Genomic DNA, 49744 nt, shown 5'->3' on the forward strand with positions numbered 1-49744 from the left:
ACAAGGAGGGGGTCACTGGTTCGAGCCCAGTATCACCCACCACTTTCGCAAGAAAGTCACAATTCGGGTCGTTAGCTCAGTTGGTAGAGCAGTTGACTTTTAATCAATTGGTCGCAGGTTCGAATCCTGCACGACCCACCAATTCCGGACGCTTAGCTCAGCCGGGAGAGCACCTCCCTTACAAGGAGGGGGTCACTGGTTCGATCCCAGTAGCGTCCACCATTCTTGTCCGTTTCGATACGGGTCGTTAGCTCAGTTGGTAGAGCAGTTGACTTTTAATCAATTGGTCGCAGGTTCGAATCCTGCACGACCCACCATCTCTTCTTCTACTTATCTCCTCACCGCTGAATATTTTTTCATATTGTTAACACAGATTTGGGTTGCTTCAGCTTCGACGGTATAATGCCCGAAGTTTGTCATTGAATGGAGCACCGGCATACCGCCATGACCGAAGCCGTTGATATTGTCGAATTTGATTATCCTTTTCCCGCCAAACCGGCCCCGCTCAGTGCGGAGCAGCAGCGAGCGCTGAAGGATGAAATCAGGTCCCTGCTAAAAGCCCGTAACGCCGTGCTGGTAGCACATTACTATACCGATCCCGAGATCCAGGCGCTGGCCGAGGAAACCGGTGGTTGTGTGGCCGACTCACTGGAAATGGCCCGTTTTGGCAAAGAGCATGAGGCCCAGACCCTGATTGTGGCCGGTGTGCGCTTTATGGGGGAGACCTCCAAGATCCTGAGTCCGGAAAAAACCGTGCTGATGCCGACGCTGGAGGCTGAGTGCTCGCTGGATTTGGGCTGCCCTGCTGATGAATTTACCGCTTTCTGTGATGCTCATCCGGATCATACCGTGGTGGTATATGCCAATACGTCAGCCGCGGTAAAAGCCCGTGCCGACTGGGTGGTAACATCCAGCATAGCGCTGGAAATTGTTGAACATCTCGACAGTGAAGGGCACAAGATTATCTGGGCACCGGATCGTCACCTGGGCAGTTATATCGAAAAGCAGACCGGCTGCGAAATGCTGCGCTGGCAGGGGGCCTGTATTGTGCACGATGAGTTTCGTGCCAAGGCGCTGAAAGAGCTGAAGGCGCAGAACCCGGACGCAGCGGTACTGGTGCATCCCGAGTCACCACAGTCTGTTGTGGAGCTGGCCGATGCCGTGGGCTCCACCAGCCAGCTGATCCAGGCCGCCAGGGATTTGCCCCACAAGCGGCTGATCGTGGCCACCGACAAGGGCATTTTCTACAAGATGCAGCAGGCCTGCCCCGACAAGGAGATGGTAGAAGCGCCCACCGGCGGTAACGGTGCAACCTGTCGCAGCTGTGCTCATTGTCCCTGGATGGCAATGAACGGCCTGGTGGCCATTCGCGATGCGCTGAAGAAGGGCGGTACTACCCACGAAATTCAGGTAGATGAAGCCACCCGCATCAGGGCCATGATCCCGCTGGAACGTATGCTGAATTTCGCCCGTGAACTGAAGATGAAAGTTAAAGGAAATGCCTGATTGAGCAGGTTATAAAAAAAGCCGAAGGCCATGCCTTCGGCTTTTTTGATCTTGCTACCGTTTGATTAGGGTGCCAGCTCTACCCGGTGAACATCCAGCTCGGTTTCATTCCAGTCTTTATCGATTTCTCCCCACAGGGTAACGGGAGTATCAGGTGTTGCCTTCACCTCTCCCCAGTCTTCATTATCGATTTCGACTATCATGCTGCCGGAGTCATCCTGAAAACGGTATTTCTCATCACCCAGAGACTCGGTGATAACACCACTCAGACGCACCTGACTGTCATCTTTCATTTCCAGGGCCTGGGAAACGCTGACCTGCTCGGTGCTGTCGGGGCCGGTAAAACCACCGGTTGCGGCCATGGTGGTGCCAGCCAGCAAAGAGAAAGTGCCTGCAAACAGGGTTACGACAAGAGATTTTTTCATCATCATGCTCCGTTGTGGTTGGTACAGGCGTAATGATAGGAAGCAAACCTTAACGTAACCTGAAAATAAGAAATAACAGGCGATAATAAACATCGCCTGTTATCGTGACCGGCAGGAAAATTATCTGGAGATATGAGCGATCAGATCCAGTACCTTGTGAGAATAACCGGCTTCGTTGTCATACCAGGCCACCAGCTTGACGAAGTGTTCATTCAGGGCAATGCCGGCGCTGGCATCAAACACGGCGGCGTTGGGCTCGCCGACAAAGTCTGTGGAAACCACGGCATCGTCGGTGTAACCGAGAATACCCTTAAGCTCATTTTCTGAAGCGGCCTTTACCGCAGCACAGATTTCTGCATAAGTCGCTGCTTTTTCAAGCCTTACGGTCAGATCTACTACCGACACATCCGGCGTGGGCACACGAAACGCCATACCGGTCAGCTTGCCCTTAAGTGCCGGAATGACTTTTGCCACGGCTTTGGCGGCACCGGTGGAAGAAGGGATGATGTTCTGACCGGCACCGCGGCCGCCGCGCCAGTCCTTGGAAGAAGGACCATCAACGGTATTCTGGGTCGCCGTGGTGGCATGCACAGTGGTCATCAGCCCTTCGGCAATACCGAAGTTATCGTGAATGACCTTGGCCAGGGGAGCCAGGCAATTGGTGGTGCATGATGCATTGGAGATAATATCCTGGCCAGCATATTCATGGTGGTTAACGCCCATCACAAACATAGGCGTGTCATCTTTGGACGGGCCTGTCATCACCACTTTTCTGGCACCGGCTGCTATGTGCTTGCGGGCTTTTTCATCGGTCAGAAACACGCCTGTGCCTTCAGCGACCACATCAACATTCAGCTCACCCCAGTTAAGGTTGGCCGGATCGCGCTCGGCTGTGACCCGCACCGGTTTGCCATTTACAATAAGGTGATTACCCTGCACGCTGACCTTGCCCTGAAAGCGGCCATGGGTCGAGTCGTATTTGAGCATATAGGCCATGTAATCAATATCCAGCAGATCATTGATGGCGACTACTTCCATGTCGTCCCGCTCGCAGGCGAGGCGAAACATAATGCGTCCGATACGGCCGAACCCGTTAATACCTATCTTGATTGTCATATGCTCACCTGAATGTTGTTAAGAAAACGAAGATAACGTTATCAGTTTGCCTGATATTGCCCTTTGCGTAGTTGCTCAGCCAGCATCATTGCCTGTTGAACCATGGTTTCACGCTCCTGCGCAGTAAAACGAGCGTAGGGCTCCATTTGTTTCCAGTTTACCATGTCGTCATCATAAAGTTCGCTCAGTACCTGACTCCATAACCAGGCTTGCTGGTATTGACGCTGGCGGATGTAAAGCCCGATCAGGCTGGCCAGCAGATCTGCATCGGGCTTGCTGTTTGCGGGGGTCAGCATTAACGCGCGTTGCATTGCCCGTTCTGCACCCGCCGGGTCCTGATGCAGCAAGAAACCGGCCAGGGCTTTCTGCAGGGGGGGCTGCTGCATGTCAGGTCTGTCAGCGCCGGCAATAAAATCACGTCTGGCGGCCCGGTCGCCGTGGCGCTCCCAGCGCCAGAGCTGCAAATAAGGGTAATCAGAGCCGGCTGTACTGGCTTCAAGCCGTGTCAGCTCGGCATCGATGTCAATAATGGTTTCTACCTTGGTATTTTTGCGCTCGTGGCGTTTTGTATACTGCATGTCGAGCAGGGGTTCAAGGCAACGCTGATAGCTGTCCAGCGCGTTCATGACCATATAGCGGCTGGCATCGCCGGGGCGCTCAGCGTTTTCATAACGGGCTTCAACCAGTTGATCGCGCTCCTTGCCACACCAGCTGTCGCTGTGAAGATCGGAACAAAACTGAGGAAAGCGGCTGCACAGACTCTTGTTGCGATCCCGCTCACATCCTGTCAACAAGATGATTCCTGCAAACAGAAAAAACAGGGTTTTGGTTCTCATTTCAGCCCTTTGATGCTTGGCTTCAGTCTGGTAATCATACCCCCTATCCACTAAAATGCCTCCGCCTGAACGCTTGTAAGCAGCAAGTTTTTTCATTTTGCTGCTAATACCAATAACGGTTACGTGAATTAAAAGGATCCGGTCGATGACCCATGAGAGTTACCTGTCCGCCTGGCAGCAGAGCCAGGAACTGGCAGAGTCCATGCAGCCCCTGATTGGCAAACTGTATCGCAACCAGGGCGTGGAAACCTGCGTCTATGCACGCCCCCTGCTGAACGCGTCTACCATTGACATTCTCAAGGCTCACCGTGTGGTGCGTCGTCACGAAGGCCAGCCGCTGCCGGTCAGCCAGAGCTACCCGGTACTGAAAGCACTGAGTGAAATGGATCTGGCTCCAGCCAGCATTGACCTTGGCAAGCTGGCAGTGGGTTACTGGAAAAACCATCAGGATGAGTCCGGCCTGACCGACTACCTGAACGCCGAACTGGCACCGGCGCTGAATGCCTCAACCGATGCCAAGCCCACCGACGTGGTGCTGTATGGTTTTGGCCGCATCGGTCGTCTGCTGGCGCGTCTGCTGATTGAACGCGCCGGCAGCAACAACGGTATGCGTCTGCGCGGCATCGTGGTTCGCGGCAGCGGCGACGATCTGGAAAAGCGCGCCAGCCTGCTGCGTCGCGACTCGGTTCACGGTCCTTTTAACGGCTCCATTGAAGTGGATGCCGAGAACAACGCCATTATTGCCAACGGCACCTACATTCAGGTGATCTACGCCAACAGCCCGGAAGAGATCGACTATACCCGGTACGGTATTCACGATGCCCTGGTGGTCGACAACACCGGTAAATGGCGTGATGAGGCTGGCCTGGGTCTGCACCTCAAGGCCAAAGGTGCTGCCAAGGTGCTGCTGACTGCGCCGGGCAAGGGCGACATCAAGAACATCGTATTCGGTGTGAACGATGACATGATCCAGCCTGAAGACCGCATCATGTCTGCTGCCTCCTGTACCACCAACGCCATCACACCGGTACTGAAAGCGATCAGCGATGCCTATGGTGTGAAGAACGGCCACGTTGAAACCGTACACTCCTACACCAACGATCAGAACCTGATTGATAACTACCACAAGGGTGATCGTCGTGGTCGCAGTGCTGCTCTGAACATGGTTCTGACCAGCACAGGTGCTGCTTCTGCTGTGGCCAAGGCGCTGCCTGAGCTGAAGGGCAAACTCACCGGTAATGCCATTCGCGTTCCTACGCCGAACGTATCCATGGCAGTGCTGAACCTGAATCTGGAAAAAGCCACCACAGTGGAAGAGCTGAATGAGCATCTGCTGCAGGTGTCACTGGACTCACCGCTGCACAACCAGATCGACTACAGCACCAGCAGCGAGCTGGTATCCACCGACATGGTGGGCTCCCGCTTTGCCGGTATCGTTGACTCCCTGGCTACCATAGTAGAAGGTGACCGTGCCGTCTTGTATGTGTGGTACGACAACGAGTTTGGCTACAGCTGCCAGGTAGTGCGCGTGATGCAGAAAATGGCCGGCATTGAACTGATGGATCTGCCCGCGCGCGGCTGATCGCATTTTTGCAAACCGGTTATCAAAAGGGGGGGCGCAGGCCGCCCCTTTTTTTGTGGCTGGTGGTAAATTAACGGCATCAAAACAGGAGGAATTGTCATGTCATCATTTCAGCAAGCCATTGCCGCCATGCCCAAAGAAGTGTACGAGCGACTGAAGACTGCCGTTGAGCTGGGCAAGTGGCCAGACGGCTCTGTGCTTACTCAGGAGCAGAAAGAAAATAGTATGCAGGCAGTGCTGGCATGGCAGGCCATGCACAACGACAACCCCGAGCACATGACCATCGGCAAGGGCGGTGAGCTGGTGATGAAATCCAAGGCCGAGCTGCGCCGCCAGTTTCGCGATGAAGAAGAGATTATTCGCAGTAAATTGAATTAAAGCTTGTTGCCCGGGATAAACCCGGGCCTACATTTGCCCAACCCCCAACCCCCAACCCCCAACCCCCAACCCCCAACCCCCAACCCCCAACCCCCAACCCCCAACCCCCAACCCCCAACCCCCAACCCCCAACCCCCAATCCCCAATCCCCAATCCCGGCTTTGTATAAATTTTTCTTGTACAACCTTGATTAACTTGTACAACTAAAGCTACAGTAAACGTATAGTTGTACAAGAGGGTTAGCAATGTACAAGTTTGATCCCCAGGTTATCAAGCTCGGTATCAGTGGTTGTCTGGTCGGCCAGAAGGTTCGTTTTGACGGTGGCCACAAGCGTTCGGATTTTTGTACTGAGCAGCTGGCACAGTTTGTGGAATTTGTCCCCGTGTGCCCGGAAATGGCCATTGGCCTGGGCATACCGCGTCCCAGCATTCGGCTGATTGGCGCAGAAGGGGAGGTGATTGCCCAGACTGCCAAGGGGCAGGATGTTACTCAGGCGCTGCGGGATTATGGCCGTGACATGGCGGCTAAATTCGAGGGGCTGAGCGGCTATGTGTTGTGTGCCAAATCACCCAGCTGCGGCATGGAGCGGGTGCGTGTCTATCATGAAAGTGGCAAAGGCAATGCCAAGGAAGGTGTGGGTGTCTATGCTGCCGAAATCATGCAGGCGCTGCCATTGCTGCCCTGTGAAGAAGATGGCCGGCTGAATGATCCTATTCTGCGGGAGAATTTTGTTACCCGGGTTTATACCCTGCATGACTGGCAGTGCCTGCTGCACCGAGGGCTGACGCCTGCGCGGCTGATTGCCTTTCACAGCCGCTACAAGTATCTGCTGATGGCCCATCACAGAGATAGCTATCAGGAGCTGGGCAGGCTAATTTCGGACTTGTCGGAAAACCCGCAACAAAAAGCCGAGCAATACATTCAGGGCCTGATGAGTGCGCTGCAAAAACGGGTCAGTCGCAAGGGCCACACCAATGTGCTGCAACATCTGCAGGGCTATTTTAAACGCCAGCTGACCTCACGCCAGCGCCAGGAGCTGGCTCATACCATTCATCAATACCGAGAGGGTATTCTGCCGCTGCTGGCACCCATTACGCTGCTGCGTCATTACCTGGAAGAGCATCCCAACGACTATCTGCGTCAGCAGGTATACCTGGACCCACATCCGGAGGCATTGCGACTGCGCTATGGCATCTGAGCCCAAATATCCGATTCGAGAAGTGTCCCGCTTAACCGGTATCAACCCGGTAACCCTGCGCGCCTGGCAGCGGCGTTATGGCCTGCTGAAGCCGGCCCGCACCGAGAAAGGGCACCGGCTTTATTCTGATGCCGACATAGCGCTTATTCGGCAAATTCTGCATTGGGTGGAGCAGGGGGTCAGCATTGGTCAGGTAAAAGGATTGCTGAACAGCCCGCAGCCGGTGGAGGAAGGCAGCAACTGGGAGCAGGCCCGGCAGAGCCTGCTGGCAGCGGCCTGCGAGCTCAATACCGGGCGGCTTGAAGCCGAGCTGAACGAGCTGGCCAGTCTTTACCCGGCCGAGTTGCTGCTGCGCCATGTGATTGAACCCTGGCTAAGCAGTCTGGCCCAGCTGGCACGGCCGGACGGGCAGCTGATAGAACAAAGCGCCATGGCCTTGTTGAGCAGGGTTTTGATGCAGCTGCTGACCATTAAAACCGGGCCGCGCATTGCGGTGGCCCGAGTAGGGCAAGGTAATGAGCAGGCCAGTGTGCTGACCTGCTTTGAACTGCAAGGTCTGGAGTGTCGCAGCCTGGAGCTTGGCTTGCTTGAACCGCTACAGCTGCCGCTGGCGACACAGCGGCTGCAAAGTGACGCCCTGGTGGTATTGCTGGGAGGCGGCCTGACCCAGAGCTGGTTTGCCGAACGGGCGGAATGCTGGCCTGAACGCTGCTTTTTTATCGGTGAGCTGGGCCGTATGTATGTTGAACAAGGTTGGCTTTCCCGGCCTTATGAAAACACCGTCAGCGAGATTGCGAGGAAGCACAATGCAACATTTGGTCTGGTTTAGAAACGACCTGAGAGTAGCCGATAATCCAGCTTTGCATGCCGCCATCAGTGAAGGCGGGTTGGTTAAAGCCGTGTATATCGATTGTCCCGGGCAGTGGCAGGAGCATGGAAATAGTCCGATACAGCGAGATTTTATCGAAAAAAACCTGCAGTCACTGAGCAGGCAGCTGGCCGGACTGGGTATCCTGCTTGAGGTGCTGGAGTGTGATCGTTTTGATGATGTACCGCGCTTGCTGGCCGAATGGACCGCCCGGCAGCAGATTGATGCGCTTTACGCCAACCGTGATATCGGTATTAACGAGCGTCGCCGGGATAAAGCGGTACAGCAGGCATTACCCATTCCATGCCGTGTGTACAATGGTGACTGTGTGATGAATCACGGCAGCATTACCACTCAAAACGGCGATATGTACAAGGTTTTTACTCCTTACTCCAAAGCCTGGTTAAGTGCACTTAAGACCAAAGGTTACCGTTTGTTACCCGTTCCTGATGCTGCCGGTAAACCCTGCGAGCCTGAATCCGTGACCCTGCACGGTGAAAAACAAGACAGCCGTGACTGGCCCGCCGGAGAGCAGGCAGCCCATCAGGCGCTTGCACGTTTCTGTGCTGAATCCCTGCTTGATTATGCAGAGCAGCGGGATTTTCCCGCCATGGAAGGTACCAGCCGGCTGTCTCCCTATCTGGCTCTCGGCGTACTATCCCCCAATCAATGTCTGGCTGCCATCGAATCCGAGCTTGGCTTTTTGCCGTTTGGTAAGGGAGAGCAAGGCTTTTCCTGGCTGAACGAAATTATCTGGCGGGAGTTTTACCGCCATCTTTTGGTGGCTTTTCCCGGTTTATCCATGAACCGGGCCTTCAAGCCGGAAACCGAGGCGCTGCAGTGGAGTCGTGACCAGAAGGCCTTTACTGCCTGGTGTGAAGGTCAGACCGGCTATCCCATTGTGGATGCGGCCATGCGTTGCTTGCGTGAGACCGGCTGGATGCACAACCGGCTGCGCATGATAGTGGCCAGTTTTCTTACCAAGGATCTGCATATTCACTGGCAGCAGGGTGAGGCCTGGTTTATGGCCAACCTGATCGACGGCGAGCTGGCCGCCAATAACGGTGGCTGGCAGTGGGCTGCGGGCACAGGGGCCGATGCTGCGCCCTATTTTCGCGTATTTAATCCGGTGACCCAAAGCGAGCGCTTTGATCCCAATGGCGACTTTATTCGCCGGTGGGTGCCCGAGCTTGCTGATGTACCCGCCAAACATATTCATGCCCCGCACGACTGGCTGCGCCAACGCCGTCGCGAGCAGGATTATATGCCGCCTATGGTTGATCACGGTAAGGCAAGGCTGCATGCCATTGCCATGTTTGATGCGCTGAAAGCTGAGGAGGAGTCATGAGCCCGGCGCTGGATGCCTTTTGCCGACTGTATCAACGTTTGTCTCCCGCTGAATTACAAGGGCTGCGTCAGGTCTATTCCGACGATGTACTGTTTGCCGATCCGGCTCATGATATTCGCGGTATAGAGGCGCTTGTCACTTACTTTGAAGGCCTGTTTGAGCGGGTGCAGCAGTGCCGTTTTGACATTATCCAGGTAATGGAGCAGGACGGTGAAGCCTATGTGCGCTGGGAGATGCATTTTGTTCATCCCCGGCTTAACCGTGGCCGGCCCGTGAGTGTGCCCGGTGTGAGCCATCTTTGTTTTGCCGACAGTGTCTATTACCACAGAGACTTTTTTGATCTTGGCACCATGCTCTACGAGCGTTTGCCTGTGCTGGGTAATTGCATACGGGCATTAAAACGGAGGCTGAATTCATGAAACGCGTATTGATCACCGGAGCCAGCTCCGGCATAGGTTTACAGCTGGCACAGGATTATTTGCATGATGGCTGGACAGTAGTGGCCTGCGGCCGCGATGCAGACAAGCTGGCCAATGTCCTGCCGGGCGAGCGGGTGGAATTCGGCGTATTTGACATTAATGAGCGTGATCAGGCTGTGGCTGCGTTAAGCAAGCTGGCACCGGTTGATCTGGCCATTCTCAATGCCGGCACCTGTGAATATGTCGATGATGCCCATGCCTTTGATGCAGCTTTGTTTGAGCGGGTAGTACAGGCCAACCTGGTTGGTACCGGCAATTGTGTGGCTGCGGTGCTGCCACGTATCAAGACCGGTGGCCGGCTGGCACTGGTCAGCTCTTCGGTCACCTTTGTGCCCCTTACCCGGGCCGAGGCCTATGGTGCGTCCAAGGCCGGAGTGGACTATCTTGCCCGTAGCCTTGCCGTCGATCTGGACCCGGATAAGGTGTCGGTGAGTCTGGTACGGCCGGGCTTTGTGGACACACCTCTTACCCAAAAAAACGATTTCCCCATGCCCGGCCGTGTCAGCCCTGAGCAGGCCAGCCGTTCCATTCGTGCTGGTCTTGCCAAAGGCAAGAGAGAGATAACCTTTCCCTGTGGCTTTATTGCCACTCTCAGATTTTTATCCTGGCTGCCACAAGGGCTCTGGCTCAATCTGACTCGCCGCATGAAAAGGAGCGCTCATGAGTAATATTGCCGTGATTGGCAGCGGCATTGCCGGCCTGACCTCGGCCTGGCTGCTGAGTAAACAGCATAAAGTTACCCTGTTTGAGGCCAACGATTACCTTGGTGGCCATACCGCCACCGTGGACGTGCCTCTTAACGGGCGTACCTATGCGGTGGATACCGGCTTTATTGTGTTCAACGACCGCACTTATCCACGCTTTCAGCGCTTGCTGGAGAGCATTGGCATTCGGGCTCGTCCCACCGAGATGAGCTTTAGTGTGCAGCAGGCAACCACCGGACTGGAATATAACGGTCATACGCTGAGCACGCTGTTTGCTCAGCGTAAAAACCTGATTAATGGCCGCTTTTACGGCTTTTTGCTGGAAATTGTACGCTTTAATCTGTTGTGCAAGCGGGCGCTGCAAGAAGGCAGCCTGAGTGATCAAGACACCCTTGGGCGCTTTCTGGAGCGATATGGCTTTTCCGAGTTTTTTGCCGGTCATTATGTGTTGCCCATGGTGGCTGCCATCTGGTCGTCATCCCTGGCCGACAGCCGGGACTTTCCGCTGGCGTTTTTTCTGCGCTTTTTCAATCATCACGGCTTGCTTAATCTGGTGGACAGGCCCCAGTGGTATGTGGTGGAAGGGGGCTCACGCAGCTATATTCCGGCGCTGATTAAAGGGGTTCAGCAAGTGTGTCTGAATACGCCGGTACAGTGGGTACGCCGGCTGGATAATGGCGTGGAGATAAGCTCGGCGGCAGGTACAGAGTTATTTGATGAAGTGATTTTTGCCTGTCATTCGGATCAGGCGCTCAGGCTGCTGAGTGATGCCACCGACACCGAAAAACAAGTGCTGGGCGGACTGGAATATCGCGACAATGAAGTAGTGCTGCACACCGACACCCGATTGCTGCCTACCGAGCGCCGGGCCTGGGCCAGCTGGAATTATTTTCTTGATGGCGGCGAGCAGGCCCTACCGGCGGTGACCTATAACATGAATATTCTGCAGGGCATTAACGCCGAGCAGACGTTTTGCGTCACCCTGAACCGGACCCAAGCCATCGCTCCCGAGCACATCTTACGCCGTTTTACTTACGCTCATCCGGTCTATAACCGGGCTGCCATGGTGGCCCAGAGCCGGCGTGACCAGATATGTGGCCGGAGCCATACCCACTTCTGCGGTGCCTACTGGTACAACGGCTTTCATGAAGATGGCGTGCGCAGTGCCCTGGATGTGTGCGCGCGCTTTGGAGTCGGCCTATGACGCTTAACAGTGCCATTTATACCGGCGTGGTGCGCCACCGCCGTTATCAGCCCAAAACACATGCCTTCAGCTACGGCCTTTATATGCTGGCGCTGGATCTGGACGAGCTGGCCGAGCTGGAACAGGGCAGTCGCTGGTTTGCCCGGGAGCGGTTTGCTCCGTTAAGTTTTCGCCGCCGGGATTATCTGGGGGATGAACAAACCCCACTCAAGCAGGCGGTGCTGGCGAAAGTGACAGAGCTGGGAGGTAATGCCCATGGTCTTGAGCGCGTGGTGATGCTGGGTCAGGTGCGCTGTTTTGGTCTCTATTTCAGCCCGGTAAACCTGTTTTTCTGTTACCGGGATAATCAGGCTCGCTATGTGCTGGCTGAGGTACATAACACTCCCTGGAACGAGCGCCACTGTTATCTGGTCGATCTGGAGCATCCCAAGGCCACTGATAAGGCGTTTCATGTGTCGCCTTTTATGGGCATGAACATGCAGTATCACTGGCGTATCTCGCCACCGGCCAAACGGGCATTGGTGCATATTGAAAACCGTAATCCGGAGTTGTTGTTTGATGCCACTCTGGCTCTGCGCCGCCATACCTTTGATGAACTGGCCCTGAAAACGGTCCTGCGCCAGTGGCCGGTGATGACGTTAACCGTAGTGCGTGGCATTTACTGGCAGGCACTGAAGCTGTTTTTAAAACGAACTCCTTACCATTCACATCCTTAAGGACGCCAAGATGGAAACAACCCTGACACTGGCTGCTCCCCGCCGCCTGGACCGCTGGGCCCGCAGTCTGGCTTTTTCCTTGCTTACCGGTCTGAAAGACGCCGGCCTGACCGTGCTTGATGGTGATGATCGCTTCTTTTTTGGTGAGGCCAGTGCATCACTGCAGGCAGAAATCAGAATTCGGGATCCGCGTTTTTATCGCAGGCTGATGACAGGAGGCAGTATTGGTGCTGCTGAGTCCTGGGTGGAGGCCGGCTGGCACAGTCCGGATTTGACCAGCCTTATTCGTTTATTTGCCCGTAATACCGACATTATGGATAAGCTGGAACGCCGGCTTGGCTGGATAACCTGGCCCTGGCACCGGCTTACTCACAGACGTAACCGTAACTCAAAGGCAGGCAGCCGGGCCAATATTGCCGCCCATTACGACCTTGGTAATGACATGTATGAGCGGTTTTTAGACCCCTACATGCAGTATTCCTCGGCGGTATTTCCCCGGGAAAACAGCAGTCTGGAGCTGGCTCAGGAGCATAAACTCAGACTGATTTGCTCGCGCCTTGAGCTTAAGCCGGAAGATCATCTGCTGGAAATTGGTACCGGCTGGGGCGGCCTTGCCTGTTACGCTGCCCGTCACTACGGCTGTCGGGTGACCACCACTACCTTGTCTCAGGCACAGTATGAACATGCCGAGGCGCGCATTCAGCGTGAAGGGTTGCAGAATAAAGTCACTTTGTTACTGAAGGACTACCGCGAGCTGACCGGTCAGTATGACAAGCTGGTATCGGTAGAAATGATCGAAGCGGTAGGCCATGAATATTTGCCCGAATACTTTCGCATGCTGAACCGCTTGCTGAAGCCTGACGGCCGGCTGCTTATTCAGGCCATTACCATTGCCGATCAGCGTTACCAGCAATATCGTAAAAGTGTGGACTTTATTCAGCGCTATATCTTTCCCGGTGGCTGCCTGCCTTCGGTCAGTGAAATGTCCCGCCACCTTCGGGAGCAGACCGATATGACGCTGGTGCGGCTGCATGATTACGGCTGGCACTATGCTGAAACGCTGCGTATTTGGGCTGAGCGGTTTCGTCAGGCCGGCCCGGAGCTGACAAGGCTGGGTTATAACGCTGACTTTCAGCGCTTGTGGGCCTTTTATTTTGCCTATTGTGAAGGCGGTTTTCTGGAAGGCACCATAGGTCTGGCTCACTTTGAAGCCGCCAAACCGGGAGCACGAGCATGTCGAAATGGCAATGGACTCAGCTATTAGCTTTTGAGGGTTTCTGGCTGCTGGCGGTGGCGGGGCAGAACCCCTGGGCCTGGCTGACTGCCATGCTGGTGCTGGTACATTTTGCATTTACTCCGAGCCGTGCTGCCGACATTCGAGTGCTGTTGCTGGCTGTGCTGGGAATGGCCGTGGATGGCCTGCTGACTCTTGCAGGTGTGTTTGAATTCAGTCACTGGCCGCTTTGGCTCGGGCTGTTATGGGTGGGCTTTGTGCTGACACTGGGACACAGCCTGGTATGGCTGCGCCGTTTTTCCTGGCCGTTGCTGGCGCTGACCGGTGCCGGAGCAGGAGCGACGTCCTATATTGCCGGCTGGCAGCTGCAGGCGGTGGCGCTGCCCCTTGGTTTCTGGCCATCAGTGCTGATCTTGGCGCTGATCTGGTCAGGTTTGCTGCCCCTGCTGGTAAAGCTGGATCAGCGATTACGCGAGAGGTAAATCATGAAAAAGCTTTGTTTTTTACTGCTGTTACTGGCGGCCCCTGTGTTTGCCAGCCCGGTTTCCGATCTTACTCTGGTAGGACAGGGAAAAATGAGCTGGCTGTTCTGGGACCTGTATCAGGCCCGGTTTTATAGCGAAAACGGCCGTTATCAGCCCGATGGTTATCCGCAGGCGCTGTCACTTCGCTATCAGCGCAATATCGACAAGCAGGATCTGCTGACCGCTACCGTGGAAGAATGGCAGCGACTGGGCGTGAGCTGGAAACAGGAGTGGCCCCGTCAGCTGGAGCAACTCTGGCCCTCGGTACGCACCAATGACGAGCTGGTATTGCGGGTGGATGAAGATGGCGTAAGCCGGTTTTACTTCAACTGGCGTCTGCTGGGCAGCATAGATGATCCGGCGTTTGCTCCGGCGTTTCTGGCTATCTGGCTGTCTGCCGACAGCCGCGATCCGCAACTTACCCGACAGCTGAAAGGAGGCTGAGATGAAAATATTGCTGATATTACTGGCACTGCTGCCCTTGTTGAGCTCCTGCAGCAGCAAAATTGAAGATTATGCCGGCACCACACCGGCGCTGGAGCTGGATCGGTTTTTTACCGGTGAGCTGGTGGCCTACGGCATGGTGCAGGACAGAGCCGGTCAAGTTCTGCGTCGCTTCAAGGTGGATATGGTGGCCAGCTGGGAAGGCAACAAAGGTGTGCTGGAAGAGGACTTTTTCTATGATGACGGCGAGCAGCAGCGCCGGGTATGGAAGCTGGAAAAGCACCCCGACGGCCGCTATACCGGCACCGCCGGTGATGTGGTAACACCGGCGGAAGGACGAACTGAAGGTTATGCCCTGAACTGGCGTTATACCCTGGCGGTGCCCGTAGACGGTAAGGTGTGGAATATCAACTTCAACGACTGGATGTATCTGCTGGATGAAAACCGCCTGATTAACCGGGCTGAAATGACCAAATGGGGCTTCAGGGTCGGCGAAGTAACTCTATGGATTGAACGCAAAGCCGCTATATGAGGAGAAAAAACATCAACTCCTCACTCCTCACGTTTTTACTCAAAACCCCGGCGTGGAGATTTCATCCAGGGACAGGGAAAAGCTGGGTACGAATACGTCGAGAAAGTAGCGGATTTCGTCATTCATGCGGGCATCCAGCATGGCGGTGAGGCGCTCCCGTGCCTTGGCAAACTCCCGGTTTCCCGCCGACAGCTCTTCCTCGCATTTGAGATAGGCGCAGAGAATATCGGCTGACTTCACCAGCGGGCTGTAGTCGTCTTCCACGTGGCCACCTATCAAGGGCTCATAGGCCGTGCGCAGCTCGGCTGGCAGCATGGTCAGCAGGCTTTGCTCGGCATTTTGCTCTATGGCCTTGTAGGCACTGGCAATGTCCTGGTTGAAATACTTTACCGGGGTGGGTAAATCCCCGGTCAGCACTTCGCTGGCGTCATGATAGAGGGCGCGCATAACGGCGGTGCCGGGATCGAGCTTGCCATCAAACAGAGTATTTTTAATTATCACCAGAGCATGAGCGACCATGGCCACCTGCAGACTGTGCTCAGCCACGTTCTCGGGAACCGTGTTGCGCATCAGCGGCCAGCGCTGGATCAGCTTCATTCGTGCCATTTGGGCGAAAAAGTGACTGCGTTTCATGGCGTTGCCTCATGAGGTTTGTCTTACTAGCCGTTATAATGACACTTCAACAGCAAATGGAGAAGACGATGGACAAGCAAACTCAGACCGAACTTGAAGCTGCTGCTTTTCGTGCCCTGATAACGCATCTGGACAAGCGTAAGGATGTGCAGAATATCGATCTGATGAACCTGGCCGGTTTTTGTCGCAACTGCCTGAGTAAATGGTATCTGGCCGCCGCTGAAGCGCAGGGAGTAGAGATGAACTACGATCAGGCCCGTGAGCAGATATACGGCATGCCCTACAGTGAGTGGAAGGATAAATACCAGCAGGAAGCGACCCCAGAGCAAAAGGCCGCCTTTGAGAAAAGCCACAAATAATATAGCTGTAAGCGGCCAGCTTTAAGCTGTCAGCCAGGCATTTACAAACACAGCTGTGAGCCATCAAGCACCGTCACTTATAGCTGACAGCTTACGGCTTACAGCTCCCCAAGGGGGATTACAGCTCCCCCGAAGGGGGTTATTTAAACACCACAGTACGGTTACCGTAGACGAATACTCTTTCTTCCAGCACCAGGTTGAGTGCCCGGCTCAATACTGATTTCTCCACATCCCGGCCGGCTCTTGCCATGTCTTCGGCAGAATATGCGTGACTGACGTGAGTCACGTCCTGCTCGATAATCGGGCCTTCGTCCAGATCGTCGGTGACGAAATGGGCGGTGGCGCCAATCATCTTTACACCCCGCTCATAGGCCTGACGATAAGGGCTAGCACCGATAAAGGCGGGAAGAAAAGAGTGGTGAATATTAATGATGCGCTTGTTGTAACGAGCCACGAACTCCGGGCTAAGGATGCGCATATACTTGGCCAGCACCACATAGTCGGGATCGTAGCTGTCTATCACCTCGGTCAGCAGACGCTCGTGCTCAGCGCGGTTAAGACCCTCGTGAGACACAGTGTGGTAAGGAATATCAAACTTTTCGGTCAGTGACTGCAGGGTGTCATAGTTGCCGGCCACTGCCACTATGTCGATATTCATGGCACCACTGAAGTGTTTCATCAGAATATCACCCAGACAATGGGCTTCCCTGGTTACCAGTATCACGACCCGTTTGCTGCCTGCAGGTACCAGACGATTTTGGCCGCCTTCCGGCAGGGCTTCGTTCAGATCTGCCAGCAGAGTAACATCATTAAAGCGGCCTTCCAGCTCGGTACGCATAAAGAAGTGGCCGTTATCGTGATCCACAAACTCAGCATTACGTACAATGTTAAGCTGATGCTTATAACAAATATTAGTAATTTTAGAGATAAGTCCCCGGGCGTCCGGGCAGTGACTCAGCAGAATTTTACGTTCCATCAGTGTCTTCTTGTTGTTGATTAAGCCTTAATAACGGCGGCTGCAGCAGTGCTTGTACTTTTTTCCGCTGCCACAGGGGCAGGGCAGGTTAGGGCCGGCTTTGGGCGGGTTATGCACGCCGGAGTGATATACCCAATTCTGGTTCAGTCGCACAAAAAGAGAGCGCTCATGCAGCAGTACTACACGTCCGTTTTCACGGTAACGTACTTTAAACTCCACCTCGCCCTCGTGGTCTTTATTTGTGCCTCTGGCAAAAACAATTGTGAGGCCGAGCCAGTCGGTATTCAGCCCTGAGTCGGCAAGGGCAGTGGCATCCAGTTTACCCAGTGTATCCGGGTGCCAGGTACTGACCAGATAGTCACCTTGTCCCAGCCGGTAGGCGCTGTAGCGTGAGCGCATCAGCGCCAGAGGCGTTGGAGCTGCCAGCCTGCCTGCCAGAAAAGGCTGGCAGCAGTCGGCAAAAGTAAGTTTGCTGTCACAGTAACATTGCATCAGGACTGCTCCAGGTGAAGATAAACAGCAAGTATGCCAGATTATGCCTGCCAGTGAGAAAACAAAAACGGCCCCTCAGGGCCGTTTTTTCACGGGTAGTAACAGGCTGTGTTATTCAACGATTTCAACCTGGATGCTGGCCTGGCCTTTGGCATCTACACGACGGTCGCGCTGACGCTCGGCATCAGTTACGCCCTGAGCCAGCTCTTCACCGTACCAGGCGGTCTGAATGTTTTGTGCAGCTACGCCCTGGTTTACCAGATATTCCTTGGCGGCCAGCGCACGGCGCTCAGACAGCTTGCGGTTGTATTCGGCGCTGCCCAGACGGTCAGCATAGCCGGCCAGTTCAATCTGATAGTCCGGATTCTGGGCAGCAAAGGCCGCAACTTCGTCCAGAGTGGCACGGGAGTCAGCAGACAGAGCTGAACTGTCAAAAGCAAAGTAAACAGAGCCGTCTGCAGTCACAGTACGGGTTTCGTAAGTCACTTCAGGCTGAGGCTGCGGAGCTACCGGAGCAGGTGCCGGGGCGGCTTTGCGACGGTTAGGGTGCAGAACAAACTCAACCATGAAGTTGTTCACGTCACTTTCGTAACCGTTGTCAGCGAGGTCACCAACATTTTCGATACGACGATAGCGAGCCTGTACATCAACCAGATCAGTCACCTGGTAAGTTACACCCAGACCAGCCATGGGAGAAATGCCATCGTGGTTGATAGCGCGAACGGAGCGCCAGCCCCAGGCACCAGCTTCACCAAATACGGAAAGCTTGGGACTCAGCGGATAACGGCCAATAGCAGAAATGTTGGCGTTGTGGGTACGGGTCGCACCACCGTTGAACAGGGTATAGCCTGCTTCAGCACCAAAGTACTGGTTAAAGTTATAACCTGCAAAAGCATTGATGGAGCCGGTTTCGTCTTTGACGGCAGGCAGGTTGTCCTGAATGTCTTCAAAGTTTGCCAAACCTGCACCACCACCGATGTACCAGTCGTTTGCCATTACATTGGTGGACAAACCAGCGGCAAGAGCCACTGCCAGAACTGTAGGAGCCACTGTCTTTTTCATTTTTTATTCCTCATTCAAATGAGTTTTAAATGGTTGCTGACATAATATTCTTTAATTCGCATATGTGATGCGTGTTATAGGTGTTATCAGCATACCCACGCGAAACCAGATTAGCGTGTTTAACAGGCTCTAACAAGGTATGCGTGCTCAATAATGCCCCAGTTTGGGGTAACAAGTCTGATATCAGCTGCGTTAAAAGTTGGTATCAGGGTAATGGTTTGTCTTAAACGCTGTTGTGCCAGTTTTTTTGTTGAATAAATTTCACTCAGTTCATAACGAGTCTGTTCAGCAGTGTTAAACTAAAGGGTGAACACAACCTTGTGTCGTAATCTGCATAATGAGGAGTAGCAAGATTATGAATCCTGATACCAGTCTGGTCGGACAAAAAATCCGTAAAATACGCGAAGCCATGGGGCTCAGCCGGCCCAAGTTTGCCGAGTTGCTGCAGGTTCCGCCCACGACCCTAAAGAATTATGAGCTGGGGTATCGGGAAGTCGGCGGTGCCTTTCTGGTGGCGCTGGCACAACATCCGGAGCTGCACAAATATACTCTTTGGCTGCTGGCTGGCACCACTGTGCCTGAAGCAGGTCAGATTGGCCCGGAGTGATGACACCTTCTGACGCAATGAAGCGGACGGCAGCGTTTTCGTCAAAATAATGCGTTCGAGTCTGTTTACCGCTTGTGTAAGCCGGCAGTTATGCTAAAAAATGAAATTTTGGCATAGTTGAGGGTAAAGCGGTGCGAGTAATGATTCTGGCTTTCGTACTGGGTGCATTAACAGCCTGCACTCAGTCTCCTACCGGCCGCAGCCAGGTGCTGCTATTTTCCGAAAACGACATGCAACAGCTGGGTGAGCAGTCGTTCACCCAGCTCAAGGAGCAGGAGCGTATCAGCACTGATCGCGGTCTTAATCGTTATGTGCAGTGCGTGACCAGCCAGCTGACCGCCACGCTACCCGGCGCTAATCAGTGGGAAGTGGTGTTATTTGATTCCGAACAAATTAATGCCTTTGCACTGCCGGGCGGGAATATCGGTGTCTATACCGGTCTGCTTAAGGTTGCCAATAGCCAGGATCAGCTTGCCGCTGTTATCGGGCACGAGATTGCTCACGTACTTGCCCGGCACAGCAACGAGCGCGTGTCACGCACTCAGCTTGCCAACATCGGGTTGACTGCCGCCGATGCCGCCCTGGGTCAGTCTGGTGTAAGAGAGTCGGCCATGGCTGCGCTGGGTCTGGGAGTGCAGGTAGGTTACCTGTTGCCTTATGGTCGAGAGCAGGAAGCCGAAGCAGACAAACTGGGCTTACAGTTAATGGCTCAGGCAGGGTTTGATCCGGAGCAGGCCATTGCCCTGTGGCGCAACATGGCTGCTGCTGAATCCGGTAATCAGCCGCCGGAATTACTTTCTACTCATCCTGCCCATGGCACCCGTATACAGGGGTTGTCGGACCTGCTGCCGGAAGCCCGCACGCTTTATATGCAGGCCCGGGCACAGGGCAAGCAGCCGGCGTGTGACCGCTGATGATCTACGGTTTTGATATCGGTGGTACAAAAATTGCTTTCGCTGCCTATGATGACAAGCTTCACCCGCAGCTTGCCGAGGTGCATGCCACGCCAAAAGACGATTATGACGCCTTTTTGGCACTGATCACTGAGCAGATCCAGCGTGCTGACAGTCATTTTGGTGCCAAAATGCCGGTTGGGTTTGGGTTTCCCGGTATTCAAAATGAAAAGGGGGCTGTACTGGCACCCAACGTACCCGCTATTCATGGCCGTAATCTGCTTGGTGATCTGCAGCTGCGGCTGGAACGGCCCGTTTATGGCAACAATGATGCCAACTGCTTTTTGCTCTCGGAGTCTCACGGTGGTGCCGTGGCTGGAAAAGAACTGGCGCTGGGTCTGACCCTTGGGACCGGAGTAGGTGGCGCGCTTATCCATAAAGGCTGCCTGATCAGCGGACGCCGTTTCGGCTGTGGTGAATTTGGCCACGGACCTGTGGGGGCCGATGTGCTGGCCCGTTATCCCGGACTGCCTCTTTATGCCTGTGGCTGCGGCCGTATTGCCTGTCTGGAAACCTATGTTTCCGGTACTGGTCTGGCCCGGCTGGCGCAATATACAGGCAGCGAGCAAACAGGCCAGCAGCTGATGGACTCCTGGCTTGAAGGAGATGCCAGAGCAACCACCTGCATGAACGTCTATCTGGATATACTGTCTTCCGGACTGGGAACCCTGATCACGCAGCTTGACCCCGATGCCATTGTGCTTGGCGGTGGCATCAGTGAAACCCCGGCTTTGTATCAGGCCCTGGCTTCGCGCCTGCCTGCCTGCCTGATGACCGGTATGCAAGCGCCACCGGTTTATGGACCCGTGTTCGGCGGGGCCGGTGGCGTCCGGGGTGCGGCATTATTGGCCAGGCAACCCGATTGGGCGTTCAGCTCACTGGCGTAATTTGTTAGCATGGCATCTTTGCACTCAAACACAGAGGGAATTCCATGTCGTCTTACGAGACAGTAGAACAGAAAGCCAGCTATGGCATCGGCCGTCAGATCGGTGATCAGCTGGCCCAGCAGCCGTTTGAAGGGCTGAACATTGCCGCCGTACAACAAGGTCTGGCCGACTCCCTCAACGGTGAAGAGTTTGCCGTATCCCGGGAAGACATCAACGCTGCTTTTGGCGTGATCACCGAGCGTATGAAAGCCGAGCAGGCTTCTCAGTCCGCCAAAGCAAAGGAAGAAGAAGCTGCTTTCCTGGCCGCCAATGCCGAGCGTACCGAAGTGCAGCAAACCGAATCTGGTCTGCAGTACGAAGTACTGACTGCCGGTAACGGTGCCAAGCCTGCCGAAACCGATACTGTGCGTGTGCACTATCACGGTACCTTTACCGATGGCTCTGTATTTGACAGTTCCGTACTGCGCGGTGAACCGGCTCAGTTCCCGGTAAATGGCGTGATCAAGGGCTGGGTAGAAGCACTGCAGCTGATGCCGGTTGGCTCCAAGTGGAAGCTGTTCGTTCCTCATCACCTGGCCTACGGCGAGCAGGGTGCCGGCTCTATCCCACCGTGCTCCACCCTGGTATTTGAAGTTGAGCTGCTTGAAATCGCCTGATTTCAGACAGTCTGAAAAAACCGGCCTCGGCCGGTTTTTTTATGCCCGGTTTACGTTTGTGTAATTTGCAAGGAAAGCGCATTCTGGCAAACTGCATAACTATCGCAATATGGCCAATGATAAAAGGGAAAATAACATGAGTAATCCGGTTCGCATCGCCATTGCCGGCTGCAACGGACGTATGGGCAAGGTACTGGTAGAGTCCGTGACCAACACCGAGGGCGTGGTGCTGACCGCGGCCATTGAGCATGCCGGCTCCAGTGTGCTGGGTGCCGATGCCGGTGAACTGGCCAATGTAGGCCGGCTCAATGTACCGGTGACAGCCAGCCTGGCTGAAACTATTGATAATGTGGATGTGATCATCGACTTTACCCGCCCCGAAGCGACTCTGACCAATATTGCCCTGGCGCAAGAGTACGGCAAGCGTCTGGTGATCGGCACCACCGGCTTTACCGATGAGCAGAAAGCCGAGATCCAGGCTGCCGCCGCTGATACTGCCATGGTGATTGCCTCCAATTACAGTGTGGGCGTTAATTTGGTGTTCAAGCTGCTGGAGCAGGCGGCAAAAGTCATGGGTGATTATACCGATATTGAAATTATCGAAGCGCATCATCGCCATAAGGTAGATGCTCCCTCCGGTACGGCACTGAGCATGGGCGAGGTGATTGCCAATACACTCGGTCGTGATCTTAAAGAGTGTGCCGTTTACGGCCGGGAAGGCATTACCGGTGAGCGGGATCCAAACACCATTGGCTTTGCCACCATTCGTGCCGGCGATGTGGTCGGCGAGCATACTGCTTTATTTGCCGACATTGGTGAGCGGGTCGAGATCACGCATAAGGCGTCCAACCGGCTGACCTTCGCCAACGGTGCTGTGCGGGCAGCAGCCTGGATTGCTGTCCAGCCAGCAGGCATTTTTGATATGCAGGATGTGTTGGGGCTTAAATAAGCAGCAATATTGCCAGAAAAAAGCATTCCGCCGGCGCTGTGCGCATGAAGGTGGAATGCTTTTTTTATTTACATTTTGGTAAGTGTTTGTTTGTAAAGTTTTTTATTTTTATTTTTAAATAAAATCAGGCGTTTTTTTGATTGTTTGGGCCAAAGTGTTATTTATTCTGTTTTGATGGTTTTCCCCTTTCTTTTTATACTGTTATTCTGAATTTTTATGCTGTCACAGGTGATTTTTTCGACTTTCAGTGTTTTGGTTCACAAAAAAGTTTGTCGAAAACCGCTGGTACAGATAAAATACACAGAATTTGCCCAGTATTAGCCGAGATGCAGTAAAATTTTTTTGTCTGTAGCTCGGGACAGCCAGGTAAATTGTTGATTTATAAGAATTAACTTGGAGGTTGTCTTGAATCACTCAGCGCTGCTCGTATTGGAAGATGGCTCGGTCTTCCACGGTACAGCCATTGGCGCCGACGGATGTTCCGTTGGTGAGGTGGTATTTAACACGTCAATGACGGGATACCAGGAAATCCTTACCGATCCTTCCTATGCACGCCAAATCGTCACGCTCACTTATCCTCATATAGGCAATACCGGCACTAACGCCGAAGATGAAGAATCCGACCGGATTCAGGCTCAGGGTCTGATTATTCGCGATCTTCCCATTATCGCTTCCAGCTTTCGTAACCAGCGCACCCTGTCCGATTACCTCAAAGCTCACAATATAGTGGGTATTGCCGATATCGATACTCGTAAGCTGACCCGCGTTCTGCGTGAGAAAGGCTCCATGGCCGGATGCATTCTGGCCGGCAGCAATCTGGATGAAGCCAAGGCACTGGCCGAAGCCAAAGACTTTCCGGGCCTCAAGGGGATGGACCTGGCCAAGGAAGTCACCACGGCTGCCGCCTATGAATGGCGTGAAGGCAGCTGGCAGCTGGGCCTGGGCCACAGCCAGCCCACCGACGCCGAGCTGCCCTACCATGTGGTGGCTTACGACTTCGGTGCCAAGCGCAATATTCTGCGCATGCTGGTAGATCGCGGCTGCCGCCTGACCGTGGTTCCTGCCCAGACCCCGGCGTCAGAAGTGCTGGCCATGGATCCGGACGGCATTTTCCTGTCCAACGGTCCCGGCGACCCCGAGCCCTGTAACTATGCCATTGAGGCCATCAAGACCTTCCTCGAGACCGAGATTCCGGTGTTCGGCATTTGCCTCGGTCACCAGCTGCTGGGACTGGCCAGTGGTGCCAAGACCGTGAAAATGGGTCACGGCCATCATGGCGCCAACCACCCGGTGAAGGATCTGGATCGTGATGTGGTGATGATCACCTCACAGAACCACGGCTTTGCGGTAGACGGCGACACCCTGCCCGAGAACCTGCGCGCTACCCATGTGTCGCTGTTTGACGGCACCCTGCAGGGCATGCATCGCACCGACAAGCCGGCGTTCTCTTTTCAGGGACACCCGGAAGCCAGTCCGGGCCCGCACGAGGCCGCCAACCTGTTCGATCATTTTATCGAACTGATCAAGAAATACCGCGCATAAGGAGTAGGGTAGAGACATGCCAAAACGTACAGACATACAGAGCATTCTGATCCTGGGTGCCGGCCCCATTGTGATCGGCCAGGCCTGTGAATTCGACTACTCCGGTGCCCAGGCCTGCAAGGCCCTGCGCGAAGAAGGTTATCGCGTCATTCTGGTCAACTCCAACCCGGCCACCATCATGACCGATCCAGAGATGGCCGATGCCACTTATATCGAGCCCATCGACTGGCAGGTAGTGCGCAAAATCATCGAGAAGGAGCGGCCGGATGCGGTGCTGCCCACCATGGGTGGCCAGACCGCACTGAACTGTGCGCTGGAGCTGGAAAAGCACGGTGTGCTGAAAGAGTTCGGCGTGGAAATGATCGGTGCTACCGCCGACGCCATCGACAAGGCCGAAGACCGCTACCGCTTTGACAAGGCGATGAAGAGCATCGGCCTGGAATGCCCCCGTGCCGGCATTGCCCATAATATGGACGAAGCCTACGGTGTGCTGGATCAGGTGGGTTTCCCCTGTATCATTCGCCCCAGCTTCACCATGGGCGGCACCGGTGGCGGCATTGCCTACAACCGGGAAGAATTTGAAGAAATTTGTACTCGTGGTCTGGACCTGTCGCCCACCAACGAGCTGCTGATCGACGAATCCCTGATCGGCTGGAAAGAGTACGAGATGGAAGTGGTGCGGGATCGCAATGATAACTGCATCATCGTCTGTGCCATTGAAAACTTCGACGCCATGGGTGTGCACACCGGTGACTCCATCACAGTGGCGCCGGCCCAGACCCTGACCGACAAGGAATACCAGCTGATGCGCAACGCCTCCATGGCGGTGCTGCGTGAAATTGGTGTGGAAACCGGCGGTTCCAACGTGCAGTTTGGTGTGAACCCCAAAGACGGCCGCATGGTCATCATCGAGATGAACCCCCGTGTGTCCCGCTCTTCCGCGCTGGCCTCCAAGGCCACCGGTTTTCCCATCGCCAAAATTGCCGCCAAGCTGGCTGTCGGTTACACCCTGGACGAGCTGCAGAACGACATTACCGGCGGCCGCACTCCGGCATCCTTTGAGCCGGCCATCGATTATGTGGTGACCAAGGTTCCGCGCTTTAACTTTGAAAAGTTTGCCGGTACCAACGATCGCCTGACCACACAAATGAAGTCGGTGGGTGAAGTCATGGCCATCGGCCGCAACTTCCAGGAGTCAGTGCAGAAAGCCCTGCGCGGCCTGGAAACCGGCATGAACGGCTTTGATCCCATTGTTGACCTGAACGATCCGGAAAGCCTGGCGCGCATTCGCCATGAGCTGCAGGATCCGGGTGCCGAGCGTATCTGGTACATCGCCGATGCTTTCCGTGCCGGCATGAGCGTGGACGGTGTGTTCAAGCTGACCAACGTTGACCGCTGGTTCCTGGTGCAGATTGAAGAGCTGGTGAAGCTGGAAGAACAGGTAAAAGACGCTGGTATGGCCGGCCTGACTCCCGAGCTGCTGCGCGCCCTCAAGCGCAAGGGCTTTGCCGATGCCCGTCTGGGCAAGCTGCTGGGCGTGGCCGAAGGCGAAGTGCGCAAGCTGCGTCACCGCCATGAAATCTTCCCGGTATACAAGCGGGTGGATACCTGTGCCGCCGAGTTTGCCACCAACACCGCCTATATGTACTCCAGCTACGACGAAGAGTGTGAGGCCAATCCGTCCGATAAAGACAAAATTATCGTACTGGGTGGCGGCCCCAACCGTATTGGTCAGGGTATCGAGTTCGACTATTGCTGCGTGCACGCTTCTCTGGCACTGCGTGAAGACGGTTACGAGACCATTATGGTCAACTGTAACCCCGAGACCGTCTCCACCGACTACGACACCTCCGACCGTCTCTATTTTGAGCCGGTGACCCTGGAAGACGTGCTGGAAATCGTACGGGTCGAGCAGCCCAAGGGCGTGATCGTGCAGTACGGCGGTCAGACTCCGCTGAAACTGGCACGCGCTCTGGAAGCAGCCGGTGTGCCTATTATCGGCACCAGCCCCGACGCCATTGACCGGGCTGAAGACCGCGAGCGCTTCCAGCAGGCGGTGGATCGTCTGGGCCTCAAGCAGCCTCAGAATGCGACTGTGACCGCTCTGGATCAGGCCGTAAATCTGGCTGTTGATATCGGTTATCCGCTGGTGGTGCGTCCGTCCTATGTACTGGGTGGCCGCGCCATGGAAATCGTTTATGACGAGCAGGATCTGCGCCGCTACTTCAACGAAGCGGTCAGTGTATCCAACGAGTCGCCGGTACTGCTGGACCGCTTCCTGGATGACGCTACCGAGGTAGACGTAGATGCCATCTGCGACGGCAAGGACGTGGTGATTGGCGGCATCATGGAGCACATCGAGCAGGCCGGCGTTCACTCCGGTGACTCCGGTTGTTCACTGCCTCCCTATACCCTGAGCCAGTCCATTCAGGACGAGATGCGTGAGCAGGTACGCAAGCTGGCACTGGAGCTGGGCGTTGTTGGCCTGATGAACGTGCAGTTCGCGGTCAAGGGCAACGATATTTACCTCATCGAGGTCAACCCCCGTGCCGCCCGTACCGTGCCCTTCGTGTCCAAGGCCACCGGTGTGCCCCTGGCCAAGGTGGCAGCCCGCGCCATGGCCGGCAAGTCGCTGGCGGAGCAGGGCGTGACCGAGGAAATTATTCCGCCTTACTACTCCGTGAAGGAAGTGGTGCTGCCGTTTAACAAGTTCCCCGGCGTTGATCCGCTGCTGGGCCCGGAAATGCGCTCTACCGGTGAGGTGATGGGCGTGGGTGAAACCTTTGCTGAAGCCTTTGGCAAAGCTCACCTGGGTGCCGGCAAGGCCGTACCGAAGGAAGGCCGTGCGCTGCTGTCTGTGCGTCACAGCGACAAGCAGCGGGTGGTTGACCTGGCCGCCAGCCTGATTGCCGCCGGTTATCAGATTGATGCCACCCACGGCACCGCCGTGGTATTGGGTGAAGCCAATATCAATCCGCGCCTGGTGAACAAGGTGCATGAAGGTCGTCCGCATATTCTTGATCGCATCAAGAACAATGAGTACACCTACATTATTAACACCGCGGAAGGTCGTCAGGCTATTGAAGACTCCCGTCAGCTGCGCCGCGGCGCGCTGGCGCAGAAGCTGTCTTACACCACGACCCTGAATGGTGGTTTTGCCACCGTGATGGCCATGGAGCACGACGCTACCGAGTCAGTCATTTCCGTACAGGAAATGCATGCCCGGGTGGCCAGCGGCAAATAAGCCGGGGTCACTTGAAGTCAAAAGGCACCTTCGGGTGCCTTTTTTAGTGCTGTACAAAAAACATTCAGTTTATTTGTCGATAGTGTTTGACGCCATGCCTCCACTACCGTAGAGTGCACCTCAGCAAGATTCTCAAGTCAGCGCAGCATCAGTACTTTGTTGGTCCTTACGGCTCCATAGTCACCACGCTTCCTTATTTGATTTATTGCGGTTCCGGGCATTTGCCCATTCATATGTTTTAAAAGGAAAGTATACATGGCTACTGGCACTGTAAAATGGTTCAACGAGTCCAAAGGTTTTGGTTTCATCACTCCCGCTGACGGCGGCAAAGATCTGTTTGCCCATTTCTCCGAAATCGTTGGCACCGGCTTTAAAACCCTGGCCGAAGGTCAGCAGGTATCCTACACCCCGGCTGAGGGTGCCAAGGGTCCTCAGGCTTCTCAGATTCAGGTTCTGTAATCATTTTTAAATGATTTAAAACCTAAAAAAACCCGCTTCGGCGGGTTTTTTACGTTTCAGGCCCGGGTCAGCCGGCGGGTGCCGTCAGCTCGCCCCTGAGGCTTTGCCCCATCAGCCGGCGCACTTCATCAGCCGGCAGATTTTTGCTCAGCAGATAATGCAGTTTGGTCAGAGCGGCTTCCGTGGTCATGTCATAGCCCGACAGCACACCGGCGTTAGCCAGTGCCTTACCGGGCGCATAGCCTTCCATGTTGACCGAGCCGCGGCGGCATTGCGTGAGGTTCACAATGATCACTCCCCGTGCCGACGCTTCACTCAGCAGCTCCAGCATGGCTGTGCTCTGGGGAGCATTACCCACGCCGTAAGACAGCAGCAGCAGGGCCTTCACCGGCTGGCGCAGCAGGTTGGCGATGACCTCTGCACTGATCCCCGGATAGAGCGTGACCACCCCAATGGGCTGAGGCGTAATGGCACTGACGGTAAGCGGCTTGCCGCTGGACTGACTTAGCCTGCCCGCCTCAAGACTGATATGAATACCGGCATTGAGCAGAGGCGGAAAGTTGGGCGAGTCAAAGGCATTAAAGCCATCGGCGTGCACCTTGCTGGCCCGGTTACCCCGGTACAGCTGGTTATTAAAGAACAGGCCCACCTCATGAATGGGGTATTCGGCAGCAATATAAAGCGCATTCAGCAGATTATTGCGGCCGTCTGAGCGTAGCTCTACCAGCGGAATTTGTGAGCCGGTCACGATTACCGGCTTGTCCAGATCTTCCAGCATGAAAGACAGCGCAGAAGCGGTAAATGCCATGGTATCGGTGCCGTGCAGCACCACAAAGCCGTCATACTCGTCGTAGTGAGCACGAATATCATCAGCAATGTGCTGCCAGTCGGCAGGGGTCATGTCTGAAGAGTCAATTAAGGGATCATACTCACTGATATGATAAGCAGGCATTTCCGGCCGGTGCAGTTCGGGGGTGGCGGCCAGACTGTCAGTCATAAAGCCCGCCAGGGGCACATAGCCCCTGGCGGATTTCTGCATGCCGATGGTGCCGCCGGTGTAGGCGATATAGATTTTTTTGCGGCTCATTAAAACTCCTGACACTCAACACACAGCACATACTGGCCACGGATATCGTTAAACTGGCTCAGGGTATTCAGCTCGTTATTCAGTTGCTCAGCCGCCGGTCGTAGTACCTCGGGCAGAGCGGTCTGAAGCAGCGCCTGTGCATCCAGTCTGGAGTCCAGCAGCTGAGCCATCAGCAGCTCTTTAGGAGAGCGGGGCAGTTGTACCGGTTTTATCCGGTATTCACCCAAGCCAGCCAGCTCGGCGGCACCGGCCAGGGCATCATCAAGATACCCCAGCTCATCGACCAGCCCCAGGGCCTGAGCATCACTGCCGGTCCATACATGGCCCTGAGCGGCGGCTTCCACCTGCTTGGGCTCAAGTTCACGTCCTTTTGACACCAGGGTGACAAATTGATCGTAGGTGTGCTCTACACCCAGCTGGATCAGCTCCTGGGCATGCTCGGGCAGGCCGGTGGTCAGGCCGGCACCGACAAAGTCGGTAGTGCCCACGCCATCGGTATTCAGGCCCAGCTTTTCCAGCGCGTCTTCAAAGGTAAGAAACAGACCAAATACGCCAATGGAGCCGGTGAGGGTGGTGGGGGCGGCATAGATTTTATCGGCGTCGGCGGCAATCCAGTAGCCTCCCGAGGCGGCTGTGCTGCCCATGGACACCACCAGCGGCTTGCCGCTTTCCTTGAAGCGCAGCAAGGCAGCGCGGATCTGCTCGGCGGCAAAGGCACTGCCGCCGGGGCTGTCGATGCGAAGTACCAGTGCATTCAGCTCATTGTCACGGCGGGCGCGGTCAATCAGGCGGGACAGCTGTTCATCATTGATGGTATTAGGTGCCGGCTCTCCGCCCATAATGGCACCACTGGCGGTAATCAGACCAATGGCGGGAGCTGTGCTTTTCTCGTTAGCAGCGTAGGTCAGATAGCGGCTTACACCCACGCTTTGATAGGTGCCGGCGGCATGATCCCAGCCGGCTACCTTACTCACTTCCACCAGCATGTCATGACGAGTAGCCAGTTTATCTACCAGTCCCTGTTCCAGTGCATACTGGGCCGGATCACCACCTACTGCCCGAAAGCGGCTTAGCAGCAACTCCTTGCCCGGGCTGATATGATCAGCAGGAATATTACGCAGTGTGCTCACATTATCCTGATAATGCTGCCACAGCTGGCCCAGCCAGCGCAGTGCGTCTTCCCGGCTCTCAGCGGACATGTCATCGCGCAGATAGGGCTCCACAAACGACTTGTAAGTGCCCACTCTGAACACATGGGGCGTAATATCAAAACGCTCAAAGGATGATTTGTAATGCAGCCGGTATACGCCCAGCCCCTGAATGGTGACGGCACCGGCCGGATTCAGCCAGATCTCATCGGCATGAGCCGCCAGGTAATACTGGCCCTGAGTGTAATAATCGCCAATGGCGTAGACTGGCTTGCCTGACGTTTTAAAGCTTTCCAGAGCAGCGCCGATTTCATCCAGTTTGGTCAAACTTGACTCTGTCATGTTCTGTAGTCTGAGCACGACCGCCTTGATGCTGTCATCGTGGCGGGCTGCAGCAAGTGCCTGCTTGATTTGCTCCAGAGTCAGCGGCGGGGGAGCGCTGTCGCCGGCCAGCCATTTGTTGAACAGGCGGCGCGGACTGCTTTGAATATCCTGCTCCAGCACGGGACCGTTTATTTCCAGTGTCAGCGCAGCACTGGAGGGCAGCACCGGTGCCTCTTTTTCGCCAAAAAATATTACGAAGAAACCCAACAGCCCCAATAAAAAAAACAGGTTGACGATCAGAGAGCGAAAGATGCTCAGCACTCGGCCCAGAGTGCGAAATATCCATTTAATGGCAGACCACATAAACAGCGCCTTAAACAAGAGGGTCGAATTAGTCCATTATGGCGGCAGCATGGTCACAATGCCACGGTCAGCGATGGTAAACGAAGACAACTTCACGAAAAAATGAGTTAAACACGTGTTTGAAATTTGTGCTGGCATCTTCTAATTTAATCAGGCCTTTCCTTTGATTACCGAGAGAGTTTATGCCTGCCTATCCTCATTTGTTGTCTGCTCTGGATCTGGGTTTTACTACTCTGAAAAACCGCGTGATCATGGGATCCATGCATACTGGTCTGGAAGAAGAACGCGGCGGCGTTGACAAGCTGGTGGCCTTTTACCGTGCGCGGGCCGAGGGCGGTGTGGGACTGATTATTACCGGCGGCATCGCCCCCAGCGTTCGCGGCCGGCTGGCACCCAATGCGGCCCAGCTGAGTTTTTGCTGGCAGCTGGCCCGTCATCGCAAGCTCACCACAGCCGTGCATGAGGCGGGCAGCAAAATTGCTCTGCAGATATTGCATGCGGGCCGCTATGCCTTTCATCCTTTTGCCGAGGCACCCTCGGCAGGTAAATCCCCGATCAGCCGGTTCTCTGCCAGTGCCATGAGTGAGCGCCGCATTCGCCGTTGCATTGCCGACTTTGCTGATACAGCAAGCCTGGCAAAGCAGGCAGGATACGACGGCGTGGAAATCATGGGCTCGGAAGGCTATCTCATTAATCAGTTTCTGTGTTCACGCACCAATAAAAGAACCGATGCCTGGGGCGGCAGTGCCGCCAACCGCCACAGACTGGCGCTGGACATAGTCCGTGCTGTCCGTGCCCGGGCGGGACAAAACTTTATTATTATCTTTCGGCTGTCCATGCTGGATCTGGTGGAGCAGGGCTCCAGCCTGGAAGAGGTAATTGCCCTTGGACAAGCGCTGGAGCAGGCCGGCGTTACCCTTATCAATACCGGCATCGGCTGGCATGAGGCACACATTCCCACCATTGCCACCTGTGTGCCCAGAGGGGCCTTCAGCTGGATTACCGAACGCATCAAACAGCAGCTGACCATACCGGTGGTGGCCACCAACCGCATTAATACGCCCGAGGTGGCGGAGCAGATTCTGGCCAGCGGCCAGGCCGATCTGATCTGTATGGCCCGGCCCTTTCTGGCCGATGCGCGTTTTGTGGCCAAAGCCGCCGCCGGCATGCCGGAGCGCATCAATACCTGCATTGCCTGTAATCAGGCCTGTCTGGATCGCGTATTTAATGGTAAGCGTGCCAGTTGTCTGGTCAATCCCTTTGCCTGTTATGAAACCGAGCTGACGGTCACTCCTGCCAAGCATGCCAAAAAGCTGGCGGTGGTGGGGGCCGGACCCGCCGGCCTGGCCTTTGCCTGCACCGCTGCCGAGCGGGGGCATACCGTCACGCTGTTCGAGCAAAGCGGTGTGATTGGCGGCCAGTTTAATTATGCCCGGCGCATTCCCGGCAAAAGCGAGTTTACCGAGACGCTGCGCTATTTTACCCATAGATTGCAGCAAACCGGTGTGACCCTGCGGCTGAATACTCGGGCTGAAGTGCCCATGCTGGCGGACTTTGACGAGGTGATTCTGGCCACCGGTGTCCGGCCCAGGTGGCCGAAACTTGAGGGCATTCAGCACCCGAGCGTGGTCAGCTACATCCAGATATTAAGCGGTGAGGTGATGCCCGGACGCAATGTGGCCATTATCGGTGCCGGCGGCATAGGCGTGGATCTGGCCCATTTTCTGGTGGCCGAGCCTGAGCCAAGCCTGAATGACTGGTTACAGGCGTGGGGCATTGATCGCCAATATCGTCAGCCCGGCGGCCTGATGCCGGCGTATACGCCCGAGCCCGGGCGGCAGGTGTGGCTGTTGCAGCGCAAGCCCCAGGAGCCGGGGCGAGGGCAGGGCAAAACCACCGGCTGGATCCACAAGGCCGGGTTGCGCCACCATGGTGTGCATCTTTGGGGCGGTGTCACTTACACCCGCATTGACGATCAGGGGCTGCATATAGAGCGCAATGGCACAGCAGAATGCCTGCCGGTGGATCAGGTGGTGATTTGTGCTGGCCAGGAGCCCGAGCAAAGCCTGAACGCCGCCCTTGAGCAGACCGGCAAGCCGGTACATGTCATTGGCGGAGCCCATGTGGCTGCCGAGCTGGATGCCGAGCGCGCCATTCGCCAGGGCACAGCGCTGGCACTGCGCATATAGCCTTTATGACCGGCCTTCGGGCTGTTATGGTAGCGCGGTCTGAATACAGGAGAACATCATGGACGCACAGGAACTGTTACTGAACCGCCATTCCAACCCTCGTCTGATTGCGCCGGCCCCCGCCGGTGAGCAGCTCAATACCCTGTTTCGTGCCGGCCTGCGGGCACCGGATCATGCCGGGCTGACCCCCTGGGAATTTATTGTGTTTGAAGGCGAGCAGCGCAACGCTCTGGGTGATGTACTGGCCGCTGCTGCCAAAGCTCAGGGCGAAAGTGAAGATGCCATCGACAAGGCCCGCCATGCTCCCTTGCGTGCGCCCATGGTGATCACTGTGGTGGCCAAGGTGAAAGAGCACGGCAAGGTGCCGCGTCTTGAGCAGGAGCTGTCTGCCGGCTGTGCCCTGATGGCCATGCAGATGGCGGCCCAGAGCATGGGCTTTAACGGCATCTGGCGCACCGGCTGGTTTGCCTTTGATCGCGGTGTTCACCGTGATCTGGGTCTTGAAGAGCAGGATCAGATAGTGGGCTTTCTCTATCTGGGCACGCCGGAAGTGGAAGTACGCCGGCTGCCCGAGCGCGATCCGGCCCAGTTTGTGCGTTACTTCGGCCGTTAAAAACGCCAACTTGCCGCTCAGATGCCGGCCGCTGCCGGCATTTTTTATGGGGCTTTGCTGGCTTCCAGCGCCTGCAGTGCGTCGGGAGTATTGAGGTTATAAAAGGCTTCGGGCATGTCACTAAAGTCCACCGGTACCAGCCGGTGCTGCTCAAACCAGAGCTGTAGCTTACGATCGCCGCCATCCAGATAGTTGCACAGGGAAGGCAGCAGCGACTGATGAATGAGCGCAGTGGCCGCATGCAGCTGAGTGCCGTCATCCACCACGGCAATATCATCATGGCGGTGCACGGCGGCACACAGGCGGGCGGCCAGGCAATCCGGGATCAGCGGGCTGTCGCAGGGTACAAACAGTACCCACTCGCTGGGAGCGTGAGCCAGTCCGGCCTGAAAGCCAGCAAGCGGACCGGCATAAGACAGTTCACTGTCGGGAATAACGGTTGCCAGCTCGCGATATTGCGCCAGGTTGCGATTGGCGTTGATCATTACCTGTCCGGTTTGTGGCTTCAGCCGCGCCAGTAAATGGCAGACCAGCGGTTGCCCCCACAATGTCAGCAGCCCCTTATCGGCTCCCTGCATGCGCAGGCCCCGGCCTCCGGCCAGAATAACAGCAGTAATGTCTTTGGGATCCAGCATCATTCAATCCAGTCAGGTGCTTTTCAATGAATGGTAACTGGTTGCCGTATAAAAACGGAGTGCTGTGGTCACATAAGCCAGTAATTTTAATGGCTTGAGTCCAGGCCTTATCACTTTTACCATGGGTCGTTAATCATCAATAAGGTATAACAATAATGAGTGCTCCTTCCGTGTCGGACGACCCTTTTTACGGGCGTCCTTTTGTTGCTGCCCTGGCGGTAATTGCTCTGCTGCTGGCTGCCGCCAATCTGCGTGGCGGCCTGGTGGTGGTGGGACCGCTGGTAGAGCAGATTCGTGAAGGGCTCAACATCAGCGCCAGCGCCTTCAGTTTGCTGACTACGCTGCCACTGATCTGCTTTGGTATTATTTCCCTGTGTGTGCCGGCCTTGTCACGGCGCTGGGCTCCCCAGACCTTGGCCATCGGCGGTTTGCTGATTATCAGCCTGGGCGTTTTGCTGAGACTGGTAAATAACTACCCAGTAGTGCTCTTGGGCACCCTATTGTTGGGGGCCGCCATTGCCCTGCTGAATGTGCTGATCCCCGGTCTGGTAAAAGCCTTTTTCCCCCGCAAGGTGGGGCTGATGACGGGGCTTTATTCGGTCACCCTGAGCGCCGGAGCCGGACTGGGAGTGTATCTGGCAGTGCCGCTGCTGGAGCGTTTTGGCCACTGGCACTATCCGGTGGCACTGTGGGCGCTGTTGCCGGTGCTGTGCATCTTGTTCTGGCTGCCCATGGTGAAGGTAAAAGGTGTGGGCAAGCCTGCCAATCCGCTAAAAGTCAGCCTGTGGCGCAGCAAAATTGCCTGGGCCATTACCTTTTATATGGGGCTGCAGTCGTTTTATTTTTATTCCATGGCCACCTGGCTGCCGAAAATTCTGCTGGAAAGCGGCCTGACTGCCCATGATGCGGGTACAGCCACCGCCCTGATTAATCTGGTGAGCATTCCATTCAATTTTCTGGTGCCGATAATGGCGGCGCGCATGGCTAATCAGCGTACTCTGGTGCTGGGTATTTTTCTGGCTTCCTTTACCGGCATTGCCGGCCTTTGGTGGCAGCCTGCTACCGCCCCTCTGCTGTGGGCCTCGCTGATCGGCATCGGCTGTGGCGGTGCCCTGAGTCTGGCGCTGTCGTTTTTTGTGCTGCGTGCCACCAATACCGCTCAGGCCACGGCGCTGTCGGCCATGGCTCAGAGCATTGGTTATTTGCTGGCGGCTACCGGCCCGGCAGCGCTGGGGCTTATGCGGGACTGGGAAGGCGGCTGGCAAACGGCACTGGTACTCATGATGGTGCTGCAGTGTGTACAGCTTGTCTGTGGCTTGCTGGCCTCACGACCCGTAAATGTGGTGCCCGATCAGGATAAATAATCTGCTTTGTTGCCCAGCGGCTAGACTTTGCCGCACACATTGTGAGTGGGCTATTAAGGAGATTGTGATGAAACCCGAATCGCTGTTCCTGTCTTTGTTGTGGCTGACGCCGGCCTTGTCGGCACTGGCGGACGCACCGCCGCTGCAGCTGGCATCTGAGTATGCGCCGCACTATAACCCGGCGGATTTTCTGGTCAGCGAAAAACTGGATGGGGTGCGGGCATACTGGAATGGCCGTGAGTTAATGTCCCGGGCCGGCAACGTTTTTGCGGTGCCCGGGTGGTTTATTGAAGGTTTTCCCGATACGCCGCTGGACGGCGAGCTCTGGCTGGGGCGGGGCCGGTTTGCCGAGTTGTCGGCGGCGGTACGCCGGTTTGAACCGCAAGATGAGGAATGGCGTCGGATCCGTTTTATGGTATTTGACACCCCTGACAGCAAGAGACCGTTTGAGCAGCGCTCAGAACAACTTAAGCAGCAGATTGCTTCCCTGAATGTGCCCTGGCTGCAGTGGGTCACCCAACAGCGGGTGAGCGATGCCACTGCGTTGGCCGCTTTGCTGGATGAGATTAACGCCCAGGGCGGAGAAGGCCTGATGCTGCATCATCGTCAGGCGCTTTATACCGCCGGCCGTAATCAGAACCTGCTGAAATTAAAGCAGTTTCAGGATGCCGAGGCCACAGTGCTGGCCTATCTGCCCGGACAGGGAAAATATACCGGCATGATGGGCGCTTTATTGGTGGAAACCGACGATGGCCGTCGCTTCAAGCTGGGCACCGGGTTCAGTGATGAGCAAAGACGCAATCCGCCGGCTTTGGGCAGCACGGTGACTTATCGTTACCGGGGCGAAACCGCCACCGGCTTGCCCCGCTTTGCCAGCTTCTGGCGAGTGCGTGAAGACGCACCCTGACACTGGCATGGTGACGGGCCCGTGAACATCAAGAAGGAACGCCGTTTTGTGTTTGATCGCCTTTAACTGGCAACCGGCCGAGGGCCGTTTGTTACTGCTGGCCAACCGGGATGAGTTTTATGCCCGCCCCACCGAGCCGGCCCGCTGGTGGCCGGACCAGCCTTACCTTTGGGCCGGGCGGGATCTGCAGGCTGGTGGTACCTGGCTTGGCATCACCCGTGCCGGCCGCTTTGCCGCCCTTACCAATGTCCGTGAAGGTGCGCCTCGGGCCGGAAAACGCAGCCGGGGTGAGCTGGTGACCGGTTTTCTTACCGGTCAGCAGGGGCCGGCCGAGTATATGCAGCAAATGCTGCAACACGGGCATGATTATGCCGGCTTTAACCTGCTGGCAGGGGATGTATTGAAGGGCGAACTCTATTATGGCGGCAACCGGACCGGCGCACCGGCTTATGCTCTTGACCCGGGAATATACGGCTTGTCCAATGGCCTGCTCAATACTCCCTGGCCCAAGACGCTGCGGCTGAAGCGCGGGCTGGCAGCCCTTGATCACAAGGACGAAAAAGCACCACTGGCGCTGCTGAGCGACGCTACTCAGGCACCCGATGGCCGCCTGCCCGACACCGGCATTCCCTTTGAGCTTGAGCGGCGGCTGTCGTCGATATTTATCACCGGTGACGACTACGGTACCCGGGCCCAGACGGTGCTGCAGGTTGAACGTAGCCGGGTAACCATCACCGAGCAGGGACGGGGGCCACAGGGCAGCATGCTGGAAACAAGCAGAGCCGGATGGCGGCTCGACGCGCTTACTTGAACGCCGCATTCATGGTTTATTTCCCGGCTTATTAATATGCCCAAGCAGGGCGGCCAGATCCTTGTCTATGTAGCTTTCCTTGACACAGGCGGCCAGGTGGTCGTTGATAAAACGCACAAAATTGGCGGCGGCGTAGGGCAGGCGGCGGTTGCCATGGCACACCAGATACCAGTGGCTGGAGAGCGGAAATTCCGGCAGGGCGGGGCGGCCCAGCCGGTGCTCGCCTTCCAGCGTATGCTCTGACAGCACCGCCAGCCCCAGCCCCTGCTCCACGCTCATGCGAATGACTTCGTTGCTTTCTACCTGCATCACCCGCTTCAGCTGCAAATTACGCTTGCGCAGCCATTCTTCAAACACCAGCCGGGTGGCACTGCCCGGCTCACGCAATAAAAAACGTTCATTAAGCAGTTCGGCAAAAGTCACCGGTGGTTTCTTCACCGCCCAGTGATCCGGCGGTGTGATCAGCACCAGCGGATTATGAATAAAACGGCCACTCAGGGTGTGCTCACCGGTGGGAGGATGGCTGAATAAATAAACATCATCCTGCTGGTGGCGATGGCGCTCCAGAATATAACCCCGGTTGCCCACGCTGATGGACACTTCCACTCCCGGAAACTGGCGGTTAAAGGGCCCCAGCAGCCGGGGCAATATGTATTTGGCGGTGGTCACCACGCCAATGCTGAAGCTGCCACGGGTACCCTGGCGGGCGTCCTGCAGAAAACCGCCAAAATCTTCAAAGCGCGACAGTGACTCCAGTGCCGCATGATACAGCTCGGTGCCGATAAAAGTGGGTTTCATTCTGGTATCCAGCAGGGGCTCACCCACGGCTTCGGCCAGCCGTTTAAGCTGCTGGGACACGGTGGGCTGGGTCAGATGCAGCTCGGCGGCAGCCCGGGATACCGAACCCAGCCGCACCACTGTCACATACACCTGCAGCAGGCGAAAGGTCAGATGACGAACATTCATGGAGTATTATCTATATAAGTGTTATGTAACATTTATTGGCAACTATAACGAAGCCAGCGCAAAATGGCCCTACTTTTCAAAGCCGGCTTCGGCCGGAACACATATTCACAAGCCGTTTTCCATACCAGCAGGTCTTTGACCCTGTTGCAGGCTTAGTTGTGCCTAACAAGCATAGAGAGGAATCATATGCCAGACATAGTGGTGGCGTTTTTTGCGCTGGGCGTGGTGGCGGGGCTGGCCCGCTCCGACTTACAGGTGCCCAAGGCGGCTTACGATACGCTGGGGATACTGCTGATGCTGACCATCGGCTTCAAGGGCGGCTTGTCACTGCATGGCAATCTGCACTGGCAGCTTGTGCCCGAGCTGCTGGCGGTGGCGTCACTGGGCGTATTAATTCCGCTGGCGTGTTACCCGCTGGCGCGCCGGTTGCTGCGTCTGGACAGGGCCAACAGCGCCAGCCTCGCCGCCCACTACGGCTCTGTCAGTGCCGGTACCTTTGCGGTGGCCCTGGCTTATGCTCAGACCCTGCAGCTGGAGATTGCGCCGGAAACCACGCTTTATCTGGTGTTGCTGGAGCTGCCCGCCATTATTGTGGCCATCTCATTGTACAAGCGCCTCTCGGGGCAGGAAGGCGGTGTAAGCAGCGGCAGCGTCTGGCATGAAGCGTTGACCAGCCGCGGGGTAGTGCTGCTCACCGGTGGTGTGCTGATTGGTTACTTTTATGGCCCCGAGCGGGCGGCACCGGTGAGTGAGCTGTTTATTCATGCCTTCAAGGCGCTGCTGGCGCTGTTTTTGCTGGAAATGGGCCTGTGTGCCGCCAAAGCGCTCACTCCTGTGCCCTGGAAGCGTTGGCCTGTGATGCTGTTTGCGCTGCTGGCCCCACTGGCGCTGGCTAGCCTGGGCGCACTGGTAGCCTCAGCCCTTGATCTGCCCGCGGGCAGTGCCCTTATTCTGGTAGCGCTGGTGGCCAGTGCCTCTTATATCGCAGCACCAGCCGCCATCGGGGCTTCCATTGAAAAGGCCGATATTGGTCTGGCCATGCTGGCCTCACTGGCGGTGACCTTTCCCTTTAACGTACTTATCGGCGTCCCCCTCTACGCCCGCTGGCTGGCGGCTTGAGTGATGCGCCTCTGAGTGAGATACGCAGGGGCGTTTTAATCAGAGTGACTTACCTGATATTGAGCACCTTCATACCAGAGGGCCGGGCCCGCATTCTATTCAAGTAGCCTTGCAAACGCCCGGTTCCGACAAGCTCCTTGCCAATGGGAAGGAGTTCTACATAGTCCAGAACGGGGGTCAGCAGAGCATCCGCTATGGTGTAGTTTTGGCCGCAGATAAAAGGATGTTCACCGAGCAGAGTTGTGAGTCTTTGCAGTGTTTGCCGTGCCGCCGGCAGTGTTTTATCTATTCGCTCCTGTCTTATTTTTCCCTCAGGTCCCTTGGGAAAGGCGAATTCCAGTACCAGATCCCTGATCAGTGTCTGGTCAATGTAAATGGAAATTTCGGCGCAGCGTTCATCCAGCTGCGCCCGTTCCAGAATGCTATCGGGTTGCAGGGCTGGCCCTGCAAAACAGGCATCGAGATAGCGACAGATAGTGCTGGTCTCAAACAGTACCCTTTCATTGTGCAGCAGCGCAGGGACCTTGCCATAGGGGTGAATAGTTCGGTGTTCGGAGCTTTTGAACCTGATGCTCTGCCCCTTGGGGGACATGCCATAGCGGTAGGAAATGCCTTTTTCTTCGCAACACAGCATGACCGAGCGAACAAAGCTGCTGAAGGCAGGGCCGAAAATATAGACATTGGGTTCCATAACACTCTCCTTGTTTGATACTCGTGGTCAGTGTGTGTTCAGTTCAAAATATGTTAAAGAACATATTTTGAAAGCATGGCAGAGTATTGGCTGGTATCTAGAGGAGAGCATTATGTCCTGGCCCAGCGAACATCGTGCTGAAACACGTAACCGTATTCTTTATAGCGCCGGCGAGCTTTTTACTGAAAAGGGGTTTTCCGGTGTCAGTATTGATCAAGTGATGGCGTCAGCAGGCCTGACCCGCGGTGCCTTTTATGCTCATTTCAACTCCAAACGGGAGCTTTATGCCGAGGCCATCGTCTTCCGTGCCCAGCAGATGGGCGAAAAGCACCCTTCAAATGCGGATGCGTTAATTCGTGGTTATCTGAGTACAGAGCACCTTAGTCAGGAGAAAGGCGGATGCCCGCTGGCGTTTCTGGTGTCTGATATTGGACAGCAGGATCAGCTGATAAGAGAAAGTTATACATCTATTTTCAAGGAATTAGCCAAAAAAGTTGCCGACAGCTCTCACCAGCCCATGGATGCGTCAACGTTAAGAATCATGGTATTGATGGTGGGAGGGGTTGCAGTGGCAAAGGCCTTGAATGATCCCGATTTATCCCTGGCTGTGCTGGAAGCCTGCTGTGACGGGGCTCTTGATGAACGAAAAACGCTCTCTCCTCATAGGAATAAATAGCTGTTCCAAATGTTGGGAATCGTTACGGTCATTTCAACCCAGAACTTTTAGACAGGCAATGCATTAATTTCACGAAGTGGCAGCGGGGATTGCCGTAGCCGACCATTAAATGCCATGGATGGCATTTTCGAGCGTTACAGGGATGTACTTGTAGCGTGTCGGCGGAGTGCAGCCGCGCTGGCGCTTCGCGCACAGGCCCAAATAAAAAAAGCGGACCTCAAGGGTCCGCTTTTTACGCTGTCCGCGCTGACTTACACCAACTCGCGGTTTTCTTTTTTGGCTGCGACTATGTCTTTCCATACGCCGCGGCAGATCATGATCAATACCAAAAGGGTGAGGGCGGGCCAGATCAGAATGTAGGCTCCCATTATCAGTTCGCTCATCTTAAGACTCCTTGGCAAGTTTGGCGGTCTTCATGGCCGCTGTAGTGGCAGGTGCATCAAAACGATCGTCGTAGTTGCCCACCCGCTTTTTAATCAGCTCAAAATCAAACTTCTGATTATCCAGCAGGCTTACCACCACACACACCAGGGTGCTGACACCGTATGCCAGCAGGGAAGACAGCAGCACGGTATACTCCCGCAGGAAGCCGGTGGCGAAATACATCAGCGCCAGACCGGCGATAATACCGGCAACAAAGCCCGCGTGCCGGCCAAAGAAGCCAAATACCATCAGGCCAATCACCACACCGCCGCCAATGCTTGCCAGCAGTTCGAACAGCACCGCCACGGCACCGGTCATTTCCACCCACTCAAAGCGGGCCACGCAGAACATGATCAGGGCCACTATCACCGAGGAGGTAAAGGCGCGGTTGGTGACCCGGCTCCAGAAGCAGCTGGCAATTACCGGGAACACAATGGCCCCCCAGAGTGCACCTACAAATACCAGCATCACCAGAATATCGAGAGAGAAGCTGGCCAGAACAATGCCCAGCATGGTGGCGACAATCATGGTCAGACGACCAATAAACAGCATGCGTTTGGGGTCTGCCTTGCCTCTGGCAATGTTCTTGCCGTAGACATCGGCCATGATAATGGCGGACAGGGCAGACAGATCCGAGTCGGCGGTAGATGACAGCGAGCCAATTACCAGAATAAAGAACAGGGCAATAAACACCGGTGGCAGATAGCTGGATACCATCTGCGGGATCAGGTTGTTCATATCACCGTTCAGGGGTTCAACGCCGTTGGTCAGCGCCATCAGGCCAATCATGCCCAGGCCAATCACAATGGCACCATACCCCAGCGTGGCGGTGAGGAAGGTAGGCTTGATGTGCTTTTCATTTACCGCAAACAGCCGCTGGGAAATGGTCTGGTTACCAATGGCATAGGCCAGCACCGCCACAAAATAGGGAGCACCCTGATGCAGAATGGCTTCGGTGGAGAAGAGGTTGGCCTGCTCGGCAGTGAGGTTATCAAAGCCGTTCATCACTTCTGCCGGACCGCCCATGGCAAACAGCACCGCAGGAATAATCACCACGGCAATGGCCATGAGTGCAATCAGCTGGGCGAAGTCGGTGAGCACGGAAGCTCGAAAGCCGGACCAGAGGGTATAGCTGAGCACGCCCACACCGGCAATGATCACCCCGGTCTGGAACGACAGCGGCGACAGCACAGACACCAGGGCACCGGCGGCGGTAAAGTTCACCATCAAGCTGATGATGCTGCCCAGCAGGTTGGAAAAGGCCAGGATCAGCTGGCTGGACGAGCCGTGCCGGGCATGGATCACTTCACCCAGCGTATGGGCGTTGGGAGCGAGGGATCGAAAGCGGCGGCCAAAGGGGTAAATAAACAAAATCATCAGGGCACCCCAAAAGCCGTAATGCAGCGGGCCCGACACCCCATAGGTGTAACCCGAGGTGGCGGCGGCATAGAAGGAGGCGGCCCAGATCCAGGTGGCGGTCATGCTGGCCGCCCCCATGCCAAAGCCTACGCTGTGGTTAGACACCATAAAGGCGTCGGTGTCTTCCTGCTCCTTCTTGATGAAGGTGGTAATAAGGTAGGTTCCGCCGTAAAAAGCGGCCAGCAGCAGCAGTACTGTGGTGCTGGAAAATTGATAGAGTTCCAAGTTCATCTCCCTGTCTTGTAAAAACACAGACAAGCACGGGCAAACACACCAGAGGCGGATTGCGGGTGCAGGTTTGGACGACCTGGCTGACGGCAACGGACGTAGAGAACCTGCTGAAGGTTCAGAAAACAAGATAACAGTTTGTTTTGCGGTGAAGCGTTGTGCTTCTTAAAGACGTTGGCGTTAGCCTGGTATTGTGCGGTCGACGGCACGAAAGCGTGCGTCAGGGTAAAGCTTCAATGGCGCCCATCATAAGGCGTTCACCTCCTTAAAATCATCTGTTCAGCCTTGAACGGCCCATACCTTAACGATTGGGTCAGGTATTGTCCACCCTTTCACTGGCCGCAAAACCGGGCTTTCGGTATAATCCGCGCTCCCCCGGATCCACCTAAAACATGCACAACGTTGTTGAACAGGAGTAGTCATGCAAGCAAAAGTTGCCGTCATCATGGGTTCAAAAAGTGATTGGCCCACCATGCAGGGTGCCGCAGAAATCATGGACCAGCTGCAGGTTCCCTATACCGTGGAAGTGGTGTCGGCGCACCGCACCCCAGACCGGCTGATGGAATTTGGTGAACAGGCCGTGGAGCGCGGTTATCAGGTGATTATTGCCGGTGCCGGCGGTGCCGCCCACCTGCCGGGCATGGTGGCCGCCAAAACCCGGCTGCCGGTGCTGGGTGTGCCGGTGCAAAGCAAGGCCCTGAGCGGTCTTGACAGTCTGCTGTCCATTGTGCAAATGCCCAAGGGCGTGGCCGTGGGCACCCTGGCCATCGGCACCTCCGGTGCTTTTAATGCCGGTCTGCTGGCCTGCCAGATGCTGGCCAATCACGATGCCGAGCTGGCCGAGCGGCTGGACACCTTCCGCCATGATCAAACCAGTACTGTGCTGGGCAACCCCGATCCGCGGGAGGAAGCATGAGCCGTATCTGGGTACTGGGTGCCGGTCAGCTGGGCCAGATGCTGAAACATGCGGGCATGCCGCTTAATCTGGACGTGCGTCCGGTTGATATCGAGTCGGAAGACACCTTTCCGCTGCAGGCTCATGAAAAAGTCACCGCCGAGCGCGAGCAGTGGCCCGAGACTGCCGCGACTCGTCAGCTGGCGGCTCATCCGGCGTTTGTTAATCTGAATACCTTTCCCATTCTGGCCGATCGCTACACTCAAAAATCACTGATCGACAAACTGGGGCTGGCCACCGCGCCCTGGCAGCTGGTGGAAACCGACACCACCGCCGAAAGCCTGCATGAGGCGCTGGGCGAGCGGGTGCTGCTCAAGCGCCGCACCGGCGGCTACGATGGTCGCGGTCAGCACTGGCTGCGGGAGCCGGGCCGGGACGCCATTCCCGATGACTGGCACACCCAGGCCATTGCCGAGCAGGCCATCGACTTTGACGAGGAAGCCTCCATCGTCGGCATGCGCGGTGAAGACGGCCAGTGCTATTTCTATCCGCTGACCCTCAACCTGCATGTGAATGGCATTCTGCTGGGCTCGGTGTCGCCGCTGGCGCGTTTGGCGCACCTGCAGGACGAGGCCGAGCGCATGCTCACCACCCTGATGAACGACCTCGACTATGTTGGCGTCATGGCCATGGAGTGCTTCCGCGTGGGCGATCACCTGCTGATTAACGAGCTGGCTCCGCGGGTGCACAACAGTGGTCACTGGACTCAGGCAGGCGCTAATATCAGCCAGTTTGAAGCGCATCTGCGCGCCGTGGCCGGGCTGCCGCTGATTGCCCCTAGCGTCAAAAACACCAGCGTCATGGTGAACCTGGTGGGGACCGAGCGCAACGACGACTGGCTCTCGGTGCCCGGTGCCGAGCTGTACTGGTATGGCAAGGAAGTGCGCCCCGGCCGCAAGGTAGGCCATATCAACTTCTGCCTGAGCAACCCGTCCGACACTCAGGCCGCCCTTGATAAGCTTGAGCCCATACTGCCCGCCAGTTACGGCATAGTGCTCGACTGGCTGCGCAGTCAGCTTAACTGAGCGACTGTTGGTCCAGCATAAAAAGCCCCGCGATAAAGCGGGGCTTTTTGCGTTTAGACCAGTGGCTGGCCCATGCGGTCCTGGGCGATCAGACGCACCACATAGGCCAGTTTGAACAGGGCAGCGGTGAGCACCAGGGTAATATGCATAAAGACGGTGGTGCCCACGGACAGGGACTGTTCACCCAGCCAGGCCATGCTCAGGGAGCCGCAGAACAGCACCAGAAACACCACCATGGAAAGATTGGCCAGAGACAGCAAGCGTTGATTGCTCATAAGTGGTACTCCAAATGTTTGTTTGTGATCACAGTACGCTTGTCTGACCGGTGAGTCAATAAAGTTGATGTTTTTTTGATCTGTATCAAGGCTGTCTGAGCGGGAAGCAAGTTGATATGCTGAACAATAACGTTAAAAAAGACGGAACCGACATGGAAGCAAGGAGTTGGCGCAGCAGAGCGGCCAGATATAAAACGCGGATATGGGCGGCGCTGGTACTGGTGGTGGTGCTGTTCTGGCTGTGGCGGGGGCACTTGTATCAGGCCGCTCGGCAGGCACCTGAGGCGGAGAAAAACAGCCAGAGCCCGGACAGGCAGGAAATCACAGTGCAGGTCACTCAGCTCAGTGCCAGTGACTATCAGCCGCAACGCTTGGTGCAGGGGCAGTTTCAGGCGGAACGTGAGCTGGTGGTGCGGGCCCGTACCGACGGTGTGGTAGAGCAGCTGGCTGAGCTCGGGCAAACCCTGGTCGAGGGCGAGCGGCTGCTGACCCTGAGTCTGGATGACAGGCAGGCCGCCCTCAGCCGGGCCGAGGCTGAGCAAAAGCTCAACGCCGCCGAACTGAAGGCCGCCGAGCGGCTCAGCCAAAAAGGTCTGCTTGCCGACACCGAGTTACTGATGCGCCGTGCTGCTGCCGCCGCCGCCAATGCCGCTCTGGCCGAGGCCCGGCTGGCGCTGGATTACAGCCGGCCAACGGCCCCCTTTGCGGGCACCGTGAATGCCCGCCATGTAGAAACGGGGGATTATGTTCGGACCGGCGATTCCCTGCTGATGCTGGTCAACGATAACACACTGACCCTGAGCGGCTTTGTGCCTCAGCAAAAGGTGGCCGGCTTAACAACCGGTCTGCCGGTAACGGCCACTGCGCTGGATGGGCGAACCCTGTCGGGCACCCTTAGCTTTGTGGCTGCTGCCGCTGACTCCGATACCCGCAGCTTTGCGGTAGAAGCCCGGTTTGACAATCCGCAAGGGCTGCGTCTGGCCGGTGCCAGTGCCGAGCTGACAATTCACCTGCCCGCGCGGTTGGCGCACCGCTTGTCTCCTGCCTTGCTGGCCCTTGATGAGCAGGGGCGCACCGGTGTGCATCTGGTGGATGAGCAAAACCGGCTGCAGCTGGTGCCGGTGACGCTACTGGCCATTACTCCGAATGAAGCCTGGGTGACCGGTTTGCCCGAGCAGGCCCGGGTGGTGACCCGGGGGGCCGGCTTTATTACGCCGGGTGAGGTAGTGGCGGTGCAGGAGTTGCGTGAATGAGGGCGCTTATTCAGGCCGCTGTTTACCGCAGCCGGGCCACGCTGCTGTTTTTTATATTGCTGTTACTGGGTGGCGTGGGGGCCTATCAGGTCATTCCCAAAGAGGCCAACCCGGATGTGACCATTCCCATGATGTATGTGTCCATGGCGCTGGAAGGCATCAGCCCGGAAGACGGCGAGCGCCTGCTGGTGCGGCCCATGGAGCAGGAGCTGCGCACCCTGGAAGGGGTCAAGAAAATGACCTCTACCGCCAGCGAAGGCCATGCTTCCGTGATGCTGGAATTTGATGCCGGCTTTGATCCCAAACAGGCGCTGCAGGAAGTGCGTGAAAAAGTGGATCTGGCACAAAGCGAGCTGCCTCAGGAAGCGGAAGAACCTGTGGTGCACGAAATTAACGTGGCGCTGTTTCCGGTGCTGTCGGTGGCGCTGTCGGGGCCGCTTTCAGAAGGCGAGCTGGTAATGATAGCCCGCCGGCTGAAGGATGAAATTGAAGGCATTGCCGAAGTGCTGGAAGTGGACATAGGCGGTGATCGGGAAGATCTGCTGGAAATTCTGGTGGATCCTCAGGTGCTCGACAGTTACGGCATTGACTATACCCAGCTGTTTAATCTGGTGTCGCGCAACAACCGGCTGGTGGCCGCCGGCAGCCTGGATACCGGGGCCGGCCGCCTGGCCATCAAGGTGCCCGGCGTGATTGAAAACCTCGACGATGTGCTGGGGCTGCCGCTCAAAGTCAGTGGCGACAGCGTGGTCACCTTTGGCGATGTGGCCACCATTCGCCGCACCTTCAAGGATCCCGCCGGCTTTGCCCGCATCAACGGCCAGCCCGGCGTGGTGCTGGAAGTGAGCAAACGCGCCGGTGCCAATATCATCGAGACCATAGAGCAGGTCAAAGCATTGCTGGCGCAGGCTGAGCCGCTGCTGCCCGACGGGGTGGAGATCGACTACATCATGGATCAGTCCACCCAGATTGAAACCATGCTGGCGGACTTGCTCAACAATGTGCTCACCGCCGTGGTGCTGGTGCTTATTCTTATTCTGGCCACCATGGGCGCACGCTCGGCACTGATGGTGGGGCTGACCATTCCCGGGGCCTTTTTTGCCGGTATTCTGGTGATCTGGGGCATCGGCTTTACCATGAACATTATCGTGCTGTTTGCACTGATACTGGTGGCGGGCATGCTGGTGGACGGGGCCATTGTAGTGAGCGAGCTGGCCGACCGCCATCTGCATGAGGGCCAGCCGCCCAAGCAGGCCTGGATCAATGCCGCCCACCGCATGAGCTGGCCGGTGATTGCCTCTACCATCACCACACTGGCGGTGTTTATGCCGTTGCTGTTCTGGCCCGGTGTGGTGGGGCAGTTTATGCAATATCTGCCGGCTACCGTCATTATCTGCCTGCTGGCGTCTCTGGCCATGGCGCTGATATTTTTGCCCACCATGGGCGGGCTGGGCAAAAGCAGCAGTCAGCCCAAAGCGCCTGTGGTGGTGCCGGGCCTCGACCATTACCGCCGCCTGCTGGCATGGCTGCTGCGCCGCCCCGGCCTGACCCTGCTGGGCACCCTTGGCCTGATTGCCCTTATGTATGCGGGTTATGCCCGCTTTAACCACGGGGTGGAGTTCTTCCCTGATATCGAGCCCGACAGTGCCCAGCTGCAGGTGCGCGCCCGGGGCGATTTGTCGGTGTATGAAAAAGACGCTCTGCTGCGGGAAGTGGAAAGCCGGCTGACCGGGCTGACCGAGGTCAAGGCGCTCTATGCCCGCAGTTTTGCCATGGCCGACAACCAGATGGGCAGTGATGTGATTGGTGTGCTGCAGTTTCAGTTTATTGACTGGTATTTGCGCCGGCCCGCCAGCGCCATTCGGGAAACCATGCTGGCGCGCACTGCCGACATTCCCGGCGTGGTACTGGAGTTTCGTGAACAGCAAATGGGCCCGGGTGGCGGCAAGCCGGTGGAAATCCGGCTGTCGGGCAGCGATGAAGCTGCCCTGGATTCGGCTACCGAGCAAGTGCGTGCCGCCATGAATGAGCTGGGCGGCTTTGCCGACATAGAAGATGATCGCAGCCTGCCGGGCATAGAGTGGCGCCTGCAGGTCAACCGGGAAGCGGCTGCCCGCATGGGGGCAGATGTGCTCAGTGTGGGCAATGCGGTGCAGCTGGTGACTAACGGTTTGCGTCTGGCCAGCTACCGGCCTGAAGATGCCAGCGATGAAGTGGATATTCGTGTGCGCTTGCCGGCGCACTGGCGCTCGGTGGATCAGCTCTCCCGGCTGACCCTGAACACGCCCAGAGGCCAGGTGCCCCTGAGCGAGTTTGTCACCCTGACTCCGGCCCCCAAGGTGGGCACACTGCACAGAGTCAACGGCCGGCGCACCGTGACCATCAAGGCCGATATGGCGGAGGGCTTTCGTCTGGATGAGCGCCTGAGTGCCCTGCAGCAGCCCGGGGTAGCGCTGCCGGAAGGGGTGACCCTGACTCTGGCGGGAGAAGATGCGGATCAGCGGGAAGCGGGTCAGTTTCTCAGCACCGCCTTTATAGTAGCGATTTTGCTGATGACGTTAATACTGGTGGTTCAGTTCAACAGCTTCTACCAGACCCTGCTGGTGCTGTCGGCCATTGTGTTTTCTACCGCCGGCGTACTGATGGGACTGCTGCTCAACGGTCAGTCCTTTGGCATTGTGATGGTGGGCATGGGCATCATCGCTCTGGCGGGCATCGTCGTGAACAACAACATTGTGCTGATCGACACCTTTAACCAGCTGAGAGCCGATGGCATGAGTCCGTTTGAGGCGGCGCTGGAAACCGGCTGCCTGCGCCTGCGGCCTGTGCTGCTCACCGCCATTACCACCATACTGGGGCTGATGCCCATGGTGCTGGGAGTGAATGTGGACTTGCTGGCCCCTTCACTGGGGCTGGGCGCGCCGTCCACTCAGTGGTGGACCCAGCTCTCCAGCGCCATTGCCGGCGGTCTGGCCTTTGCCACCCTGCTCACCCTGCTGCTCACGCCTTGCATGCTGATCTTAAGGGACAGCCGGAAACCCTCTTCGAGGGAGCGGTAAGCCGGAAAGCAGCTATAAGCCGGAAAGCAGCTGTAAGCTATAAGCTGTCAGCTATAAGTGGTGCAATCTGTAGGCCCGGATTTATCCGGGAAACCTATGTTCCATGTGACACCGTTTCCCTAATAAATTGGGGCCTACAGGCTATCTTATTTTCTTCCAGCTGGACTGGCCCGAGAAAAGTAGACACCTTCATTTAATGAGAAGGTGTTATGAAATACAAACCCCGCCGTCGCTTTAGCGACACATTCAAACGTGAGGCCGTCGAGGCCTCGCTGTCTACCACCGAGACACAAGCTCAGT

General features: G+C 56.2%; 49 protein-coding genes and 3 tRNA genes. 37 read left to right on the forward strand and 15 right to left on the reverse strand.

All coding sequences use genetic code 11. The features are described from left to right. The first annotated feature begins 65 nt into the window (after positions 1-65). The 4 genes from R0I78_RS06955 to nadA all read left to right on the forward strand — a co-directional run bounded on the left by R0I78_RS06955 (position 66) and on the right by nadA (position 1506). A tRNA-Lys gene (locus R0I78_RS06955) sits at positions 66-141 on the forward strand. Positions 142-146: 5 nt separating this feature from the next. Continuing rightward, positions 147-222 (forward strand) — tRNA-Val (locus tag R0I78_RS06960). A 19-nt stretch (positions 223-241) separates the two neighbouring features. Beyond that, positions 242-317 (forward strand) — tRNA-Lys (locus R0I78_RS06965). A gap of 127 nt (positions 318-444) precedes the next feature. Then, positions 445-1506, forward strand: coding sequence for a quinolinate synthase NadA (nadA, locus tag R0I78_RS06970; protein WP_026344822.1), 1062 nt, complete (start codon positions 445-447; stop codon positions 1504-1506). Between the two features lie 65 nt (positions 1507-1571). Here the strand turns inward: nadA and R0I78_RS06975 are convergent, their stop codons facing one another. The 3 genes from R0I78_RS06975 to R0I78_RS06985 all read right to left on the reverse strand — a co-directional run bounded on the left by R0I78_RS06975 (position 1572) and on the right by R0I78_RS06985 (position 3841). After that, the gene (locus R0I78_RS06975) at positions 1572-1931 is read right to left on the reverse strand and encodes a NirD/YgiW/YdeI family stress tolerance protein (protein ID WP_317074811.1); all 360 of its coding nucleotides are present in this window, start codon (positions 1929-1931) and stop codon (positions 1572-1574) included. Positions 1932-2051: 120 nt separating this feature from the next. Further along, complete coding sequence (gap, locus tag R0I78_RS06980; RefSeq protein ID WP_019934945.1) at positions 2052-3047, reverse strand: type I glyceraldehyde-3-phosphate dehydrogenase; 996 nt, start codon at positions 3045-3047, stop codon at positions 2052-2054. Between the two features lie 41 nt (positions 3048-3088). Continuing rightward, positions 3089-3841: a DUF2989 domain-containing protein gene (locus R0I78_RS06985; protein WP_245541407.1), complete on the reverse strand. Its 753-nt coding sequence runs from the start codon at positions 3839-3841 to the stop codon at positions 3089-3091. A gap of 187 nt (positions 3842-4028) precedes the next feature. Here R0I78_RS06985 and R0I78_RS06990 point away from each other — a divergent pair, with 187 nt between their 5' ends. The 13 genes from R0I78_RS06990 to R0I78_RS07050 all read left to right on the forward strand — a co-directional run bounded on the left by R0I78_RS06990 (position 4029) and on the right by R0I78_RS07050 (position 15095). Next, entirely contained in the window at positions 4029-5465 is a 1437-nt protein-coding gene (locus tag R0I78_RS06990) for a glyceraldehyde-3-phosphate dehydrogenase (RefSeq protein WP_317074812.1), read from the forward strand. A gap of 99 nt (positions 5466-5564) precedes the next feature. After that, the gene (locus R0I78_RS06995; RefSeq protein ID WP_019934942.1) at positions 5565-5843 is read left to right on the forward strand and encodes a YeaC family protein; all 279 of its coding nucleotides are present in this window, start codon (positions 5565-5567) and stop codon (positions 5841-5843) included. Positions 5844-6088: 245 nt separating this feature from the next. Continuing rightward, positions 6089-7042: a DUF523 and DUF1722 domain-containing protein gene (locus R0I78_RS07000; protein ID WP_317074813.1), complete on the forward strand. Its 954-nt coding sequence runs from the start codon at positions 6089-6091 to the stop codon at positions 7040-7042. Beyond that, positions 7032-7871, forward strand: a complete 840-nt coding sequence (locus R0I78_RS07005) for a MerR family transcriptional regulator (protein ID WP_317074814.1) — start codon at positions 7032-7034, stop codon at positions 7869-7871. The genes R0I78_RS07000 and R0I78_RS07005 overlap by 11 nt, the downstream gene beginning before the upstream one ends. Next, complete coding sequence (gene phrB, locus R0I78_RS07010) at positions 7849-9258, forward strand: deoxyribodipyrimidine photo-lyase (protein WP_317074815.1); 1410 nt, start codon at positions 7849-7851, stop codon at positions 9256-9258. Before R0I78_RS07005 ends, phrB begins: the two co-directional genes overlap by 23 nt. Further along, positions 9255-9677: a nuclear transport factor 2 family protein gene (locus R0I78_RS07015; protein ID WP_019934938.1), complete on the forward strand. Its 423-nt coding sequence runs from the start codon at positions 9255-9257 to the stop codon at positions 9675-9677. Before phrB ends, R0I78_RS07015 begins: the two co-directional genes overlap by 4 nt. Further along, positions 9674-10405 (forward strand): SDR family NAD(P)-dependent oxidoreductase, encoded by a 732-nt coding sequence (locus tag R0I78_RS07020; RefSeq protein ID WP_317074816.1) that lies wholly within the window; start codon positions 9674-9676, stop codon positions 10403-10405. Before R0I78_RS07015 ends, R0I78_RS07020 begins: the two co-directional genes overlap by 4 nt. After that, complete coding sequence (locus R0I78_RS07025) at positions 10398-11645, forward strand: NAD(P)/FAD-dependent oxidoreductase (protein ID WP_317074817.1); 1248 nt, start codon at positions 10398-10400, stop codon at positions 11643-11645. The genes R0I78_RS07020 and R0I78_RS07025 overlap by 8 nt, the downstream gene beginning before the upstream one ends. Continuing rightward, complete coding sequence (locus tag R0I78_RS07030) at positions 11642-12361, forward strand: DUF1365 domain-containing protein (protein ID WP_317074818.1); 720 nt, start codon at positions 11642-11644, stop codon at positions 12359-12361. The genes R0I78_RS07025 and R0I78_RS07030 overlap by 4 nt, the downstream gene beginning before the upstream one ends. 10 nt (positions 12362-12371) lie before the next feature. Then, complete coding sequence (locus tag R0I78_RS07035; protein WP_317074819.1) at positions 12372-13625, forward strand: cyclopropane-fatty-acyl-phospholipid synthase family protein; 1254 nt, start codon at positions 12372-12374, stop codon at positions 13623-13625. Further along, entirely contained in the window at positions 13595-14077 is a 483-nt protein-coding gene (locus R0I78_RS07040; protein WP_019934933.1) for a DUF2878 domain-containing protein, read from the forward strand. Before R0I78_RS07035 ends, R0I78_RS07040 begins: the two co-directional genes overlap by 31 nt. Positions 14078-14080: 3 nt before the next feature. Further along, entirely contained in the window at positions 14081-14563 is a 483-nt protein-coding gene (locus tag R0I78_RS07045; RefSeq protein WP_019934932.1) for a chalcone isomerase family protein, read from the forward strand. Between the two features lies 1 nt (position 14564). Beyond that, positions 14565-15095, forward strand: a complete 531-nt coding sequence (locus R0I78_RS07050; RefSeq protein WP_317074820.1) for a DUF3833 domain-containing protein — start codon at positions 14565-14567, stop codon at positions 15093-15095. 39 nt (positions 15096-15134) lie between these two features. On the opposite strand, the gene yfbR is transcribed toward R0I78_RS07050, so the two are convergent. Beyond that, positions 15135-15728: a 5'-deoxynucleotidase gene (gene yfbR / locus R0I78_RS07055; protein ID WP_317074821.1), complete on the reverse strand. Its 594-nt coding sequence runs from the start codon at positions 15726-15728 to the stop codon at positions 15135-15137. 68 nt (positions 15729-15796) lie between these two features. Here yfbR and R0I78_RS07060 point away from each other — a divergent pair, with 68 nt between their 5' ends. Beyond that, positions 15797-16087: a DUF1244 domain-containing protein gene (locus R0I78_RS07060; protein ID WP_317074822.1), complete on the forward strand. Its 291-nt coding sequence runs from the start codon at positions 15797-15799 to the stop codon at positions 16085-16087. A gap of 139 nt (positions 16088-16226) precedes the next feature. On the opposite strand, the gene purU is transcribed toward R0I78_RS07060, so the two are convergent. The 3 genes from purU to R0I78_RS07075 all read right to left on the reverse strand — a co-directional run bounded on the left by purU (position 16227) and on the right by R0I78_RS07075 (position 18617). Continuing rightward, positions 16227-17063, reverse strand: a complete 837-nt coding sequence (gene purU, locus R0I78_RS07065; RefSeq protein WP_019934928.1) for a formyltetrahydrofolate deformylase — start codon at positions 17061-17063, stop codon at positions 16227-16229. Between the two features lie 27 nt (positions 17064-17090). After that, entirely contained in the window at positions 17091-17555 is a 465-nt protein-coding gene (locus R0I78_RS07070) for a YchJ family protein (protein WP_317074823.1), read from the reverse strand. A gap of 111 nt (positions 17556-17666) precedes the next feature. Next, the gene (locus R0I78_RS07075; RefSeq protein ID WP_019934926.1) at positions 17667-18617 is read right to left on the reverse strand and encodes an OmpA family protein; all 951 of its coding nucleotides are present in this window, start codon (positions 18615-18617) and stop codon (positions 17667-17669) included. Between the two features lie 355 nt (positions 18618-18972). On the opposite strand from R0I78_RS07075, the gene R0I78_RS07080 reads away from it, so the two are divergent. The 8 genes from R0I78_RS07080 to R0I78_RS07115 all read left to right on the forward strand — a co-directional run bounded on the left by R0I78_RS07080 (position 18973) and on the right by R0I78_RS07115 (position 27914). Next, positions 18973-19224, forward strand: a complete 252-nt coding sequence (locus R0I78_RS07080; RefSeq protein ID WP_019934925.1) for a helix-turn-helix domain-containing protein — start codon at positions 18973-18975, stop codon at positions 19222-19224. A gap of 140 nt (positions 19225-19364) precedes the next feature. Beyond that, on the forward strand, positions 19365-20138 hold the full coding sequence (locus R0I78_RS07085) for a M48 family metallopeptidase (protein ID WP_317074824.1): 774 nt from the start codon (positions 19365-19367) through the stop codon (positions 20136-20138). Then, the gene (locus R0I78_RS07090) at positions 20138-21064 is read left to right on the forward strand and encodes an ROK family protein (protein ID WP_317074825.1); all 927 of its coding nucleotides are present in this window, start codon (positions 20138-20140) and stop codon (positions 21062-21064) included. Before R0I78_RS07085 ends, R0I78_RS07090 begins: the two co-directional genes overlap by 1 nt. Before the next feature lie 44 nt (positions 21065-21108). After that, a complete protein-coding gene (locus R0I78_RS07095) occupies positions 21109-21720 on the forward strand; it encodes an FKBP-type peptidyl-prolyl cis-trans isomerase (protein WP_317074826.1) in 612 nt (203 codons plus the stop codon). 136 nt (positions 21721-21856) lie between these two features. After that, entirely contained in the window at positions 21857-22669 is an 813-nt protein-coding gene (gene dapB / locus R0I78_RS07100; RefSeq protein WP_317074827.1) for a 4-hydroxy-tetrahydrodipicolinate reductase, read from the forward strand. A 405-nt stretch (positions 22670-23074) separates the two neighbouring features. Next, positions 23075-24211 (forward strand): glutamine-hydrolyzing carbamoyl-phosphate synthase small subunit, encoded by a 1137-nt coding sequence (gene carA / locus R0I78_RS07105; RefSeq protein WP_317074828.1) that lies wholly within the window; start codon positions 23075-23077, stop codon positions 24209-24211. A 16-nt stretch (positions 24212-24227) separates the two neighbouring features. Further along, entirely contained in the window at positions 24228-27455 is a 3228-nt protein-coding gene (gene carB, locus R0I78_RS07110; RefSeq protein ID WP_317074829.1) for a carbamoyl-phosphate synthase large subunit, read from the forward strand. A 255-nt stretch (positions 27456-27710) separates the two neighbouring features. After that, complete coding sequence (locus R0I78_RS07115; RefSeq protein WP_317074830.1) at positions 27711-27914, forward strand: cold-shock protein; 204 nt, start codon at positions 27711-27713, stop codon at positions 27912-27914. A 67-nt stretch (positions 27915-27981) separates the two neighbouring features. On the opposite strand, the gene ansA is transcribed toward R0I78_RS07115, so the two are convergent. After that, positions 27982-29001: an asparaginase gene (gene ansA / locus R0I78_RS07120; protein WP_317074831.1), complete on the reverse strand. Its 1020-nt coding sequence runs from the start codon at positions 28999-29001 to the stop codon at positions 27982-27984. Then, positions 29001-30836, reverse strand: a complete 1836-nt coding sequence (gene sppA / locus R0I78_RS07125; RefSeq protein WP_317074832.1) for a signal peptide peptidase SppA — start codon at positions 30834-30836, stop codon at positions 29001-29003. The genes ansA and sppA overlap by 1 nt, the downstream gene beginning before the upstream one ends. A gap of 182 nt (positions 30837-31018) precedes the next feature. On the opposite strand from sppA, the gene R0I78_RS07130 reads away from it, so the two are divergent. Both R0I78_RS07130 and R0I78_RS07135 read left to right on the forward strand, forming a co-directional pair. Further along, on the forward strand, positions 31019-33025 hold the full coding sequence (locus R0I78_RS07130) for an NADPH-dependent 2,4-dienoyl-CoA reductase (protein ID WP_317074833.1): 2007 nt from the start codon (positions 31019-31021) through the stop codon (positions 33023-33025). 58 nt (positions 33026-33083) lie between these two features. Next, complete coding sequence (locus R0I78_RS07135) at positions 33084-33638, forward strand: NAD(P)H nitroreductase (RefSeq protein ID WP_019934914.1); 555 nt, start codon at positions 33084-33086, stop codon at positions 33636-33638. A 44-nt stretch (positions 33639-33682) separates the two neighbouring features. Here the strand turns inward: R0I78_RS07135 and mobA are convergent, their stop codons facing one another. Further along, positions 33683-34273, reverse strand: a complete 591-nt coding sequence (gene mobA, locus R0I78_RS07140) for a molybdenum cofactor guanylyltransferase MobA (RefSeq protein WP_317074844.1) — start codon at positions 34271-34273, stop codon at positions 33683-33685. Between the two features lie 155 nt (positions 34274-34428). Between mobA and R0I78_RS07145 the strand changes: the two genes are divergently transcribed. The 3 genes from R0I78_RS07145 (at position 34429) to R0I78_RS07155 (ending at position 37355) form a co-directional block, all read left to right on the forward strand. Further along, on the forward strand, positions 34429-35637 hold the full coding sequence (locus R0I78_RS07145) for a CynX/NimT family MFS transporter (protein WP_019934912.1): 1209 nt from the start codon (positions 34429-34431) through the stop codon (positions 35635-35637). A 67-nt stretch (positions 35638-35704) separates the two neighbouring features. Further along, positions 35705-36544: a DNA ligase gene (locus tag R0I78_RS07150; RefSeq protein WP_317074834.1), complete on the forward strand. Its 840-nt coding sequence runs from the start codon at positions 35705-35707 to the stop codon at positions 36542-36544. A gap of 46 nt (positions 36545-36590) precedes the next feature. Then, complete coding sequence (locus R0I78_RS07155; RefSeq protein ID WP_317074835.1) at positions 36591-37355, forward strand: NRDE family protein; 765 nt, start codon at positions 36591-36593, stop codon at positions 37353-37355. A 9-nt stretch (positions 37356-37364) separates the two neighbouring features. Here the strand turns inward: R0I78_RS07155 and R0I78_RS07160 are convergent, their stop codons facing one another. Then, positions 37365-38321 (reverse strand): LysR family transcriptional regulator, encoded by a 957-nt coding sequence (locus R0I78_RS07160; protein WP_317074836.1) that lies wholly within the window; start codon positions 38319-38321, stop codon positions 37365-37367. Positions 38322-38507: 186 nt separating this feature from the next. Here R0I78_RS07160 and R0I78_RS07165 point away from each other — a divergent pair, with 186 nt between their 5' ends. Next, entirely contained in the window at positions 38508-39440 is a 933-nt protein-coding gene (locus R0I78_RS07165) for a sodium-dependent bicarbonate transport family permease (RefSeq protein WP_317074837.1), read from the forward strand. A 49-nt stretch (positions 39441-39489) separates the two neighbouring features. Here R0I78_RS07165 and R0I78_RS07170 read toward each other — a convergent pair whose 3' ends face one another. Beyond that, positions 39490-40131: a glutathione S-transferase family protein gene (locus tag R0I78_RS07170; RefSeq protein ID WP_317074838.1), complete on the reverse strand. Its 642-nt coding sequence runs from the start codon at positions 40129-40131 to the stop codon at positions 39490-39492. Between the two features lie 67 nt (positions 40132-40198). On the opposite strand from R0I78_RS07170, the gene R0I78_RS07175 reads away from it, so the two are divergent. Then, positions 40199-40807, forward strand: a complete 609-nt coding sequence (locus R0I78_RS07175; RefSeq protein WP_317074839.1) for a TetR/AcrR family transcriptional regulator — start codon at positions 40199-40201, stop codon at positions 40805-40807. Positions 40808-41058: 251 nt separating this feature from the next. Here R0I78_RS07175 and R0I78_RS07180 read toward each other — a convergent pair whose 3' ends face one another. Both R0I78_RS07180 and R0I78_RS07185 read right to left on the reverse strand, forming a co-directional pair. Further along, positions 41059-41190: a putative transporter small subunit gene (locus tag R0I78_RS07180; protein ID WP_019934907.1), complete on the reverse strand. Its 132-nt coding sequence runs from the start codon at positions 41188-41190 to the stop codon at positions 41059-41061. Position 41191: 1 nt separating this feature from the next. Then, positions 41192-42880: a sodium:solute symporter family protein gene (locus R0I78_RS07185; protein WP_317074840.1), complete on the reverse strand. Its 1689-nt coding sequence runs from the start codon at positions 42878-42880 to the stop codon at positions 41192-41194. Between the two features lie 418 nt (positions 42881-43298). On the opposite strand from R0I78_RS07185, the gene purE reads away from it, so the two are divergent. Continuing rightward, complete coding sequence (gene purE, locus R0I78_RS07190; RefSeq protein WP_019934905.1) at positions 43299-43793, forward strand: 5-(carboxyamino)imidazole ribonucleotide mutase; 495 nt, start codon at positions 43299-43301, stop codon at positions 43791-43793. Continuing rightward, positions 43790-44857 carry a 5-(carboxyamino)imidazole ribonucleotide synthase gene (gene purK / locus R0I78_RS07195; RefSeq protein WP_317074841.1) on the forward strand — a complete coding sequence of 356 codons (1068 nt, stop codon included), beginning with the start codon at positions 43790-43792 and terminating at the stop codon, positions 44855-44857. Before purE ends, purK begins: the two co-directional genes overlap by 4 nt. A gap of 53 nt (positions 44858-44910) precedes the next feature. On the opposite strand, the gene R0I78_RS07200 is transcribed toward purK, so the two are convergent. After that, positions 44911-45132: a hypothetical protein gene (locus R0I78_RS07200; protein ID WP_019934903.1), complete on the reverse strand. Its 222-nt coding sequence runs from the start codon at positions 45130-45132 to the stop codon at positions 44911-44913. Between the two features lie 152 nt (positions 45133-45284). On the opposite strand from R0I78_RS07200, the gene R0I78_RS07205 reads away from it, so the two are divergent. Beyond that, positions 45285-46385: an efflux RND transporter periplasmic adaptor subunit gene (locus tag R0I78_RS07205; RefSeq protein WP_317074842.1), complete on the forward strand. Its 1101-nt coding sequence runs from the start codon at positions 45285-45287 to the stop codon at positions 46383-46385. Next, positions 46382-49444, forward strand: coding sequence for an efflux RND transporter permease subunit (locus R0I78_RS07210; RefSeq protein WP_317074843.1), 3063 nt, complete (start codon positions 46382-46384; stop codon positions 49442-49444). Before R0I78_RS07205 ends, R0I78_RS07210 begins: the two co-directional genes overlap by 4 nt. Positions 49445-49744: the final 300 nt, after the last annotated feature.

The sequence above is a fragment of the Oceanimonas sp. CAM02 genome, from assembly GCF_032842915.1.
Taxonomy (GTDB): domain Bacteria; phylum Pseudomonadota; class Gammaproteobacteria; order Enterobacterales; family Aeromonadaceae; genus Oceanimonas; species Oceanimonas smirnovii.

What these genes read in the sequence shown, in the direction of transcription:
- R0I78_RS06975 (WP_317074811.1), bottom strand. Translation starts at nt 1,931, where the DNA reads ATGAAAAAATCTCTTGTCGTAACCCTGTTTGCAGGCACTTTCTCTTTG.
- R0I78_RS07050 (WP_317074820.1), top strand. Translation starts at nt 14,565, where the DNA reads ATGAAAATATTGCTGATATTACTGGCACTGCTGCCCTTGTTGAGCTCC.
- R0I78_RS07210 (WP_317074843.1), top strand. Translation starts at nt 46,382, where the DNA reads ATGAGGGCGCTTATTCAGGCCGCTGTTTACCGCAGCCGGGCCACGCTG.
- R0I78_RS07200 (WP_019934903.1), bottom strand. Translation starts at nt 45,132, where the DNA reads ATGAGCAATCAACGCTTGCTGTCTCTGGCCAATCTTTCCATGGTGGTG.
- purE (WP_019934905.1), top strand. Translation starts at nt 43,299, where the DNA reads ATGCAAGCAAAAGTTGCCGTCATCATGGGTTCAAAAAGTGATTGGCCC.
- purU (WP_019934928.1), bottom strand. Translation starts at nt 17,063, where the DNA reads ATGGAACGTAAAATTCTGCTGAGTCACTGCCCGGACGCCCGGGGACTT.
- R0I78_RS07020 (WP_317074816.1), top strand. Translation starts at nt 9,674, where the DNA reads ATGAAACGCGTATTGATCACCGGAGCCAGCTCCGGCATAGGTTTACAG.
- R0I78_RS07145 (WP_019934912.1), top strand. Translation starts at nt 34,429, where the DNA reads ATGAGTGCTCCTTCCGTGTCGGACGACCCTTTTTACGGGCGTCCTTTT.
- R0I78_RS07060 (WP_317074822.1), top strand. Translation starts at nt 15,797, where the DNA reads ATGGACAAGCAAACTCAGACCGAACTTGAAGCTGCTGCTTTTCGTGCC.
- R0I78_RS07080 (WP_019934925.1), top strand. Translation starts at nt 18,973, where the DNA reads ATGAATCCTGATACCAGTCTGGTCGGACAAAAAATCCGTAAAATACGC.
- ansA (WP_317074831.1), bottom strand. Translation starts at nt 29,001, where the DNA reads ATGAGCCGCAAAAAAATCTATATCGCCTACACCGGCGGCACCATCGGC.
- R0I78_RS07205 (WP_317074842.1), top strand. Translation starts at nt 45,285, where the DNA reads ATGGAAGCAAGGAGTTGGCGCAGCAGAGCGGCCAGATATAAAACGCGG.
- R0I78_RS07030 (WP_317074818.1), top strand. Translation starts at nt 11,642, where the DNA reads ATGACGCTTAACAGTGCCATTTATACCGGCGTGGTGCGCCACCGCCGT.
- R0I78_RS07115 (WP_317074830.1), top strand. Translation starts at nt 27,711, where the DNA reads ATGGCTACTGGCACTGTAAAATGGTTCAACGAGTCCAAAGGTTTTGGT.
- mobA (WP_317074844.1), bottom strand. Translation starts at nt 34,273, where the DNA reads ATGCTGGATCCCAAAGACATTACTGCTGTTATTCTGGCCGGAGGCCGG.
- gap (WP_019934945.1), bottom strand. Translation starts at nt 3,047, where the DNA reads ATGACAATCAAGATAGGTATTAACGGGTTCGGCCGTATCGGACGCATT.
- dapB (WP_317074827.1), top strand. Translation starts at nt 21,857, where the DNA reads ATGAGTAATCCGGTTCGCATCGCCATTGCCGGCTGCAACGGACGTATG.
- R0I78_RS06995 (WP_019934942.1), top strand. Translation starts at nt 5,565, where the DNA reads ATGTCATCATTTCAGCAAGCCATTGCCGCCATGCCCAAAGAAGTGTAC.
- R0I78_RS07015 (WP_019934938.1), top strand. Translation starts at nt 9,255, where the DNA reads ATGAGCCCGGCGCTGGATGCCTTTTGCCGACTGTATCAACGTTTGTCT.
- R0I78_RS07185 (WP_317074840.1), bottom strand. Translation starts at nt 42,880, where the DNA reads ATGAACTTGGAACTCTATCAATTTTCCAGCACCACAGTACTGCTGCTG.
- R0I78_RS07005 (WP_317074814.1), top strand. Translation starts at nt 7,032, where the DNA reads ATGGCATCTGAGCCCAAATATCCGATTCGAGAAGTGTCCCGCTTAACC.
- R0I78_RS07095 (WP_317074826.1), top strand. Translation starts at nt 21,109, where the DNA reads ATGTCGTCTTACGAGACAGTAGAACAGAAAGCCAGCTATGGCATCGGC.
- R0I78_RS07135 (WP_019934914.1), top strand. Translation starts at nt 33,084, where the DNA reads ATGGACGCACAGGAACTGTTACTGAACCGCCATTCCAACCCTCGTCTG.
- R0I78_RS07035 (WP_317074819.1), top strand. Translation starts at nt 12,372, where the DNA reads ATGGAAACAACCCTGACACTGGCTGCTCCCCGCCGCCTGGACCGCTGG.
- carB (WP_317074829.1), top strand. Translation starts at nt 24,228, where the DNA reads ATGCCAAAACGTACAGACATACAGAGCATTCTGATCCTGGGTGCCGGC.
- R0I78_RS07085 (WP_317074824.1), top strand. Translation starts at nt 19,365, where the DNA reads ATGATTCTGGCTTTCGTACTGGGTGCATTAACAGCCTGCACTCAGTCT.
- yfbR (WP_317074821.1), bottom strand. Translation starts at nt 15,728, where the DNA reads ATGAAACGCAGTCACTTTTTCGCCCAAATGGCACGAATGAAGCTGATC.
- R0I78_RS07150 (WP_317074834.1), top strand. Translation starts at nt 35,705, where the DNA reads ATGAAACCCGAATCGCTGTTCCTGTCTTTGTTGTGGCTGACGCCGGCC.
- R0I78_RS07090 (WP_317074825.1), top strand. Translation starts at nt 20,138, where the DNA reads ATGATCTACGGTTTTGATATCGGTGGTACAAAAATTGCTTTCGCTGCC.
- R0I78_RS07040 (WP_019934933.1), top strand. Translation starts at nt 13,595, where the DNA reads ATGTCGAAATGGCAATGGACTCAGCTATTAGCTTTTGAGGGTTTCTGG.
- R0I78_RS06990 (WP_317074812.1), top strand. Translation starts at nt 4,029, where the DNA reads ATGACCCATGAGAGTTACCTGTCCGCCTGGCAGCAGAGCCAGGAACTG.
- R0I78_RS07075 (WP_019934926.1), bottom strand. Translation starts at nt 18,617, where the DNA reads ATGAAAAAGACAGTGGCTCCTACAGTTCTGGCAGTGGCTCTTGCCGCT.
- phrB (WP_317074815.1), top strand. Translation starts at nt 7,849, where the DNA reads ATGCAACATTTGGTCTGGTTTAGAAACGACCTGAGAGTAGCCGATAAT.
- purK (WP_317074841.1), top strand. Translation starts at nt 43,790, where the DNA reads ATGAGCCGTATCTGGGTACTGGGTGCCGGTCAGCTGGGCCAGATGCTG.
- R0I78_RS07180 (WP_019934907.1), bottom strand. Translation starts at nt 41,190, where the DNA reads ATGAGCGAACTGATAATGGGAGCCTACATTCTGATCTGGCCCGCCCTC.
- R0I78_RS07130 (WP_317074833.1), top strand. Translation starts at nt 31,019, where the DNA reads ATGCCTGCCTATCCTCATTTGTTGTCTGCTCTGGATCTGGGTTTTACT.
- R0I78_RS07160 (WP_317074836.1), bottom strand. Translation starts at nt 38,321, where the DNA reads ATGAATGTTCGTCATCTGACCTTTCGCCTGCTGCAGGTGTATGTGACA.
- R0I78_RS07165 (WP_317074837.1), top strand. Translation starts at nt 38,508, where the DNA reads ATGCCAGACATAGTGGTGGCGTTTTTTGCGCTGGGCGTGGTGGCGGGG.
- R0I78_RS07025 (WP_317074817.1), top strand. Translation starts at nt 10,398, where the DNA reads ATGAGTAATATTGCCGTGATTGGCAGCGGCATTGCCGGCCTGACCTCG.
- R0I78_RS07170 (WP_317074838.1), bottom strand. Translation starts at nt 40,131, where the DNA reads ATGGAACCCAATGTCTATATTTTCGGCCCTGCCTTCAGCAGCTTTGTT.
- R0I78_RS07000 (WP_317074813.1), top strand. Translation starts at nt 6,089, where the DNA reads ATGTACAAGTTTGATCCCCAGGTTATCAAGCTCGGTATCAGTGGTTGT.
- R0I78_RS07070 (WP_317074823.1), bottom strand. Translation starts at nt 17,555, where the DNA reads ATGCAATGTTACTGTGACAGCAAACTTACTTTTGCCGACTGCTGCCAG.
- sppA (WP_317074832.1), bottom strand. Translation starts at nt 30,836, where the DNA reads ATGTGGTCTGCCATTAAATGGATATTTCGCACTCTGGGCCGAGTGCTG.
- R0I78_RS07045 (WP_019934932.1), top strand. Translation starts at nt 14,081, where the DNA reads ATGAAAAAGCTTTGTTTTTTACTGCTGTTACTGGCGGCCCCTGTGTTT.
- nadA (WP_026344822.1), top strand. Translation starts at nt 445, where the DNA reads ATGACCGAAGCCGTTGATATTGTCGAATTTGATTATCCTTTTCCCGCC.